We start from the raw sequence: 57671 nt of genomic DNA on the forward strand, positions 1-57671 counted from the left end.
TAGCTTGTTACTTTCTCAAAAAGTAAAACTTAATGAGTTGTTTTAGAAAGAAAAACAAGTTTTCTTTTCTGTGACATACTGGTTGTTTTGTTCAGTTTTCAAAGAGCAAATTTGTAAGTCGCTTTTCTGAAGCAACTACAATAGCATACCATAAAGCAGTTTGTGTTGTCAACAATGAATTTATTTTTTGTTAGTAATAATTTCTGTGACAGCTTTTACATGTTAGCACTTCTAAGATTGAAAGTCAATAGTTCACCAGAAGAAGTGTGATGGGCCTGAGTGGACTCGAACCACCGACCTCACGCTTATCAGGCGTGCGCTCTAACCAGCTGAGCTACAGGCCCATATTTAAATATGGAGCGGGTGAAGGGAATCGAACCCTCATCATCAGCTTGGAAGGCTGAGGTTTTACCACTAAACTACACCCGCATATAAAAAAGAATTACGTTGAAGTTACAATCTATCTAATAGAAAGAATCGACACTAAATTTCTGGTCGGGAAGACAGGATTCGAACCTGCGACCCCTTGGTCCCAAACCAAGTGCTCTACCAAGCTGAGCTACTTCCCGATAATAAATGGTGCGCCCGAGAGGAGTCGAACCTCTAACCGCTTGATTCGTAGTCAAGTACTCTATCCAATTGAGCTACGGGCGCCTAAAAGCGAACCTCTTAAAACTAACATTTTCTAATGAAGATAGCAAGCATTTTTTTGAAGAAAGTGCGGTCGAGAGGATTTGAACCTCCACGGGTTATTCACCCACTAGGCCCTCAACCTAGCGCGTCTGCCATTCCGCCACGACCGCGTATGATCAATACTATTTAAACCCAAGCTCCTAAAATGGATACAAATGAAGGAGTTGAACTCCCACGTCCGCAATCGACACTAGAACCTGATTCAAGTAAATGATGAGCCATGAAGGATTCGAACCTTCGACCCTTTGATTAAAAGTCAAATGCTCTACCGACTGAGCTAATGGCTCATATAAAATGAGTTTTCTTGCTAAACAAGCATGTTCATCTGGTTGACCCCTGCTTCTGAAAGCTAATTCAAGGATGTTTCGTGCATCGGGGTTACTCGCAGATTATTCGGTGGAATTATTGCTCGTTGCTCTACCGACTGAGCTAATGGTTCATGTAAAATGAGTTGTGGAATTCAGGAATAAAAAAATACTATTCTTTAAATAGTATTTACTTCTTTTATAAATAAAATGGCTGGGCCACCAGGATTCGAACCTGGGGTACACGGGATCAAAACCCGATGCCTTACCGCTTGGCTATGGCCCAACTAATGGCGGTCCGGACGGGACTCGAACCCGCGACCTCCTGCGTGACAGGCAGGCATTCTAACCAACTGAACTACCGGACCTAACTATTTTTTATTTAAAAGAAAGATGACCCGTACGGGATTCGAACCCGTGATACCGCCGTGAAAGGGCGGTGTCTTAACCACTTGACCAACGGGCCATAATAAAATGGCGGAGAAGGAGGGATTTGAACCCTCGCGCCGCTCACACGACCTACACCCTTAGCAGGGGCGCCTCTTCAGCCACTTGAGTACTTCTCCATATGGCTCCACAGGTAGGATTCGAACCTACGACCGATCGGTTAACAGCCGATTGCTCTACCACTGAGCTACTGTGGAATAATAATCATTACGCCTGAAATCATTCACTAAAGAATAATTATAGCAACGAGAAATATAATACAATAAATTTATTTAATTGTCAAATCTTATTTCCGTGATCGCTAACTCATAACAGCGTTAATTTGTTAGCTTATTTAATTTAACATGGATGACATTTTTCGTCAATCGATTATTACATTTTTTTACAAGAACTGCCTTTTCCGTTATTACTTTTGAAAGATTAGTTCTCCACGGCACTTGCCACACCTGTACTTTTCTACATTAACACGCCGCCTTCTGTTATAAACATGATGACACTTATTACATTTGTACTTATATCTATACTCTATCTTTTCAGTTGGTAGTGGGTTACAATGCCTCGGTGACCCGGTCTCTTTTAAAAGGTTTCGGAAGTCTTTATCACGATGCTTATATCCTTTTCCTTCTATATGAAGATGATAATGACATAATTCATGTTTGATAATGCCCATAAACTCATGTTCATCCATGTCCGTTACATACCGGGGATTCAATTCAATTAACTTTTTAGCAGGGATATACCTACCTCCAGTTGTTCTCAAACGATGATTGAAGCGTACATCATGCCGGAATGGTTTATGGAAATATGTTTCCGATAGTTTATTTACCAGTTCAAATAAAACCTTTTCTTCTAATAATGCCATTTTAAAATTACTTCCTTATATCTTAATCTGCATCTATTTTAACATACAATATCTAAAATGGTATCTTACGCTTCCACATAATATGTATTTATTATAAGAACTTTTAAGCTTTAGATCTGTTAATCCACCTACTCATGCTCACTTCACTATAAATCATCTCTACCATCCTTTTCTCAATTAATTATCTCAATTGATAATACTTTTGTTTGGAAAATGTATATTCTTATTCCATTTGGTTGATAAGATGAACGTATTGGAAAGATTAATTGGTTTTATGAGAATGTGCTATTAAAGCATTATTTGATTTTCCAGCTAAAAATTTGCCGATATTACCTAACTACATTTATAGTAATCTGGTAATTATTGTGTTATTATAATTATTGTATTTAATAAACAGGAGGGATACTATATATGAGTGAAAAAGACCTAAATAAAAAGAAAATGACCACTGCATTCGGTGCTCCAGTACCAAACGATGATGATGCAAAAACTGCTGGCCCTAGAGGTCCGTTAGTAATGGAAGATTATTGGTTCCTTGAAAAAATGGCGCATTTCGATAGAGAAGTAATTCCAGAACGTCGTATGCACGCAAAAGGATCCGGTGCTTATGGTACGTTAACAATAACGAATGACATTACTAAATATACAAAAGCTAGAATCTTCTCTGAAGTCGGCAAGAAAACTGACATGTTTGCTCGTTTTTCAACTGTTGCGGGTGAACGTGGTGCAGCAGATGACGAACGTGATATTCGCGGAACAGCATTGAAATTCTACACAGAAGAAGGTAACTGGGATTTAGTTGGGAATAATACACCTGTATTTTTCTTCCGTGATCCGAAACGTTTCCCTGACCTTAACCATGTTGTAAAACGTGATCCGAAAACGAATCTGCATAACCCGGAAGCTAACTGGGATTTCTGGACAAACCTACCTGAAGCTCTTCACCAAGTTAGTATTGTCATGAGTGACCGGGGAATTCCAAAAACTTTTAGACATATGAACCTATTCGGCAGTCACACATATAGCATGTTTAACGCAGACAATGTGCGTACATGGGTTAAATTCCACTTCTACACAGAACAAGGTATTGAAAACTTGACTGACCAGGAAGCTGAAGCAGTAGTTGGTAAAGACCGTGAAAGTAATCAAAAAGATTTATATGAAAATATCGAAAAAGGCAATCTACCGAAATGGAAAATGTACATTCAAGTAATGACAGAAGAAGAAGCACGAAATATGCCTTATAACCCATTTGATTTAACTAAAGTTTGGTACAAGGACGATTTCCCGCTTATCGAAGTAGGCGAATTGGAATTAAATCGCAATCCAGAGAACTATTTTGAAGAAGTAGAGCAAGCTGCTTTTGCTCCGACAAACATTGTTCCTGGTATTGGTTTCTCACCAGATAAAATGTTACAAGGTAGACTATTCTCCTATGGGGATGCACAACGTTATCGCCTAGGTGTTAACCACTGGCAAATTCCTGTTAACTATCCAAAAAATGCGGAAAACTTCCATCCATATCATAGAGATGGTGCAGGAAGAGTTATACCTTATGGTGGTGGCCAAATTTCTTATAGCCCGAATAGCTATGGAGAATGGCAAGATAGTAAGGAACATCAAGAACCTGCATTAAAACTTGGTGCGGATGTTGATTACTATGACTTTGATAAAGATGATGATCTTTATTTTGAACAACCAGGTAAACTATTTAGATTACAAAGCCCTGAAGCACAACAAAGATTATTTGAAAACACTGCACGTGCTATGCAAGGTACTACAAAACAAACACAACTACGTCATATTAACAACTGCTATAAAGCCGACCCAGCTTACGGTAAAGGTGTAGCAGATGCATTAGGTATTCCGATGAGTGAAGTGAAAGCTGCTAACGAAGAGTTAGTTTAATACTAACAAGCAGTCCAAGAAAAGCTTTGGACTGCTTGTTTTATAAAGGCTGGTTACTGCAAAGTAATCAGCCTCTTTCTATTTAGTTATCACTTTTAACCATCGATAGAGCAATTCTTCCTTTATTCGCATCGATTTGTTCAACCCAGACGGTAACGACATCTCCAACTGAAGCAATATCCATGGGATGCTTCACAAATTTATTTGCCATTTTGGAAATGTGCACAAGTCCATCTTGCTTCACGCCAATATCAACGAACACTCCAAAATCAACGACATTACGAACTGTTCCTTGCATCTCCATACCCGGTTTCAAATCTTCCAGCGTCATCACGTTTTGCTTCAGAAGTGGTTGTGGAAAATCATCACGAGGATCTCGCTCCGGTCTACTTAGTGCATCCATGATATCCATTAAAGTCGGTTCACCGATTTCTAAGTTTGCTGCGACTTCACTTTTATTCAGACTATTCATCTTATCTCGCAATTTTTCTGAACCAATGTCAGACAACCCACAACCGAGCATTTTTAACAACTTCTTCGCATTGGTATAGCTCTCCGGATGAATTGGTGTTCGATCTAGTGGATTATCTCCATCAATGATCCGTAAAAAACCAATTCCCTGTTCATATGTTTTCGCACCGAGTCTTGGTATTTTCTTTAATTGTTTACGGTCTGTGAATTTCCCTTCTTCATTTCTCTTATTCACAATATTGTTAGCGACTGTTTTACTTAGACCTGCTACATATTGCAATAAGGAAGATGAAGCAGTATTAACATTTACTCCAACCTGGTTAACAGCTGTTTCTACTACAAATGTTAAAGACTCATTTAACGCTTTTTGAGCTACATCGTGCTGATATTGACCAACCCCAATCGATTTTGGGTCAATTTTCACTAGCTCCGCCAATGGGTCCTGAACCCTACGCGCAATAGATGCGGCACTTCTTTCCTCTACTTGTAAATCAGGGAACTCTTCGCGAGCCAAAGCTGAAGCCGAGTAGACACTTGCTCCTGCTTCATTCACAATAATGTAAGGAATCGTTAGCTTGTTATTTGTAATTACTTCGGAAATGAAGTGTTCGGTTTCACGTGATGCTGTCCCATTTCCGATTGCTATCAATTCGATTTGATACTTCTCTATTAATTTCATGACCATTTTTTCCGACCCAACAGTGTCATTTTTGGGTGCGGTTGGATACATGACACCAACTTCATGTACTTTTCCTGTCTCATCAATGACAGCCAGTTTACATCCTGTCCGAAAAGCTGGATCAACTCCAAGTATTGTTTTCCCTTTTAATGGAGGCTGCAACAATAAATTTTTAAGATTAATGGAGAATACTTCTATCGCTTGTTCTCCAGCCTTTTCCGTTAGGCTATTGCGAATTTCACGCTCAATCGATGGCTGAATCAACCGTTTATAGCTATCTTCTAATGCATTCGTTAAAACCTCGGCCAACTTTTCGTCGGTAGTTCTTTTTATAACTTTCTTCTGAAGAAATTGGGTTACACGTTCTGCGGGTGGTTCGATTACCACTTTAAGAATATCTTCCTTTTCTCCACGATTTAATGCTAAAATACGATGGGACACAAGGGAACGGACAGACTCACTGTAATCATAGTACATTTCATAAATACTTTTTTCGTCTTTTTCTTTATCTTTTACTTCTGACTGGATCGTTCCCCGTTTAAAGGTTTCTTCACGAATATAATCGCGATATTCAGCATCATCAGAAATCCATTCTGCAATAATGTCATTTACACCCGAAATAACTTCTTCAATTGTATGTAATTCATGCTCTTGGGAAAAGTACTTTTCCACTTCCTTTTCCAATTCAAATGGAGATGCTTGCTTCCAAATAAGTTCCGCAAGTGGTTCCAGCCCTTTTTCCTTCGCAATGGTTGCTTTGGTTCTCCGCTTCTGTTTATAAGGACGGTACAAATCTTCCACACGTTGAAGCTGTGTCGCCTGATTTATTTCCTTTTCGAGATCTTCGGTTAATTTCCCTTGTTCTTCAATGATTCGGAGCACTTCTTGCTTTCTATCAGAAAGATTAACCGCATAATGCCATTTGTCCTGTACAGCTTTAATCTGCACTTCATCAAGCCCGCCAGTAAATTCTTTACGATACCTTGCAATGAAAGGGACCGTATTTCCCTCATCTAATAATGCAATTACTTTTTTAACTGTATTTGTATTTACTTCTGTTTCTTTGGAAACCCATTTTATAAGATTTTGATCTAACTGTTCTTCCACGGTTGTTCCTCCTTCATGTACCAATCTATTTTACCAAAAATAATTATGTTTTCCCAATCAGGCTATATATTGAAGACCAACACAAAAAAAGACCGACATCTCGTCAGTCATTTAGATGATTCGGCTACATATCTCATAGCAATTAATGTGGTATCATCCATTCTGATTTTATCACTCAACTGCTCATATGTTTTTGTAATACTCTCCACGCTCTTGTTGGTAAAAAAGCATTGCGATAATTCTTTATCCTGCACACCATCAGAGAACATAATAAAATTCATATTTGATTCCAGTTTCTGTTTCATTACCTTAAACGCCCGATGATGTCCAGCTAAATATCCACCGACGGGAATATTACGTTTTTTCAACTTCTCTTCTGTTATAGACATTATTCCGATATTACCAATGGAAGAAAAGGAAGAAATATGATTTTTGAAATCCAATTTTAAGATCCCCACAACTACTCCGCGTTTTCCGAGCAGTTGCGAATTACATACTTTCACCAACTGTTCGACGGTTGCATGAATATTACTTTTAATAATATCGATAACGATTTGGGAAGATTCCTTCGCGAACTCTCCGCTACCCAGCCCATCTGCAATTACGCATACAAATTCATTCTCAGTTTCTGTATAAAAATAACTATCTCCACATTGATAGTTCCCCTTTTTTGGTTTTTGATAGACAGAAACCTCCACTCTATTTTGGGAACTCAATCGAAAACCTCCGAACTTTCAGACTGAATTGCTTCGCGAAGTTTTCTGAGTGAGCGTCTTTGTAATCTCGATACATGCATTTGGGAGATACCTAGCAACTCGCCTGTTTCTTTTTGACTCATATTTTTAAAATACGTGCACTCCAATATCTCTTGTTCACGTTCAGATAGAATGGGGAGAATCTTCTCAAGCATCATTCTTTGTTCGGTATTCTCATAGCCATTCTCATTATTTCCAACTAGATCAAGAATTGCTACCGTACTACCGTCTGAATCAGCCTCAATTTTTCGGTCTACGGACAGAGCTTTATAGCTTTTGCCCATTTCCATTGTTTCCAGTATTTCTTCTTCAGACGCTTCCAAATAATCAGCAATCTCACTAACTGTTGGAGATTCTTGATTCATCGTCGTTAACTCATCAACTGCTTTTTTTATCTTTGGACCCAATTCTTTAATACGACGAGGCACATGCACACTCCATGTCTTATCACGGATAAAACGTTTTATTTCGCCTATGATTGTTGGGATTGCAAAGGATTCAAATGATTTACCAAATGCTGGATCATATCTTCTGACTGCCGCCAATAGACCTATCATTCCCACTTGTACTAGATCTTCATGAATCGCACTGTTTTTAGAATACTTTCGAGCTATTGATCCAACCAGGTCTTTATAGGTAAGTACAATTTTCTCTTGGATTTCCTCATCTTTAGGCTCTTTTTGGAGATATTCAATCCATTGATAAACCTCATCTCTACCTCTATTGTGTGGTTGAGATTTGGTCGCCATCGATGTCCACCTCTTTTTCGCTAACATATTTTGTCATCAAAACGATAACACCATAACTATTATTGATTTTGACCTCATCCATTAAAGCCTCAATTAGGAATAATCCAAAACCGCCTTCTCTAAGATTTTCAACCGGTTCACTACTTTTATATGGACCTGTACCATTTTTTATCTCTGTCAAATTAAAACTACCACCATGATCAGCAATCATGATTTCAATACGATTTTCATATACACCGAAACCAATGGTTATTTCACCTTGATCATCTTCGTTATAGGCATGGTTAACTGCATTTGTTATAGCCTCAGATACTGCGACTTTCAAATCTTCAATATCTTCATAGGAAAAACCCATTCTATTTGCAATGCCAGACATCGTTAAACGCACAACACCCACATACTCAGCTTTAGCAGGAACTTTAATTTCTATAAAATCAAATCTTTCCATTACTCATTTCCACCCCGAATCGTTGCTTTTATATCTATAACCTCATCCAAACCTGTAATTTCAAAAATACGATGTACTCTATCTTGTAAATTGATTAATGTTAATGAGGAATTGCTTTCCTTCGTGGATTTTAAAGCACTTATGAAAACTCCCAATCCCGTACTATCCATGTAATTAACATTCTCCAAATCTACTTCTACAATCCTACCATCCACCTTCGTTAGCGGAAGTAAAGCCTCTTTCAGTTTCGGGGCGGTATAAGCATCTATTTCACCTGCTACATGTAGTATGGACTTTTCAATTCCATCCACCACTTTTACTGTTAAATTCATTTTATACCTCCTAATACAATAGTTAATTATGTAGAATTTCCTACATCAAACAACGAACAAGCTATTAATATTTGTATTTATCCTAACATTCCTTATGAAAAGTACTTACCCGTTAAAACGAAACCTTAAACATCTTTTCTTAAAACCAATAAAGTAAAATCATCCCTTAACTGAAAATCCTGCAATCTTTCAAAATGTTTATAAACACTTTCCACCATCTGTTGTGCAGGTAAATCGGCATATTTATTTATAATATCGAGTACTTCCTGACTTTCAATAAATCTGTCGCCATCCCGGCACTCTGTGACACCATCAGTAAGTAAAATGACCATATCATTTTTATTAATGTCTATCTCATATTCATTATATTCCGTATCAGGTGACACACCCAACACTAATCCTTTTGTTTCAATTTCCTGAAAGGTATCCGTTTGTGAATTATAATAGTATCCAGGCTCATGACCAGCTGAAGAAAGGCGAAGTTTGCTTTCTGAAGGCATGTAATGCGCATAACACATTGTAATAAACATGCTTGGATCCACGTTCCGTTCCACAACCCTATTCAGATTTCTCAAAATTGATTTAGGACTCATAGATTCTTCCGGATAACTATCCATGGAATATTTAATCATCGACATACATAATGCAGCAGGGATTCCCTTACCAATCACATCTGCTATTGCAATACCTAAGGAACCGTTTTTCCCTTTCACAAAATGATGATAGTCACCGTTCATCTGATGAGCAGGGACACTAATAATGCCAATATCCAACCCTTCAATGGTAGGCTTCTTTGTTCCTAAAAGAGTTTTTTGCATATTTGCAGCAACCGATATTTCTGATTTGAGTAAATGTTTTTCCTCTCTTAACAATGGGATTTCCTGCATTGCAAGTCCATAAAAAATCATGGCTTCCAGTAGGAAATTCATGGAATGTTTATATTGTTCAGTAAGGTCAGGATTTATTTCCGCCATCGCCTGAATATGAAGGTTCACTATCTCTTCTGGCAAAATTTGGTTTTTTATAAATTCTTTACTAACCTTCTCTACACCATAGAGGGACTGTTCATCCTGTGATGCTAAATAGTATTTCAATAACTCTTTGTAATTCGTCGCATTTTTGCTTATAACTTCTTCCATTCATATCCCCCTAAAAAATTAAATAACAGGATAAAACTCTACAGGAAAGGTGTTTGCACAATAAAAACAAACACCTACTCTCTTCCTTTATTTAACGAACCCATTTCATTGTCTTTATTCGAGTTCCATTCCCAATCTCTGATTCAATATAAAATTCATCCATTAGACGTTTAACACCAGGAAGTCCTGCGCCGAGCCCACCTGAAGTAGTATATCCATCTTCCATAACTTGACTGATATCAGAAATCCCTGGTCCTGAATCTACCGCTGTCATACATAAACCACGATGTTCTATGTTGTCTATAATCTCAAAGCAAATTTGACCTTTTTCAGCATATAAGTATATATTACGAGCTAATTCGGATACTGCGGTAGCAATCCTAGCCTGATCGACCGTACCAAAACCTAGCTTTTTGGCCATCTCGCGTCCAAGCTGTCTTGCTCCCACTATATCCCACTCTTTATGAATGTTAACACAGGAGTTAGGCTCCATTTTTATACCCCCAATTCCTGGTGCAGCTTTATTAGCCCTTGTTCAAGGTCTAATGCCGTGGGTACATTTTGCAGATGAATACCTAAGTCAATTAAAGTCATTGCTACAGCAGGTTGAATACCGGTTAAAACTACTTTTGCCCCCATTAAATCTGACATTGAAACGACGTCACCTAAAACTTTTGCAATAAATGAATCTATAATATCTACAGATGTTAAATCTATGACAACGCCTGACGCTCCACTCTTATGAATTTTATCCAATAAATCCTCTTGAAACTGGATAGCGGTTTGATCGTCAATTTCCGTTTGAATCGAAATAAGCAAATAATTGTGTAGTTTGAGAATAGGAATTCGCATCAGTTTCACTCTCCTTGTAAAGAATCCATAATTTGTTCGATATTATTTTGTTTCGCCTCTATGTCCACAACATGGCGTCCGGTAATTTCCAGAGCCTTTGTGAATCCTTTTTTCAACGAACTTTTAGTAGGGAAATTACTCAAATCTATTCCTAGATTAACAATGGTTTGTGCAATTTCCGGACGTATCCCGACTAAAATGCACGTCGAACCTATTAACCTTACTGCTTCTGCGGCTTGAATAATATGATGGGCAACCATTGTATCGACCACCGGTACTCCAGTAATATCAATTAATACAACCTCTGAATTATGTTTAATTGCTCCCTCTAACAAGTTCTCCATGATTAATTTTGCTCGTTCTGTATCAATTGTTCCAATAAGCGGCATAATCGTTATACCTTCCATAACAGGAATCAACGGTGCGGATAGTTCCTGTAATGCTAATCGTTGAAGGGATAAAATATGCTCCCAGCTCCCGGAATATTCATTAACTAGTTCACGAATAATTGGCTCTACCCAATTATCCACACTTGTTAATACATTGGAGAAATAGTCGGAATCCACTTGATCGGATTGTGTAAGCAAATAGTCTGTTGATACTCTTCTGAAAACCTGTAACCCATCTGTTATATAACTTAAAGGCCAACCTAGATTGATTATTTTTTCAGAGAAGTCTTCAACCGCCTTCGTAGACCCTTGATTACGTATGCTTGTAAATATTACATTAACAAATTCACGGTTTGTACTTTCATATAATTCATCAGAAATTGCCGCCGTATAATTTCCCGATTTCAACGAATCAATTTCATTCATCCACTTTTGTACAATTGAATCACTATTATCAATGACTAACTGTTTGAATCTCGAATCCATCTTTTTACCTCCAATGGTGTTTTTATAACTATTTTTATAAAAAGTCTTTTAAATATTGTACCATACAAATAATCTACCAAAAAGTTTTACAATCACTTGTAATTTATGTGCATTTACTATGTGAATCAGACGTTTAAGTAAGAATGATATGTAATTGGTAAAATCAAATAACCATTTATATTTACCCTACTCTTTCATCTACTAAACCTACTTTTATTAAAAATCATAAAAAAACCCATTCTCACCGGAGAAGGGTCGTAGTTAATTTCCACTGTATACGTCTTTGAGTCCAAGACTGATTTCGACAGCTTGGTTAATTTTATCCATCATTTCTTTATCTAATTTTGTTATTTTATCAGTTAAGCGTTGCTTATCTAATGTTCTAATCTGCTCGAGCAGAATTACAGAATTCCTGTCAAATCCATAACGCTTGGCATTAATTTCTACATGGGTTGGCAATTTAGCCTTCTGGATCTGTGCAGTAATTGCTGCAACGATAACCGTCGGGCTGAAGCGGTTACCAATATCATTTTGAAGGATCAGTACTGGGCGTACGCCTCCCTGCTCTGATCCAACTACAGGGGATAAGTCAGCGAAATATACCTCGCCTCTTTGAACGATCAAATTATTACACCCCGATCACAGAGCGCTCTAGGGTGTTTTCAGCCTCCTCTTCAGCTTGAAAGGCTTCTGAAGCAATCGTTAAATTAATACGGCCCATTTCTTCATACCCACGTTGCATCGTTTCCTGAAATCGTTGGATATGCTCCTCTTTCTTATGGTTTAGGTAGCTTTCTGTTGCTTTACATATAAAATCGCTTAAATCGCTATTTTCATATTTCATTAACCCATCCACCTCATTCAGTAGGTTTTTTGGTAACTTAACCAAGATTTCTTGTAAGCTCTCTGACAAAACCATGCACCTCCGACAACTGTTAACGAACGATATAAATTTCTATTTAATCATAGCATTGAATTGGGTTGTTTGCAAAGGGGTTCTGGCGATTTTATAAAAAAAAGCCTGTTTTTGTCGTTTATTATTTATTACTCGTGGTAAACATTACTATTTATGGATAATTTAGAACCGGCAGAAGGTTTATGGATCTATAATCAACTTTAAGCACTCCTGTAAAATATATGCAATTCCATTCATTTCATGCATAGTAATTCTAAGAACCAAAAGAAGGCAGGCCGCACTTACAAAGCGAGCCTGCCTGATATTTTTTGATTTATTTTGCAACCTGCCCCTGAACGGATTGTGCGACTTGAATCATCTCTTCCCTTGTCAGCTCATCACTTGCCAACGTAAAATCTGTCCCATTGTAGCTCCATTGTAGTGTATTATCAGAAAGCGCTGCAATCGTATTACCCAAATTTACGATTTCGCCATTCACTTCCTGCGGAGATGATAAAACCGGTGCCGTATGATTAATTTCTTCAATTAAAGTGAAATTCTTGTCTCCTTCAAATGTCAGAATAACCCGGCTCCCGTTTTCCAGTTCTACTTCTTTCTTTTCCATATTCTCTGATCCAGCTGTAAATAAAGGATATAGCACGGTTAAATCTTCACTAGCAGTTTCTTGAACCTGACCAGCTGTTTCTTCGTCAGCAGAATCACTGCTTGTCATATTTTTTTCCATCGTAAAATCATCTTCATTGAAAGACGGATCCATTTCAAAATTGGAGAAATTCACTTCCACTAATGCATTTTGATCCTTGTCCAATACTTTTACCATGGCAGGGGTGTATGTGTCTTTATCAAAATATACCTCCTGAGAAGGTAGATTATTGTTACTTTGATAATTTGTTTTCGTTTTAAATATATAATGGTTTTCAGTCGTCTCAAATGCAGCTTCTGTATCTTTAAATACATCGTTTACAAGAGATTGATACAAATAAGGTTGGCTGCTGTTTTCCGGCCATTCCGTTTGAAACTTAAAGCTTTTATCAAGTGCAGGCGTTAATACAAAAACACCATCTTCATTCTTAAGAATAATTTGGCTTTCCTTTTGATCAAGACTGTTCTCCAATGCTACCCGGTAAAAATCTTCCTTTTGATGCCATATTTCAATATTGAATTTTTGTTCTTCCTGTCCTGTATTCATTGCCATTTCGGCTTTGGCCTTATATCCTGTCATCTCTTCCATGTTTTTTTCCAATTTAGCAAGAACATCTTCCTGTGACTTTTCACCACAAGCTGCCAGTAACAATACCAATAAGGCTAAAATAAAAGCCACGCGATAAGCATAGATCTTTTTCATCGACATATCTCCCTTGTCTCGATTAACAAAGGGAACATCATCATCACACGCAATTTTCAAGAACATGTACGATACACTTTTGATATACCATCTTACATATAAGTGCTTCTTGCTAACCTGTATATCCGCTAATTTCCCATGAATAAAACAGGCATTGCAAAACAGCATCAAAACTACTTTGGTTCTGCATGATCAATGCAAGCGTAACAAGGAACGGTGCTGACCAGAGCTGTACCTGGCATTTCTGTAATTTTTCTAATAATCAACCGGTTTCCGTGACTGTCTTTATGAGCATTTATACTAGGCATGAGGCATTGTCTATCGAAATCCGCTTCGTTCCATAATTTGAAAGGTCTATTTTAAGAATTCCAAAGACATGCTCTCCTATTCCATAGTAAAATACGATTCTTCTCCAAATGTACACTGCTTTTTCGGCGCATCAAATGAATAGATAAAATCTGCGAACACAAAGGTGAGAGCAAATACTCGTTCAACTGCAAACAAATCCGGGGGTATATCTACTGAAATAACACTGCTATCAGATTCGTTGATTCCTGCAACAAACTCAGACAGCGGTTTCTTTAAATCGCCTTTCACACGAATACCCGAGCATTGCATCAATAACTATATCTGATTGACCAGCAATTTCTCTTATAACAGAAAGTTCTCCAACTCAGCTCACATTGCTATTCCAATTAATAATTAATTTATTAGGATAGAGCGTACCTTTAATTTTTTCATCCGGAACAATTTGTATATCCCGGAATAAAGAATAGATACCCTTTATCAAGTAATGACCTTGCTATAACAAATCCATCTCCACTGTCTGCACCGCCTTAACACTAACCGCTCTGCCAGTATTCCCCATCTGCAACTAGCCATCGATTCCAATTTCATGCATTGTCTAATGATTGATATCGTACATTTCTTTTGCGGTGACAATATACATTTCGTTCCCTCCTACCCGCACTAAAATATATGAGACAACCTTGTCAATTATGCAATAATCAAAAGTTTACTAAGTTTCTAAAACGACTTGAGCCGCAGCATACTCCTTGCTATGAGTGATAGAAACAAATATCTTCACTTCCTCATATCCTTTTGCTACGAAGTAAGGCGCGCCGTTGGAATCATTGAGCACTTCCATATCCTGAAAACTAAGCCGTCCGATCCCCGTACCAACCGCTTTAGCAAATGCTTCTTTTGCAGCAAATCTTCCGGCAATATATTCAATTCTGCGGTTATAAGTCGGAAGCCCGTCACATGCTTTCTTTTCATTTCTAGTCAAAATACGATCTGCAAATCTTTGGTTTCTATCTACACTGTCTTGTATTCTATTCAGTTCAATTAAGTCCATGCCAATTCCTTTTATCATCTTTTTACCTTCATTCTTCTAAATTTATGAAGCTGCCAAGTATCTTACATTGGTCATATTGGTTAATATTACGTATTATATTAATAGTAACTTACTTTCATAAGATGTTCAAAGTGTCATATATAAAGGATTCAACTTTCGCAGAATGAAATGGATAAATAAGCCTTGATAGAATTAGGAGGACTGGAGCTACACTGTTTAAGTTGATTTTGGATTAACTTTTTGCGCTGAGCAGTCTGGATACATCTATACTCAAGGATCTTTTCGTTAATTTCCCTCTTTTATCGTCGGATTTTATATGAACTACGAAGTAAATGCTGGTTGTTTCTAACAGTATGTAGAAGCTTCGGCGACCGCTATGGGAAATACACTTCGCTTTTCGCGGGCGGCTGGTGAGCCTCCCGCAGAAGTCTACGTGTATTTCCCATAGCTGGAAGGTTGCTGACAAAGACTACACTTCCTAATAGATAAAAATAACATCCTACAGCTTCACCAGTCCGGCATCGCTGTGGGCGGTGACTCCTGCGGGAACAAATGTTTTCGGTGGGACGAGTAATCGCAGTCCCAGCACGTGTCCGAAGACCAGAAGAGTGGTTTTCTCTTCGGGGCTGAGGCCGTGCCCGCGGAAAGCATCCGCCCAGAGCGATCACGGACGGCAGCAAGACCTCACATCCCCTAGATATAGAAGTTACTTTGCATTTTATCTCAACTCTGTGATGATTAAAAGGCTATAAACAGTACGAAAAACAGCCTTGTTTTAATCAAGTTTAGCAAGGGGGTTATTAGAAACATTCTAAGTTTAACCCAGTTATCGATTCGAACTTATTTTAATGGTGCGAAAGTTGCGTAAAGGGAAAACAAACATATTTGTATAGGGGGTCCCCTTAATTGTTTATTCGAAATGAGAGAAGTATAAAAGAATTTATGCAATACTATCCCATCGTATTTACCGTAGTTGTTATCAACTTATTTCTTTGGCTAATTAGAAATTTACTTGGACTGCAAATCGGATGGGATATTTACCAATGGGGAATTGGTAGTAATTTCCTCATTGAAATGGGTGAATATTGGAGGTTGGTAACACCTATTTTCCTCCATGCAGATTTGATGCATGTCTTATTTAATTCCTTTTCCCTCGTATTGTTCGGACCCGCTCTTGAACAAATGCTTGGCAAATACAAATTTTTATTGGCATATTTGGGGACTGGGATTATCGCAAACATAGCAACCTACTTCCTTGAACCATTATCCTATGTCCATCTCGGAGCTTCAGGAGCAGTATTCGGTCTCTTTGGAATTTATGCCTTTATGGCTTTCTTCCGTAAAAGTTTAATTGACCATGGCAGTTCACAAATAGTAATAACTATCCTGGGTATTTCCTTGTTAATGACATTTATGAGAAGTAATATTAATGTTTATGCTCATTTATTCGGATTGATTGGCGGGCTGGCGATAGCACCATTAATTCTATCTAAGGTAGAGCCTTACTCCCCATGGAGAAACATAAGAAGAAGTCGATACAAGGAAGATGACTCCATTCAATTTGACCCAAACCGATGGAACAATAAAAGGCGTATCCCTACAGCTCTAAGGAAAAATATATTCTGGATTATATTAGGCATATTAGTTATCTTCGGATTACTAAGCAGATTATAAGAATCAAAAGCGAAGGTGACCGGTTAAAGGAAAGGCCGACTAAAACCGGCTCGTCCTGAGCCAACGTCGGCATGACCTGCATCCTGCAGGCCCGCGTATGGACTGGACTGAGCCGGCGGAGATAAAGGAAACACAGTGAGCGACAGCGAATTGATGTTGACTTATCGTACAGAGGTGAGGAAAGTCCAATAGCCCCTGGTCGCCGTAGCTAGCCGATCAAAAACAGAAGTGTGCGTTTAGCGACGAACGGACTGCGCCCCACAGAATGTATACAAAAAAGGCTCCTGAAAAAAATCAGGAGCCTTTTTTGTATACATTTATTCTTTATTGATCGCGATTTCTGCGTTGGAAGTTCCCTTTACGGCTTCTTCCACCTTGATTACGTCCACCTTGACCACCACTACGTTGGCCATAAACGCGTTTGTTATTCGAACGACGATTATTATCTTTAGAACCAGAACCATGTGCTTTCTTCACACTAATTGGGGCAACAGAAGATATTCTGACAGGTGTGTCTCTACGTTCTTTAGTCAGCATACTCAAAGCTGCCGCAATCACTGTAATGGAATCATTGTCTTCCAATAATTCTTTAGCTGCTTCCTGATAAGGTTGCAAGTCTTTACCACTAATTGTTTTAACAATCTTATCAATTGTTACTTGTTGTTGACCTCTTTGAGCATCTTGATTGCTTGGTGGCACTAATCGCTTCATTTTACTTTTGGTAGTTTTTTCGATTAAATGCAAATGAGCAATCTCACGAGGTGTAATAAAGGAAATTGCTTCCCCCGTACGTCCCGCTCTTCCTGTACGTCCAATACGGTGAACATAACTTTCAGGATCCTGTGGAATATCAAAATTATAAACATGTGTTACACCGGAAATATCAAGGCCACGTGCCGCAACATCTGTTGCAACAAGTACATCTACACGACCGCTCTTAAATTTATTTAGTACGGACATACGTTTACCTTGTGTTAAATCACCATGAATTCCTTCTGCGCGATATCCTCTTGCTTGTAATCCTTCCGTTATTTCATCAACACGTTTTTTCGTTCTGCTAAATACGATTGCCAAATCAGGTGAATTGATATCCATATGATTATTTAATGTATCGAATTTATACTTTTCCGGAATTTCAACGAAAAACTGATCAATATTTTCTACCGTCATTTCCTTTGCTTTCACTTTGACTTCTTTCGGTGTTTTCATCAAAGTAGTAGCAATATTACGGATTTCTTTTGGCATCGTTGCTGAAAACAGCAATGTTTGACGTTCGGAAGGGATACCTTTTAGAATATCTTTGATATCATCAATGAATCCCATGTTTAACATTTCATCTGCTTCATCCAATACTGCCGTTTGAACAGCATCAATACGGATTGTTTTTCTACGCATATGATCCAATAGTCTTCCTGGAGTAGCAACCACAATTTGTGGGCCATCTTTCAATGCACGAATTTGACGATCCATTGGTGATCCGCCATAAATCGATAATGCCCGAACACCAGTAAATTTCGCTAATCGATTTAATTCTTCAGCAACCTGAATTGCAAGCTCTCTTGTAGGGGCTACAACCAAGCCTTGAATTTTCTTTAATTTCGAATCTATCTTGTTTATCATTGGAATTCCAAATGCAGCTGTTTTACCTGTTCCTGTTTGAGCTTGTCCAATAACATCGTTACCTTCCATTGCCATTGGAATTGTCTCTGCCTGAATTGGTGTTGCTTCCTCGAATCCCATTTTTTCTAATGCTTTCATAATTGGGGCTGAAACACCCAGTTCGTTAAATTTAGTCACTTAATAGTCGACTCCTTTTTTTGTGAAAATTTATTCGCAAAAGAGGCCCTTGAATTTTTCTTATACTTTATTCTTTAAATAATTTCCCGCCTGAACATGCAGATAAAACCTTCTGAATTTACAATTTCCGCCACTTTTCACAGCATGGATGCTCTATGATGCGGAACTGAAAATGCGCTGATATGCTAAAATCTTATTTTATATTTGTTTATACCAGCTATTTAAAAGGGAATATAAGACCTGATCTCGTATCATTATATTTTATTCATATTAAAGTACAAAAAAGGCTTCACCTATACGTGGTAAGAGGCCTCAATACTAATGCTTCCATTATCATACCACATATATTGTATTTATATCTACTATGCGGCTTGATGATTTTTCTTTTGCCATGGTAGAATTAATGATATCATCGTATTTCAGCCTCAAATTAAATTAATATTTATCATATATATAAGTTAAATTACATTTCGACAGGATAACTACATAGAGATTGATTGACCATCAAATTGCAAAGGATGTTTTTCATGCGTCTCCCTCCATTTAATCCATATGCCGCTGTCATTATTGGTGTAATTGCTGTATCGACTTCGGCTATCTTAGTAAAGCTTGCACCAGGGGCCCCCTCTGCCATCATTGCTAATTACAGGTTATTATTTGCAGTTCTGATTATGTTACCCATCGTTTTATTAAAATATAGACATGAATTCCGCTTCATATCGAAAAAGAATTGGATACTTTCCATCCTTGCTGGGGTATTTTTGGCACTGCATTTTATTTTATGGTTTGAATCTTTAAATTACACATCTGTAGCGAGCTCGGTCGTTCTAGTAACCATGCAGCCTATTTTCGCCTTTATTGGGACCTATTTGTTTTTTCAGGAAAAGTTTTCGTACGGTACTATTATTAGCATGCTTATTGCGTTATTCGGAAGTTTGATCATTGGAGTAGGTGATTTCCAACTGGGTGGAATGGCACTATTCGGCGATATTTTGGCACTGCTCGGAGCTATTGCAGTTACATTCTATTTTTTATCCGGACAAAGTGTGCGAAAGCATTTATCGTTAATGACGTATACCTTTATCGTCTACGGAGTCAGTTCCATCACATTAATTATTTATAATTTGGTACTGAAAAATCCATTCTTTGGCTATCCTGCAGATCATTGGTGGATCTTCCTAGCTTTAGCTATTGTACCAACCTTTTTGGGACATACCTTATTTAATTGGTCACTGAAATGGCTAAGTGCATCCACCATCTCCATGGGAATTGTTTTCGAACCGATCGGAGCTAGTATACTTGCTTATTTTATACTAGGTGAGTCACTGACATGGTCTCAATTACTAGGTGGTACAATTGTTATATTCGGTCTCTTTCTATTTATTATGAGCACATCGAGGAAGAGCAAGGTTACCATTTCCAGAAAAAACTTGAAGTAGCTTCATATTCATATTAAGAATGTAGAAATGCTGATATAATATATAGTAAATTAATTGTAAGCAGGTGAAGGCATGAGAATTCAACTTATGACAGACGGTGGAGCAGATATTCCTGAACGCTTATATGAAAATCTGGATATAAAAGTGGTCCCACTTTATTTACATTTCAGTGATGGGGAATATAAAAGTGATGTTACTTTAGATTTGGCGGGTTATCATCAAAAAGTAAAGGAACTGAAGGAATTACCACGTTCTGCAGCACCAAGTCCGAACGACTTTTATGACGCATATAAAGAAGTAGATCCGAGTATACCTATTATAATGCTAAGTTTATCAAAGGAACTAAGTAGTACATATGACAATGCTATAATTGGTAAAACCATGCTTCTTGAGGAGGAACCAGAACGCAAGATTGAAGTTATTAATACAAAAACAGCATCATGCGGAATATCACTTTTATTGCATGAGGCAAGCGTTAAACTTGATGAAGACTATCCTTTTGAAGAACTTGTTAAACATCTTCGCGGGCGTGTCGATCAGACTACCACACTATTCGTATTAAAGACCCTTGAAAATCTTGTTCTTGGTGGACGACTTGATAAGGTGAAAGGGAAAATTGCAAAGACATTGAACATCAAAATATTAATGCGAGCGAGTGACGAGGGAGCGATTGAAGTATCGGAAAAAGTACGTGGAGATAAAAAGTCCATTAGACGATTTGTTGAACAAATTGGCGATTATACAAAAAATGCAGAAGAAAAAATCATTTCAATGACGCATTGCAATGACGCTGAACGCGCAAAACAAGTTCTATCCGACATTCGAAGTAAATATTCATTCAAAGACTCCTACCTTACAGATACTGGGCCATTAATTTCAACATATGGTGGTGAAGGTGCATTAGTAATCGCTTTTTTTAAAGACAATATTAAATAACAGCGCCAAAGAAAAAACCCATGCTCCCTTTTACATAGGAGCAGGGGATTTTTCTTTCTCTTCAACAAGGAAATCATAAACCATTCCATTTAATGTGTCCTTATCATCACCCAGGCAAATGAGATGTCTGGATCGGTCAAAAAACACGATTTCTTTTTGATCGGAATGGATTTCCTTATCCAAATAATAAGCTGTTTTATATGGTACCATACCATCCAAATGGCCTTGTGCTATTAATACAGGGGATTCCACTTTATCCAAATAGCGTCGCGTAAACCTTACTAATTTCATAAATTCAAAATTAGCTTTCATTGGAACTGCACCAAGCTTCTTTTTGTAATGATTATACATTTTATTATCCTTGAGCTCTCCCCGGATTCCGTCACCGATCACATCAGCGACATCCAAACCGATTTGTTTAAAGCTTAGATACCTACCTGACGTTGCCAACAAAACAAGCTTATCGATTTTATACTTAGCCGCGAGATAGGCCGCGATCATTCCACCCATGGAAAATCCAATGACATAGACCTTTTCAAATTGGTTTTGTAGTTTTTTCAACTCATTCTCAGCTGCATTTATCCATTTTTTATAAGATACATTTTTCAAATGAAGTTCCTTGCCATGCCCCGGCAAGGTAGGAACTTCAATATGCCAATCCGTATTTTCCTCCAAAAATTCAGCCAGTGGTTCCACTTCATAAGGTCCGCCTGTGTATCCGTGTATTACTAAGCATGCAATCATAAAATATTCTCCTCTTTTTCCGCTTCCTTCCCCATCTATATCTTCTTCCTTAATCCTTCATCCTATTATCATTCGCCTAATTTTTAATTTCCTGTTTTTACAAAAATCACTAGTAACGTCATAAAGCAAGCTGGAATTATCTGAATGTCTTAATAAGTGAACTAAATTGTTTTACAATGGGGGACACTTGGTGATAGGTATTTGCTAATTGTCCAACTGTAGATAAAACTTTATCAAAATCAAGCTGTCCATTTCCATTATAGAAATAGGATGCTGGGCCGTCTGCCGGACTACCTATTGGTCCACCAACATTTCCTCCTGTTGGGCCTCCAGCAGATCCTACTGCTGGACCTCCTACATTGCCATTGTTCTCTGCCAACAACTCAGCATTCATCTGCAATTCATTAGGCCATTGAACAGGCAATTCAGGTTTTGCAAATAATTCATATGGTGTTTGGTGAAATTCCGGTACATTCCAGTTTCGGTTCGGATGATATGATGTGAGATATGAGTTGGGATTGTTTGAATAATTATTAACTGGTGAAAATTCATTTGGTTGTTTAAAGGCTAGATATTGCATTTCCACACACCTCTTTTATCGACTTCCTGTTTATAATAGAGTATGCGTGTTTAATACAAAGTGTGTATATTCGGGCATTTGATCCTATTTATCGAACCCCTCAAAAAGGGAACTGTAATGCGATGTATTGTCATCCAGACCTAATGCATGCTTAATTTTGTTTTTTTGGTATCCCAGTATAACTTTCTGATCATCAATATAAGTTGCAGGGGTCCCGTAAATTTCTTTTGCTTGAAGCTCTTTCATATGTTCCGTGTTATCTGATACATTTTTTGTAATAAATGGGATATTGTGCTCATTCATTAAATTAATGACTTTATTGGATTGAATACTGTTGTTGTTACTTATATAAATGATAACTTGATTGTTACTCATTCTTATTCCTCCGATACCTTTCCCTTATAATAAGGGTTGTATAATTTTCTGGTACCCGTTGTAAACTATATCTAAACCGAAATAAGCAATAAATATTACATTATTATTACAAAAAACATAGCCATTCAGCTATGTTCATTGTGAAAAATATTAATTCTGAGTTCTTATTTTCTTTCGATAAATTACAAAGCCAATGATTGCTAACGCGACGATTAGAACACCATAGAGTTGGATTTCTCCTATTAAATTCTTAACCGATTCAATATTCCCTATACTGCCCAACCATAGCATACCTACCATCCACGGGGCAATGCCAATGATCGTCAAAATAATGAAATTCCAAATGTTCATCTTACTTATCCCAGCAACATAGGATATATAGTTACCAATGCCAAGTGGTCTGGAGATTGCTACACTCCATTTACCAAATCGCTTAAATGCTTTCTGGGCTTTTTCGATGTTTTTCCTGTTTGTCTTTTCTTTTAGTTTTTCTTCCATTTTATAACCGATTGTGAATGGAATAAGACTGAATATCGTATAGACAAGACTTGCTAATAGGCCAATCAATACTAATTTTACGAAAGATAAATTCAATAAATACCCAAAAAATAATGTAATAAATCCACCTGGGAAGGGAACTGATGAAGCTTCAATTGCTACAGAAGCGAACAATCCCCAAATCCCCAGACCACTTATAAAGTCAATAATTGTATCCACCACAGCTTGTCTGCTCCTTCTGCTTCCTCTTTATTTTCTAGGTGCCTGAACCATTTTAATATGGTTATGTAATACCGTAATTTCAGCAGGTGTAGACGAAAGAATTTCTCCATCCATATCAATATCTTTTGTTCCCATTGTCGAAATAGATAGTTGGTCTGTCTGAAAATGTGTCAACTGTTCCATCTCTTCTTTATTTGTATTTTCCCTATCCATACTGAGTAATTCCCGGAATGAAGATAAATTGGAATTTTTTACGATCAATACATCTAGCAATCCATCCGTTGGGCTGATTGTTGAAATAGGTATTTCTCTCGTACCAATATATTTTCCGTTAAGAATAGCAATTAAAACTGCCTCGCCTTCAAATTGATTCTCATCACTACATAATTTATAAGTGAAAGACTCAGCATTATTGACGGTTCGGATTGCACTCATTAAATAACTAAGTGCTCCCAAGCTTTTCTTTTCATTTTTGTTCATATTTTGCGAGGTATCTGTTACTAACCCGATTCCCCAAAAGTTAAGAAAGTATCGCTGATTTGATTTCCCTACATCAATATTTGTAGGTTCACCCTCAATAATCATTTCAGCTGCAGCTTGCAAATTCTGTGGGATTTGTAACATTCGACTAAAGTCGTTGGAAGTACCTCCCGGCAAAATAGCCATAACTGGCCTCTTCTTTAAAGGCGCAATACTGTTTACACATGTATGCAGCGTTCCATCGCCTCCTAAAATGATAAGAAGGTCAATTTCTTCTCCATACAATTTACATGCATTTTCAGTTTCTTGTACAGTTTCTGTCTGCAAAACAATAAGTTCCTTTATATTTTTACTCAGTATCGGTAACGTCTGTGAAAGTTTTTGTTCGATATTATTTTTCCCGGCATGTATGTGATATAAAAATAATGCTCTTTTGTATTTAGGCATATTTTGTCCTCCTGTATATATAACTAGATATAGCCTATTTTAAATAAATCAAACCCTCAAGTATCATTTAAGCAGGAATATATTCTGATTGACATCTAATTGCAATAAGATTGTTAAAAAACTGTAAATTTACAGTAAAACGACTAGCTTTTTATTGGAGAATAATATTTAATAGAACAGTAAGCTTATTAATACATAAAAAACAGGAGGGTCAAGATGAAAAAACTTTATAGTTTATTACTAGTGTTAGCGTTAGCACTTGTATTAGCGGCGTGTGGTGGATCAGATGATACAGATGCCAGTAATGAAAACGAAGAAGCTGACGAAACTTCTTCAGAAGAGACAACTGAAGAATCAGCTGAAGGTATGATACCTGAGACTTTAGTAATCGGGTTTGTACCATCACAGGACTCAGATACAATTGCAGACACAATTGAACCTTTAGCAGAACGTTTAGGTGAGGAACTTGATATTGAAGTTCAAGGACAAGTTATGACAAACTACAATGCACTCGTAGAAGCAATGGGAGCTAATCAAGTACATGTTGGTTTCATTCCAGCATTTGGTTATGTATTAGCTAATGAGCAGTATGATGTTGAAGTAATCTTGAAATCCATTCGTTACGGTTCCGGTACTTATAAAGCACAATATGTGGTACGTAATGATTCCGGAATTGAGAGTTTAGCAGACTTAGAGGGTAAAACCTGGGCTTATGGTGACCAAGGATCTACTTCCGGTTATCTGTTCCCTGCAAATGAATTAATGGAAGAATTCGGTTATGATACTGCTGCAGAGTTAGAAAGTGATTTCTTTGGTGGTACAGTACAAACCGGTGGTCATGATAATTCAGCAATTGCCGTGCTTGAAGGAGACGCTGATGTAGCGACTACTTTTGATGATGTCCGTACTGAACTTGAAGAAGAATATCCAACAGTGATGGACGACCTTAAAATTCTTGGTTATACACAAGAAATTCCAAATGATACGATTTCTGTCACGAAAGAACTTGACGATGAATTCGTTCAACAAATCAAAGATACTTTCTTATCCTTCAATGAAGATGAAGAAATGATCCAAATTATGAACGAAGTATACAACTGGGATGAAATCGACGAAGCTTCTGATGAAGAATACCAAGTTGTAAAAGATACGTATGCTAAATTTAAAGACAATATTGAATTATAATATTGAATTAAAACCGTAACCGTATTGAAGGACTTCGAATAGGAATAAACAATTAATAAAAGGGGAGTAATTACTTCCCTTTTTTCCTAATGTTCAGTAATAGAAGACTAACTTAGACTATAATGGAGGAAATACATACAATGATTGAATTTAAAAACGTTGGACTTGTATACCCAAACGGCACAGAGGGTTTAAAAAATATAAATGTTACCATAAATGATGGAGAGTTTGTTGTCATTGTAGGATTGTCCGGTGCGGGAAAATCCACTTTTATCCGTAGTATAAACCGCTTAGTAACCCCCACTTCGGGTTCTCTTCTTGTCGATAATGAAGACATTCTTAAATATCGCAGTTCTCATCTGCGAAAACTCCGCACGAAAACAGGTATGATATTTCAAAGCTATAATCTAGTAAAACGTTCCAACGTGTTAAAAAACGTATTGGCAGGTCGTCTCGGTCATACTGGCACATTGCGTTCCATTTTCAATGCCTACAAAAAAGAAGATGTTGGTCTTGCATATGAGAGCCTACAACGTGTAAATATCGCTGAAAAAATTTATAGTCGTGCTGACGAGCTGAGTGGTGGACAACAGCAACGTGTTAGTATTGCTCGTGTGTTAACGCAGCAACCTAAATATATTCTGGCTGACGAACCTGTTGCATCCCTAGACCCACCAACATCCCACCAAGTAATGACCTATTTAAAGAAAATTAACAAGGAAGATAACATTACTACAATCGTAAACCTTCACTTTATTGATATGGCAATGGAATATGCTGATCGTATCATTGGTATGCGTGCCGGAGAAGTTGTCTTTGATGGACCAGTATCCGAAGTTACAGAAAAAACGTTTGAAGAAATTTATGGCCGTACAATACGTGAGGATGACTTACGTGGGGGGGCAGATGAATCGTGACAACTGAACACAACTCAATCACTCCGAGGGCTGTACCACCTATATATCCTGCAAAAACAAAAATGCAGGTCACAATTATCTTTTTTGTTGTACTAGGAATCTATCTATTTAGTATGTTTTGGACACAACGACAAATGGCTGGTGGATTCGGTGGAGCAATCGGTAATATGTTTACGGTAGCCGAAAAGTTCTTCCCGCCCAACACAGCAGTAATATCAGCTATCTGGGGACCTATGGTAGAAACGATTCAAATGGCAATTATTGCAACCACAGTTGCTGCAATTTTAACCGTTCCTTTGGCTCTTTTAGCAGCAGAAAATGTAACAACGTTTAAGCCATTATACGTTATAACGCGAACATTCCTGAATATTTTGCGTACCATTCCAGATTTAGTATTAGCAGTTATTTTTGTTGGGCTATTTGGTATTGGACTCTTCCCGGGAATTCTTGCACTAATTATTTTTTCCTTGGGTATCCTGGCAAAACTCATCAGTGAAACGATTGAGTCTGTCGATATGAATCCGATGGAAGCAATGCGTGCATCGGGTGGTAACGTTTTTCAAGTAATTTGGTATGCATTAATACCACAAGTGTTACCCCAGTTTACTTCCCTTGTACTCTATGTATTTGAAATTAATATTCGTGCGTCTGTTGTATTGGGATTAGTAGGTGCAGGTGGTATTGGATTGATTTTGAATCAGCAACTAGGATTTTATAATTATCCGAATGCGATGATGATTATTATTCTTATCTTTGTCGTAGTCATTGTTATTGAATACATTAGTACGAAAATAAGGGAGGCTTTGTTATAATGAAAAATTATTCCTTACCTCCAAAGCCAAAGAACACGATATATAAAAATATTAAAAACATAATAATTGCTGTTTTAATACTAGCTATGTATGTCTGGACCTTCGTCAGTATTGATATTGATTGGGGACGTGCAATCGAGCGTGCAGCCAACAACTTCAGCCGTGTGATACCAAGGCTGTTCAGCCCAGACTGGTCTGCAACAGGTGATGTCGCAATGAGTATGCTTGAAACCATATTTATCGCGTTTGCCGGATCCTTAATGGCAGCAGTTTTAGCAGTTCCTTTAGCATTTCTTGCAGCTCGGAATATGATGGGTGGCGTTATTTTTTCAACCATTGGTAAGTGGATTCTATCCGCTGTACGTGCCTTCCCGGATATCATTTTAGCAATATTATTTGTAGTTGCTGTTGGACCGAATGCATTTGCAGGGGTACTTGCGATTGCTATTGGTTCGACAGGAATGCTTGGGAAAATGTTCGCAGAAATTATTGAGTCGATTGATATGAATGTAGTTGAAGCCATGGAAGCAAGTGGAGCCAACAAATTACAGATCTTATTCTATGGGGTAATGCCACAGATTACGCCTGAATTTCTGTCTTATGCCATCTACCGTTTTGAAGTAGATATACGTGCCTCCTCCATTCTTGGTATTGTAGGTGCAGGTGGAATCGGGACAATGATCATCTTTGCCTCTAATAACCGGAACTGGAATGAAATGGGAACCATCCTATTGGCCATCATTATTGTCGTAACGATTATTGACTTTGCTTCTGCAAGAATCAGAAGAAAAATCATCTAACGAGAGTGTTTTAAGAGTTGAGATATTATATTTTTACGAGTACGATGTCCCTGAGGAAGTTTTTTCACCCTCCTTTGGGACACTTTGCTTTTATAGAAAGGATGCAACGTATTGCAAACAGCTAAAATTACCCTACTTTATACAAGTGATATTCACGGGAATGCAATGCCTATTTTATATGGAACAAATGAAAAGGCAGATATCGGATTAGTCAAATATGCATCTATTGTAAAGGAAGAAAGACAAAATACCGAAAATCTTATTGTCATCGATAATGGTGATCTCATTCAAGGAACACCGTTAATGACTCATTATGTAAAAGAACATCGTGATAAAGAAAATCCAATGATAGGAATTATGAACCGAATTGGAATTGATGCCGGAGTTATCGGAAATCACGAGTTTAATTTTGGAGATAAGATTCTAGCTGATGCAATTAATCAGTCTGACTTTCCATGGATTTCAGCAAATATACTGGATAAAACTACAAATAAACCGAAGTATGGCCCTCCATATATCATTAAAACGTTACAAAATGGTATCAAGGTAGCCATCGTTGGTGTTACAACGCATTATATTCCTAACTGGGAGTCTCCTAGTCATATTAATGGGATTGAATTTGCCGATGCGTTTTCCATACTAAATAAATGGGTTCATCATATTCACGAAGTTGAAAAACCAGATATTCTGATTGCTTCGTATCATGGAGGCTTCGAACGTGATATTGAATCAGGAGAGCCCACAGAAAAACTGACCGGAGAAAACCAAGGCTATCAAATGTGCCAGCAGATTGAAGGAATTGATATATTGCTCACGGGACATCAACATCGCAGGTTAACTGGATCAATAAATGATGTGTTGATCATGCAACCCGGGAATAACGGACAGGGCTATGGTAAAGTCGAATTGAAGTTGGAATGCAATAATGACAAATGGAGGATAACAGATAAGATCGGAAACCTTCATGAATTAAACCATGCAGATACGAGTCAAGAAATAGCAGACTACATGAAGGGCTTGGAAGAATCGACACAACAATGGCTTGATGAGCCAATCGGTCAAATTAAAGGTGATATGCTTATTGAAGATCCTTTCATGGCGAGAATTAACAAACATGCATTTATCCAGTTCATACAGGAGGTTCAGATGGATGCAAGTGGTGTAGATATTTCTGTTACTTCGCTTTTAAATAATACGTCAACTGGCTTTGGATCTGTCGTTACAATGAGGGATATTGTTTCTAATTATATGTATCCAAATACACTGGTCGTTCTTGAACTGACTGGAAAAGATATCAAAGACGCGCTAGAAAAAAGTGCGGAGTATTTCATTGTCATTAATGATAAGGTAGCTGTAAATCCAGCGTACATCAATCCAAAACCACAGCATTATAATTATGATATGTGGGAAGGAATTGAGTATACGATTCAAGTATCCAAGCCTGTAGGAACAAGAATTTCAAATCTGAGTTACCACGGGGAGCCTCTTGACTTAAAGCAAAACTATCATGTCGTTCTAAATAATTACCGTGCATCCGGTGGTGGAAATTATCACATGTTTAAAAACAAAACTGTTGTTAAAGAAATTCAACAAGATGCAGTTGAGCTAATCAGGGCATATTTTCAAAAGAAACAGGTTGTAGATTTAATCGTGAAAAATAACTTTTCAGTAATCGTTTAATAAATTCTATCTTAATTATAATGCCGATGAATGACTGAACAACGCAGAATTCCTTGGGAATGGTCACTCATGACGCCGATGAGTGACCGAACGAGGCTGAATTCCATGAAAAAGGTCACTCATAAAACTAATGAGCGACCGAACGATGCGTTTATCAATCATCGTCTGTATCAATTTCGATTACCAAAACCGCCCCCGTATAAGCATCAATTTCAACCTCTGCTTCCTTATTGCCATTTTTTATTTCAACTTCATAAATGGAACGGCCATCGTCGTTATCAAGCTCAATTTCTTCTACATTTCCAGAAAATTGGCCAAGTGCAATACTTTTCGCCTTACCTTCTCCAATAACAGCTTTTTTGGCCGGCTTCTCTGGCTTTTCTACTGCATTATTATTGCTCTCTGCTTTCTTAGGAGCTTCGGGAGTTTTTGGAGCAGGTGCAGTTTTAGGTGCAGAATCAACTTTGCCTGTTTCCGTATTGGATTTTACCTCCTGCGTTATCTTGGTACTATCCTGATCATCAGAATTATCGTCATCTTTTTCTGCCTTTTCTACGGTTTCTTTCGGATTTTTTTCGGATGTATTTACTTCTTTAGCGCTATCATCTTTGTTACCATCATCATTGTTTTCTTTTTCACCTTCCTGCACTGCACTTGATTTTTCTGTGAATTTTAACTTACTCGCATTTTGATTCGCACTGTCTTTGTTTGTTGTTGTTTTTTCATCTGACACTTTTACTCTCTTTTGCATAGCTTTTTCAGATAAATTTAATACTTCTCCCGTGTTACCGTCAACAGATAATTCATATTCTTTACCTTCAATATTAATCTCGACTTCATAGATTGGACTCTTAGCTTCCTTATCCAGTTCCAGTTCCGTTATTTCCCCTGGATACTGATTCTGTAACTGAGATCTTACATCTTTTAGTGATAGATTTGGGTTAGCCTGGACAGTGCCTGATTGAGAAAATCCTAGTCCTAAGATAGTTGCCGCAGCCATTGTACCAATTATGATACTGAATTTATTTTTCATCTTTTTCCCTCCGGACTTTTATTTTCGTTAAAATTATAAGGATGGCCTTTAGTAACTCAATCTTTATCTATTTCCATCTCTATTATTTCACCTGTAATAGCGTCAATTTCAAATTCTGCTTCTTTATTGCTATTTTTAACTTCAATCTCATATATCAATTGATTATCGTCTTCATCCAGTTCAAAATCAGTAACTGTTCCATTAAAATTTTCTAATGCAATCTTTCTTGCTTTTTCATCACCAATAACCTTTGAATTAACATCGGATCCATTAGTAGGTTCTTCTGAATAGTTATAGTTATCATCTCTATCATCATTTTCGCTTTGTTTTTCTTTTAATACTTCACCGGTATCACCGTCTAACTCTAATTCGTACTCAACTCCATCCCCCTGTATTTCCACTTCATAAATTACTTTGTTAAATTCCTTATCTATTTCCATTTCTGTAATCGTTCCAGGATATTGACTTTGAATTAATCGGCTTACCTCTTCTGTTGATAAAGTGGAATCTACTGGCGCAGCCTCCGATTGATATATACCAAATCCAAATACACCAGCAACTGTTAATGTACCTAATGTAAGAACTAATTTTTTATTCATCATACTTTCCTCCTTGTTTTCTAGTTACCTTTATACTATCCACCTTACCTGAAAGTCCCATGTGAATAAGATTAGAAATTGATGAGAAATACATGAAGTTACTTTCATTTAAGGAGTAGCTTCTTATTTAGTCACAAAATACATAAAATCCGAAGTAACTGCTGGTTGTTTCTAACAATATGCAGTTACTTCGGCGACCGCTCCGGGAAATACACTGCGCTTTCCACGGGCGGCTGGTGAGCCCCTTCATGCTGACGCATTTCAGTGTCTCACCTATGCCTCTCTTCCCGTAGGAGTCTCCGTGTATTTCCCAGAGCTGGTTAGAGAATAATAAACTATTAACTGCATTAGTGATTGTTATAAAAATCTAATCACTCAGCTTCACCAGTCCGGCATCGCTGTGGGCGGTGACTCCTGCGGGAAAAGCACGTGTCCGAAGACCCCGCAGAGTGGGTTTCTCGAGGAGGCTGAGGCCGTGCCCTAAGGATGCGCATCCGCCCGTAGCGATCCCGGACGGCAGCAATAGCACACATCTTTGGATATCAGCCAGCAGTTACATCGCTTTATATGATTTTGGGAATAGGATCTAACATACATAGAAGAAGTTACTTCGCAGTTTATCTCAACTGTGAAGTTTATAAAGCAGCAAGCAATACAAAAATTCCAATAAAAAAAACTGCCGGAATTTTATGCTGGCAGCTTTAAAATGTTAGTCATCGTCATCTTCTTTATCGATTTCCAACACCAGAACGTTCCCAGTGTAGGCATCAATTTCAATTGTTGCTTCGTCTTCTCCATTTTCAATTTCCACTTCGTAAGCATAACGCCCATCGTCTTCATCCAACTCTATTTCGGTTACGGTTCCTGAAAATTCAGCAAGTGCTATTTCCCTTGCCTTTGCTTCACTGATCATTGCATTACTGGAATCTCCCTCCGTAGCAGTTTCTTCTTTTGGACCAGGCTCTTGCTTTTGTTCTTTCGATGGACTTTCATTTGTCTCTGATTGATCCTGTTCTTTCTCTTTATCACTATTGTTATTTCCAGCGTTATTATTTGGAGTTACTAATTCATCTACTTTTAAATCAATAACTTCTCCTGTGTTTCCATTGATTTCAATCGTATATAGATTACCATTACTTTCTAGTTCAACTTTATAAAAAGCATCATTAGCGTCTTCTTCATATTCTAATCCTAGAATTGAACCTGGGTATTGTTCCAGAATCAGATCGCGAATTTCATCTGATGATAATGTTGGTTCTGCAGATGAAGCGCCCGATTGATATAAACCGAATCCTAATAATGCAACTACAGCTACTATAGATAAAGTAATTATTAATTTTTTCTTCACTATTTCTCCTCCTTCCTTAACACCATCACCCTATCACAAGATAATGAATTTGACCTGTGAATTAGATTATAATTTGATGAGTAAGGGGCTTCTAGCTATCAATCGGTAGACGTAGTGAAAACGTTGAACCTTCTCCTAATTTACTTGATACGGTAAGCTGACCGGAATGCTGTTCCGTAATTATTTTCGCGATTGCCAAACCAAGGCCACTTCCACCTGTCTCTCTGCTTCTAGCCTTATCTACCCGATAGAAACGATCAAATATGCGACCATGCTCTTCTTCAGGAATGCCGTCTCCATGATCTCTTACTTGAAAATACACATCATGATTGATTTTTGAAATACTTATATTGATTTGATCACTACTATATTTTATCGCATTCTCAATCAGTATATAGATAACCTGTTCCAATTGAGCTCTGTTTCCCATCACAAATAAATCCTCAGCATTTTTTTGAAAGAACAATTCGCGTGAATAGGCCCGTTGAAATTTAGCTATGGTTTCTTCTGAAAGTAAACCTAAATCAACCCTTTCCATATTCGATGATTGTTTATTCTTTGCAAGTGAAAGCATTTGTTCCACCAGTTTATTCATACGATCTGCTTCTGAGTCAATTGCTTCAATGGATTCTTTAAAAAGTTCCGGATTCTCACTTCCCCGTCTTGCCAGAAGTTGTGCATAACTTTTCACAATCTGTATGGGCGTCTTCAATTCATGGGAGGCATTGGATACAAAAATCTCCTGTTTTTCAAAGTTATCACGTAAATAATCAATCATTTCGTTGAATGTCATTTCCATTTCATAGAGCTCATCCCTTGAACGGTTATCCAAATCAATTTTCTGCCAAATGTCATGCTTTGTATTGTCTATCATTGCCTGTTTTAACTTCTGAATTGGATTTAATAAAAAGCGACTAAGCAGTGATCCCGCAATTACAGATGGCACTAACATCATTGCTCCTGCTAAAACCAATACATAGAACAGAGTCGTCATGGTCTCTTCCAAATGAACGAGATGATTAGAAATCTGTAATGTCACAACTTCACCTGAACCCCAAATGATTGGTTTGGTGATAACCGCAATATCCGAGCTATTTTGACCGGAAACAATTGTTTGGGATTCTGCTGTCGTGTATTCCAATGGTAATTTTCTGTAATCTTCATCTTTTGTTTTTATAGGAATTGTATAGCCGCCATCTTCATCAATAATCCGAATCATTCCATTTGTTGGCAGATATGCATTAATTAAGTTACTAGCTTCTTCATTTGTTATTTCAGGGTTTTCGGCAAAGGCTACCGTGAGCGTTTCTGCATGAACAGCTAATTGTTCAAGTTCACTGTCTGCTGCTGTTTTTTGAAAAAGAAAATAGATAGATGTATTCACAAGTAAAATTAGTACAAGCATGAACAGACTGGAAAAAAGTTGGATTTTTGTCCTTAGTTTCATTTAAACTGATCCTTTATTGTATATCCGACACCTCTTACGGTCTGGATATATGCTTCATCAAAATCTTTATCCACTTTTTTTCGTAAATAACGTATATAAACATCGACTACATTGGTATCTCCAAAATAATCAAATCCCCATACTTGCTCAATCAATTTGTCCCTGGTCAGTACAATATTCTTATTCTTTAAGAGGCATACAAGCAGATCGAATTCACGTGGTGTCAATTCGATTGTCCTTCCATTTCGCTTCACTTCATGGCCATTCAGATCCACTGTCAGATCTCCTACAGCCAATACATCTTCAGTGACCTGCTTCGTTACTGGTTTTCTTAAGTGTACACGAATGCGCGCGAGCAGTTCCTCAATTTGAAATGGTTTCGTTATATAGTCATTCGCACCAAGATCCAGGCCACTTACCTTATCATGGACCTCATCCCTTGCAGTCAGTAGAATAATTGGCGTACGATCGTCTGTCTTCCTAATTCTTCGAAGAACCTCCAATCCGCTCAATTCAGGAATCATAATATCCAATAAAACTAAATCCCAAACTTTTTCCTCAATTAATCGAATAGCGTCTTTTCCATTAGCTGCTATTTCGGTTTCATAATTTTCATATTCTAATTCCAATTGTAGGACACGGCTTATTTTCGGTTCATCTTCCACTATCAATATTTTAGTCTCGCTCATTTTCACACCAGCTTTCTATCTATGTCCATCTAAAATGGTATTTGAACTATTTTATATTTATTATACTAATAAACAGATAATAACACGATATCCTGGTAGAAAAACACATAATAAAAACACGATCAGCCGGTTAATGAATGATCGTGTTTGGATTTAACCAAGCTGCTGATGCAGGAATTCTGTTACAGACTCAGGTGACTTGGTATAGGCGCTATGCTGATGTGCAAGCTTTTCTCCATTTTGGAAGATCAGTACGCTTGGAATACCCATTACTTCATATTGTTCAGCCAAACCTGTGACTTCATCACTGTTGACTTCATACCATTGATAGTTCTTAAATTCTTCCTGAACTTCCCCGATAAACATATCCATTCGTTTGCAGTCCGGACACCAGTCCGCAAAAAATTTAACGATGACAGGCTCTTCACTCTCAATAATTTTATTAAATTCCTCTACCGTTTGAATTGCTTCCATGATACTCACTCCTTTATATCCATTGTATCGATTTCACCTAATAATGTCTTATGGTTTGCTTACGTCTCCTTATATTCGACTCTACCGAGAATGTAGGCGACAAACAAACCGGCCGCAAAGGTAACTACACTGAGCAGTACGAAGGAAGTACTTGTTGGCCATCCAGGATACACCACGAAGATAGATCCTATTACCAGTCCAATAATTACAGCAAATGTTCCACTGTAAAAATTCCTTAAAAAGTAGGCGATCACTTTACTCATTACAATAAAACCGATTGCAATTCCGAGGCCAGTTACTGCAATAATATCAAGTTGAAGATTACTGATTGCAGAAATAATGGTTGCATAAACACCTATCAGCAGTAACATAAAGGACCCACTAATTCCAGGGATAATCATTGCACTGCTGCCTATAAACCCAGAGAAGAAAAGAAGCACATAGGTAGATGCAGTAACATTCTCAATAACATCCCCTTCAATTGGATTAAAGAAAGCCATAGATGCTATGACTACCACACCGATTAGAAGCAAAAAATAATGCTTCGGTTTAAAATTATGCTTTGCCTCCGCTTTATGAAACAAATAGGGCAAAACGCCCAGTATTAATCCTAGAAAGAAAAACTGGGTTGGACCCGGATAATGTGCAAATAACCATTCAATGACATTGGCCAATAGAAAGATAGCTGTTAATATACCAAGACCCAAGGGAATCAGAAAACCCAAATGTTTCTTCCAATCCTTACTGAATAAACCATTTATTGAAGCAATCAGCCTATCATATATTCCAAGTAAAACTGCGATTGTGCCTCCACTGACCCCAGGAATAACATCACTGGCTCCCATCATTAAACCGCGATAGAAATTTTTCCATTCCATTTCTACTATTCTCCTCTATGTATCATCATAAGTTAATTACTATGATAATAATATCAAAAATAGCCATTTATTTATATAATAAGCTACGTACCAAGGTGCTTTTGTTTCAATAATAAACCATCTAAATAACCTTTTTGTGATTTAGATGGTTTCATTTCATTTATATTCGTTATTCTTCCACAAATTCCAAATCCGGCATCCACTGTGACATATGATTTTTAATTTCTTTATAATGTTCTTCAGCGCCAGCAAGGTCATTATTCGTTAACTTATACATAGGTATAACTTCATAATCAACCCAGCCGGATTGAAAGTTCACGTATGTCGGCATAAATTTCGGTGAATGTACCTCTATATTTTGATCTTCTCCGGACACCGTTTTCGTGATGGAAAAGGTAAGAACTCCACCTATCCGCTGATAAAAATCCTGCTGGTTCGATAAGAAATTCCCTAATGAATAAGCAACAAATGTTTGATTACCATTCTCACCAGTAACCCATTCCATTGGTTGCAATACATGTGGATGATGTCCGATGACTACATCTACACCCTGATCTGCTGCAAATTGAACAAGATCTTTTTGTGTATCATTAGGAAATCGTTCATTTTCATTTCCGAAATGAAGACTTAAGATGATAACATCTGCCTGCTCCTTTACCTGTTCAATTTCACTCTCAATACTTTTTTGATCTATTAAATTTACTAAATACCCCTTCCCTTCAGGTACCGGGATACCGTTAGTTCCATACGTATAAGATAAAAAGGCAATAGAGATCCCTTCTTCTGTTTCGTAAACTCGCAGCCTATCCTTATCCTGCTCATTTTTATATGCCCCTGAATACATCATATCGATTGTTTCCCAATGCTCAATAGCATTTTGTATTGCCGTTTCTCCACGATCTAATGTATGGTTATTAGCAAGTGTTACCACATCAACACCTACATCTTTTAAAGCATCACCAACTTCATAGGGACTATTAAAAGAAGGATAGGTTGATAAGCCTAATTCTTCTCCACCAATCATAGTTTCCTGGTTTGCAACTGTAATCGTGGCATTGTTCAGATATGGCTTAACTTCTTCGAGCATAGGTGAGAAATTATAGCCATTTTCCACCTCTGCATCTTTATAAACAGGACGATGAATTAACATGTCGCCAATAGCAGACAACGTTATTTCATTCGCTTCAATTCTATGTTCTTTCATCTGAAGACTCGTTTGTTTGGATGGAACATTTTCTTCACTGCTGTTTAATGCTGCTTTCGTTATATCTCCACAAGCTCCCAAAACCATAGTAACAATAATTATAAGGAATACACCAACTCTTCCTCTATACATAGGGTAGTTCTCCTTACTATTTTTCTTACATCATATCACTTTATTACAGGAACTTACAGATTTATTCAGAATTCGTTAATTTTTACAGCTTTCTAAATAACATTCGACATATTCCTTTTAGCCTAGTTAAAACGATTCAATATAAATGTTATTTCATGAAGAGTTTGTTATAATGAACTAAAATAAATTCACATCATATTTCATATAAATTCGCATATCATAACTAAAATATCTTTTACCTATAGTAATGGGGGGCTATGTTTGAAACGCTATTTAACAGCTATTTTAATCGGATTAAGCGGAATTATTATCGTAATTGGCATTGGTTTGGATCTTTATTGGAGTGGTATCGTATCATGGGGATTGGCAATTATATTATTGTTATTTGCAGCCTATTATACCAAATACATCCCAAATGAAAAGAATAGCAAAGAGTAAACGAGAGAAACTGCATCAAACAGTTTTTCTCGTTTTATTTAGGATGAAAGGGACATTTCCCCTCGATTGGTTTGATATCATCTCCGATAAAGAATTGCTTCCATTCTCTATGATTTTTATCCCCGTAATGGCTAATATTCGGGTGTTTCGGGAGACCATCCCATTTTTCAACTCTTTCTCTTACTCTCTCACGTGACATTACTCCGCTTTGCTCCGTTCCTTTCAACCCCTCAAATATTTTACGTGGTTGAAAACCAATGATTAGACTGTTTCCCAAGTCCCTTGTTTTTCTCTGCTTATAGGCTGGTGCGTTTCCAAATGCAAAATAGGGTTCCTTAGCAAAACAAAAGTTCCATAAATAATGATCGGGATCTTTCGGATAACCCGAAGGCCACTCGTGTTGGTCAGAGTCATGCAGGTATTGAAGAACGTTCCAGAAATATTCCCGGTAATATTCCAGTGATTTTTCTTCCTTCTCCGGTTCAACGAACAAAAAGAATCCGTGACGTATCATTCTTTTCTGATTATCGAACAGACGATTAAATTCTTCGAGCATCATTGGTAATTGGCTCCAGTCATTATGCGATATATAGCCATATCTTAATTCGCCCCTTTTCTGCCCCGACATTCCAAAATAACACGGAAAGGTCTTATCTGTTACAATGCTCTCAAAGGTTTTATATTCTTCTTTCAACCAATCAGGTAAATGATCTGAGTTGTATTCCATATCATCTTTTGTAAGTAAATAAGTAGCTGTTTTGTCCATAAGCTCTTCCTCCTATAAAACTTTAATATATATTTAATACTAAAAAAATACCCTCACTGGATTTTTTCAAACTATTACGCAATAATGTTTATAACACATAATATTAGGGAAAACTCAGTTAGATTATGTATTGGAGGATAAGTAAATGAAGAATGAAACAGCATTTGAAAATACGCTTGAAGTTAATTGCCGGAATGAATATGATCCACTGAAACAAGTCATCGTAGTTTCCCCACGTTATATGAAAATAAAAGAAGTAATTAATAAAACACAAAGACATTACTTAAATGAAAATATTAACATAGATAAAGCCGTTCGGCAGCATGCACAATTTATACATACCCTTGAATCAGTTGGTGCCAATGTAGTAATTTTAGAAGCAAAGAAACAATTAAATGAACAGGTTTTCACACGGGATATCGGATTTACAATAGGAGATAGATTCTTTGTCTCATCCATGAAGAAGGATATACGCAGACAAGAAGAACGTGTGTTAATCGAATGGTTAACACTTGAGCAAATCTCCTATTATCGATTTGCTACGCCTTCGATTGAAGGTGGCGACGTGATCGTGGATAACACAAAAATTTGGGTTGGCCAAAGCGATCGAACTTCACCAACAACCATCGAAATTCTGGATGAGCAACTTCCTAATCATACGGTTACTCCCATTCTAATGAGAGAAGATATTCTTCATCTCGATTGTATCTTTAATGTTATAAGTGAAGATACTGCTTTAATTTACTCACCTGCAATGGATGAGGGTTCTTATAACATCCTAAAATCTTCGTACAATTTGATAGAAGTGACAGAAGAAGAGCAATTCCATATGGGTCCTAATGTACTTTCGATTGGTAATAAGAAACTAATCAGTTTACCTGAAAACAAACGGTTAAATCAAGAATTAACACGAGCGGGTTTTGATGTAATCGAGGTACCTTTTTCAGAAATTATAAAGTCTGGTGGGTCTTACCGTTGCTGCACCTTACCATTACTCAGGAAATAGTAGAAAAGCATTAGCTGAAGATAAGTTATCTGGCTAATGCTTTTTCTATTAGTTTGGCTGTTTTCTAAAAGTTTGTAAGCTTAAAATCAGCTCTGGGGAAATATACGAAGACTCCAGCGGGAGGAAAGGCATCGGTGAGACCCCGCAGTGCGAAGCACGAGGAGGGCTCACCAGCCGCCCGCGGAAAGCGAAGTATATTTCCTCAGAGCGGTCGCCGAAGTAACTTATCCTAGTTCGTATTTTATCTCAACTACGAGGATTAAAGCAACAACTAAAGCCTTTATGTTATACCCCCTTATACACTCTTGCTTCATAAGGCTTTAATGTAAAGCTTGTTGGATCACCCTTCTCTTCCGTATTATAGTTACCTATAATCAGTTCCTTTGGTTTAAAGTCCACATTTTCAGGTTGTTTAAATGGAACATTTTCTTCACTGAAATTTGTGATGACAAGTAATTTTTCATTTTCTAATGTACGCATGTATGCATAAATTTTGTCATGATCTGGTAAGATTAAGTGGTAGTCACCATATACAATAATTGGATGCTGCTTCCTCAGTTTTATTAATTTACGATAATAATGATAAATTGAATTTTCATCTGCAACTGCTTTTTCAGCATTGATCTCCTTGTAGTTGGGATTTACTCTTATCCAAGGTTCTCCCTTTGTGAAGCCCCCAGCAGGTTGACTATTCCACTGAAATGGAGTCCTTGCATTATCTCGACCCTTTACATAAATGGATTCCATTACTTTATCATGATCCTCATTACCTTCTATGACTTTTTCATAATACATATTACGGATTTCAATGTCTTCATAGTCATCAATGGAATCAAATCGGACATTTGTCATGCCTATCTCTTCCCCCTGGTAAATATAAGGTGTTCCCTGAAGCATATGCAGGAATGTTCCTAGCATTTTCGCTGATTCACTCCAGAATTCCTTATCGTTTCCAAACCTAGAAACAATTCGTGGCTGGTCATGGTTGTTCCAATAAAGACTGTTCCAACCAGTACCATGCAGACCCGTTTGCCATTTAGATATATTTTCCTTTAGATCGGTTAATTCCAATGGTTTCAAATCCCATTTGCCACCCGTGCCCGAATCTAAATCCATATGCTCAAACGTAAAGACCATCTGCAACTCTTTCCGTTGATAATCCGTATATTTTTTTGCTTCTTCTACATTGACACCTGGCATTTCACCAACCGTCATCACATCATAGTTTGTCAATACTTCCTTATTCATTTCCTGCAGAAATTCATGAATACGGGGGCCATTTCTAAATAATTTACCACCGGATACATACTTTTCTCCGGCTTTTTCGGCACCATCGGGAAATCCCGGTACCTTAGAGATAAAATTAATGACATCCATGCGGAAACCATCAATCCCTTTATCCAGCCACCATTTCATCATGTTGTATATTTCTTCCCGAAGCTTCGGATTCTCCCAATTCAAATCGGGTTGCTTTTTACTGAATAAATGCAAATAATATTCCTTCGTATTCTCGTCATACTCCCAGGCAGATCCACTGAAAGATGATTTCCAATTATTTGGCTCTTTTCCATTCTTTCCTTCATGCCAAATATAATAATCGCGATAGGTATTATCTTTTGACTTCTTTGCTTCCTGAAACCACATATGTTCATCCGAAGAATGGTTTACAACAAGATCCATAATGAGTTTCATCCCACGATGATGTATTTGATCCAGCAACTCTTCCCAATCTTCTATAGTCCCAAATTCATCCATAATGCCATAATAGTCGGATATATCGTAGCCATTATCATCATTTGGGGATTCATATACCGGCGATAGCCAGATGACATCCACACCTAAATCGCTTAAGTAATCAAGCTTATCTGTAATCCCTTTAATATCACCAATACCATCTCCATTGCTATCATGAAAACTCCTTGGGTAAATTTGGTAGACAACACTTTCCTTCCACCAGGTCTTTTCCATAAAAATTTTCCTCCAATGATACGGACACCGCCAAAAAAAGCGTGCGGTGTCCCTAGTTTTTAACTCTTCTGGCAAAGTCCACAAACCTAAATTTATCCGGTCTATGTCTCGACTCTGTGAATTGAAATAAATTGGCATTATCTAAATAAACCTGACTTCGAATAACCACGACATTAGAAAAACCTTCAAGATCTAATAACTCACGGTCTTCCTCTGTTGGTTCCTCCACTACAATTTCTTTCTGAGCGAACCCAATCACAAGCCCTAATTCGTTCTCAATATAGTCATAAATCGAACGCTCACAGGTCTCCTTCGATAGTAAGGGTACGTATTTTTCGTTGAAGTAATCTTTATCCAAAATAATCTTCTCACCGGAAATTTCCCGGACACGTATAACATTCCATATAGCATTATAATTGGATTTCAGTATTTCTGTTAATTCATTTTCCGAATCTAAATAACCGAGCTTTTCTACCGTAGTTCTGCTGTTAAATTGTAATTTCTCTGTCAGTTCTGTATAGCTCTCAATACCGGAGACCGGAAACGAGAATTTATTAAAATCAATAACTACCGACCCTTTGCCACGAATTTTTTGAATATACCCATTTTGCGACAGCAGGTTGAGCGCTTTTCTTATCGTTTCCCGTGATGTACGATAATGATCGGTTAATTCATTCTCAGAAGGAAGCATGGTTGAAACCGGCCAAACATTTGCCTGTATTTTCTTCACTAAATCTTCATAGATGGTTAAATATTTTTTTTGCATCTTATTCCCTCATCATTTTATATAATAGACAATGGACTCATACGGTCTTAAGTTTAATTGCTCTAAGTTTTTAGGAGAATCATCGTAATTAGATAACAAGACCTCTGGACTTGCTATCGCTTTTTCCAATTGCAAATCAACTGTTACTTCTTTCCCGTAAAAATTACTAATAACAATTAACTTTTCCTCATTCCAGTTCCTTGTATATGCAAATATTTGAGGATCTTCCTCAAAGATTAATTGATAGTCCCCATAAGAGATAATATCATATTTTTTCCGTAATTCGATTAACTGCTGGTAATGGTAAAATATCGAATTTGAGTCCTGTAATGTTTTTTCTGCATTGATTTCAGGAAAGTTATCGGCTAGAGGAATCCACGGTGTTCCACTCGTAAATCCCGCATGTTCATCAGCTGACCACTGCATCGGTGTTCTTGCATTGTCACGTGATTTTTGTTGCAGAATTGCGATAATTTCCTCATCTGTTTTTCCTTCACTTTGCAATGCTTTGTATGCATTTAAGGATTCCACGTCACGATAATCTTCCAAGGCAGTAAAGTTTGGATTTGTCATCCCAATTTCTTCTCCCTGGTAAATATATGGCGTTCCTTTCATCATATGGAGCGTTGTTGCAAGCATTTTAGCTGATTCGGAATGATATTTTTGATCGTCACCGAAACGGGATACTGCCCGCGGCTGATCATGATTACACCAGAACAGTGCATTCCATCCGTCCCCTTCATGCATGCCCACCTGCCAGTCAAAAAGAATCTTCTTCAATTCAACAAAGTCAAACGGCGCTTTTGTCCATTTCTCACCGTTTGGATAATCGACTTTTAGATGATGAAACTGGAATGTCATTGCAAGTTCCTGGCGTTCCGGTTTAGTATATAAAATACAATTTTCCAGGGTGGTGGAGGACATTTCACCAACTGTGAGCATATCGTGTTTTGAAAAAACTTCCTGATTCATTTCCTGTAAATATTCATGGATTCGTGGGCCATCTGTATAAAACTTACGTCCGTCCCCGCTGTCATCATTTGGGAAATCCTGATTTTTGGAAATAAGGTTGATGACATCCAGCCTGAAACCATCGATCCCTTTTTCGGCCCAGAAACGCATCATTTCAAACAGTTTCTCATGCAGTTCTTCATTTTCCCAGTTTAAATCTGCCTGGGTCCGATCAAATAAGTGGAGATAATATTGATCTGTTTTCTCATCAAATTGCCATGCCGAACCACCGAATTTCGATTGCCAGTTATTCGGCTCTTCCCCATCCACAGCATCTTTCCATATATAAAAATCCCGGTAGTCATTGTCTGGTGATGATGCCGCCTGTTTGAACCATTCGTGCTCTGTGGAAGTATGGTTAATGACGAGATCCATGATGAGTTTCATGTCACGTTTATGTGTTTCATCCAATAATTCCTGAAAATCTTCCATCGTCCCATAAGCCGGTTCGATGGAATAATAGTCGCTGATATCATAGCCATTATCTTTTTGTGGGGACTGATATACCGGTGTCAGCCAAATAACGTCGACACCGAGTTTCTGAATATAATCCAATTTCGAAATGATCCCTTGGATATCACCTGTTCCACTGCCTGTTGTATCGTGAAAACTTTTTGGATAAATTTGATATACTACTGATTTTTTCCACCATGCTTCACTCATGTTTTCACTCCTTAATCTAGTTGTTTGTATATTATTTTATTTTGCGTTTTGCAATAATAAACGTAATGATAAATGGTACTATGATAACGATTAACATTCCCAGGAAGAAGGATACCATGCCGCTATCAATAGATAAGAATGCCGGAATACCTCCAACTCCGATGGATGAAGCCTGTACATTAGCGACAGTGATGAAGGCACCTGCAATGGCAGTACCAATTAGCGCTGCAAAGAATGGATATCTATATTGTAAGTTAACCCCGAACATTGCCGGCTCAGTGACTCCGAGCCAAGCGGAAATACCGGATGTACCAGCCAACCCTTTCAGCTTTTCATCTTTGGCTGCAAGGAACATGGCAAATACTGCAGAACCTTGAGCAATATTTGATAATGCGACAATAGGCCATAAGAATGTTGTTCCAGTACTTCCTATTAATTGTAAATCAACAGCAAGGAATGTATGGTGCATACCAGTTATAACTAATGGTGCATAAAGTGATCCATAGATCAGTCCACCAATAAGTGGTGCTGCTTCGAAAATAGATACTAGACCATCTGTTATCCAACTACCGATTGTAAATGTAACAGGTCCAATCAGAATAAATGCAAGAAAACCTGTAACCAATAATGCGATTGGTGCAACTACTAATAGCTGCAGAGAATCAATAACGCGTTTTTTTAGCCAAATTTCAATTTTTGCCAATACCCATGCCGCTACTAATACCGGCAATACTTGTCCTTGATAACCCATCATATTCACATCGAATCCAAATAAATTCCAAGTTGGGGCATTGCCTTCTGTAACTGCTAGTGCATAATCACTTGCTGGCATTAATGCCGGGTGTACGAGTATTAAACCTAAGACAATACCAAGTAATGGATTACCTCCGAAACGTTTCACTGCAGACCAGCCAATCAATGCCGGCAGGAAGGTAAAGGCCGTACTGGCAATGACATTAATCATGTCTGCTACGCCAGCCCATGATGGATACATTTCAATAAGCGGCGCATCCGTAAATATTGGGTTGACTAATATATTGTTAAGTCCCAATAGTAAACCGGCTGTCACAATCGCCGGGAGAATCGGAATAAAAATATCTGCAAGCGTCTTAATCGCTCGCTGAAGGGGATTCTGTTTTTTACCTCCTGCAGCTTTTACATCATCCTTTGAAGCTTCTTCAATACCTGTTTCGTGAACCATTGCTTTATATACTTTATCAACAGTTCCTTGTCCGATAACGACCTGATATTGACCATTTGCCGAGAAGGTTCCTTTGACAACTTTTAAGTTTTCCAATGCACCTTTATCTACAATGTCCTCATCGACGAGTGCAAAACGAAGTCTTGTTACACAGTGGGTTGCGGCATCAATGTTTTCCAGACCACCAACTGCTGCTACTATTTGTTCTGCTTCTTCGCTGTATTCCAAACCATTTGTGCTGCCTTTATTCTTTTTTGGTTGATTTTCTGGTTCCGCTTCACCCTTTAAAGTCAACAGTAATAAAGTTGATTCTCCTGCGATTACAGTATCGTCACTTGTTTTCTCAAAGGTGCTAAGTATATCTCCATTCGTAATAATTATTGGTGTAATGTGGCTTGATGCTTTCTCTTTGATTAATTGTAAATCAAACGTTACTAACGGATCTCCTACGCTTACCCGATCCCCTTGTTTAACATGAACTTCGAAACCTTCTCCATCCATGTTTACGGTCTCCAAGCCAATATGAATTAATACTTCTATACCTGAATCGCTTTGAAGACCAACAGCATGCTTCGTTGGAAAAGTTAACGTTACTTCCCCATCAATCGGCGAAACAACTTTTCCATCTGTTGGTTCAATTGCAAGACCATCACCCATCATTTTCCCGGAAAATGTTGGATCTGAAACATTTTCAAGAGGTGTAATTTTACCAGTGAGTGGTGCGTATATAATTTCTTGATTTTGCTCAGCTTCTTGATTTGCCATGAATAACCCTCCCATTATAATTAAATCTTCATCCTATATAAACCTATACTTGTATATACATGTTACTTTTTACAGTATAACTTGTATATACAAGTAATGCAAGTGCTTACATTGACATATATATGTTATTTTTATCCAATGAATTTGTAGTATACTTATTTACTTTTCCCTTAAAGCTCTTCCTACTAAACCTAACTGGCCATTTTGATGAACAGCCAAATAAGCCTCTTGTCATTTTAGAGACAAGGTATTTTTATTAATTCTGATTAATGTAATTGATTGTCAGGAATCGGAATGAAAATAAGCTGATCATCATTTTCGGTTGGATTTCCTCGACCATCAGTATTATTTGTAATAATATATACCCCACCGTCAATAGCTAATACATCCCGGACTCTTCCAACATCAGAAACGATAAGATCCTGTTTTAATTTTATTGGGTCAAACTTTCTTAATCCTTCTCCACGTAAGGAAGCAAAGTAGAAATCCCCCTGATAATAAGCCATTCCTGATGGTGCCCATGTTTCTTCACCTGAATGCAGGAGCGGGGACTCCATACCTTCTTCTGTTTGGTCACCTTCAATAACCGGCCATCCATAATTATTACCTGCTTGAATTTGATTTATTTCATCATGCGCCTGATTGCCATGTTCTGTTGCATATAATTCTCCATTCGGTCCCCATGCCAGTCCTTGAGGATTACGGTGACCATAGGAAAATACATAAGATCCAGAGAAAGGATTATCATCCGGAACCGTACCATCTGAATTCATACGCAAAATCTTTCCTGCAAGACTGTTCTTATTCTGCGCTGAATCGGGATTTGAGGCATCCCCAATCGCTATAAACAATTTATCATCTGGACTAATTTCGATCCTACCACCATGATGATAGGTTCCACCAGGAATTTCATCAAGTAGTATAGAGGTTTCCTTCCATTGCTTTTCTGTCTCCTCTATTGTTACGATTCGCTGATAATTGCCATTATTTTTTTGGTAGGAATAATACGCAAAAGCTGTTTTAGTTTCATTGAAATCTTTTGGAAACGCTATACCGAGTAGACCTGCTTCAGCCTGTTCTGCTAAAGGTCGATCAAATTTTACTGGTTTCCTAACTTGTTCATCTCCATTAATGGTAACGATACTTCCATTACGTTCACTTATATAGATTGTATCTTCAACTTTTGCAATTTCCCATGGTATGTCCAAGTTCTGTGCAATTACTGTTCTTGCTCCATCAGGTACAGGTTGCGTATCAGCTTCTTCTAGCTCTGCAACTTCATCAGGTGCAGTTGGTTCTGAAACTGGTTGTTCACAGGCAGCAGTTACTAGCAGTAAAAATATCATTAAATATAATATATAACGAAACATAATTACCTCCATTAAAAAGTTTTGTTCGTACCGTCTAACCAATTCAAATTATAATACTTTTATAAAAGGCTCTTTCGTAATGTTGGGTGCTTTATAATCCTCGTAGTTGAGATAAAATGCGAAGTAACTTATCTCGCCGTCCGGGATCGCTCTGGGCGGATGCGCATCCTTAGGGCACGGCCTTAGCCCCGAAGAGAAAACCACTCTTCTGGTCTTCGGACACGTGCTATTCCCGCAGGAGTCACCGCCCGCCGCTCACCCGGACTGGTAAAGCTTTATGACGATTTTAGCTGCCCCCCGTTAATGTAGTTATCGTCAGCAACCTTCTAACTAGCTCTGGGAAATATACGGAGACTCCAACGGGAAGAGAGGCATAGGTGAGACCCTGAAATGCGTTAGCATGAAGGGGCTCACCAGCCGCCCGTGGAAAGCGAAGTATATTTCCCAGAGCGGTCGCCTAAGTTTCTGCATATTTAATAGAAAACCAGCAGTTACTTCGGGGTTTATAGATTTTGTGACAAAAACAACAAATCTTTTTGGAGTGCACCGCAAAACAGCGGTCCCAATCTTTTAGAAAACAACCTTATAAAAAACAGCAAAGGCATATGATATGCCTTTGCTGTTTGGTAGTATTTATAAGTTATACTGATTTCTTTTTAGAAGCTCTTTCACGTTCGTTTTTGTTTAAGATTTTTTTACGTAAACGAATCGATTCAGGCGTTACTTCACAATACTCATCATCATTTAAATACTCAAGTGCTTCTTCCAATGACATTTCACGCGTTTTGCGAATTGTAGATGTCTGGTCTTTATTGGCAGAACGGACATTTGTTAAATGTTTTTCTTTCGTGATATTAACAGTTAAATCATTATCACGATTATGTTCGCCAACAATCATTCCAGCGTATACTTCTGTACCTGGATTAACAAAAATAGTTCCACGGTCTTCTAATCCCATAATTCCATAAGTAGAAGCTTTTCCATTTTCCAATGACACAAGTACACCTTCACGACGTCCACCAACTTGACCTTTAATAACAGGTTCGTAAGCATCAAACGTGTGGTTTATAATTCCGTAACCACGAGTTTGTGTCATGAATTCAGTTGTATATCCAAGCAGTCCACGGGATGGAACTTTGAATTCAATACGCACTTGACCGTTACCATGATTGACCATATCAAGCATTTCACCTTTGCGCTCTCCAAGTGATTCCATAACTGGTCCAGTATATTCTTCTGGAACATCCACTTGAACACGTTCAACAGGCTCACATTTCACTCCATCAATTTCTTTGATGATAACTTGCGGTTGAGAAAGTTGTAATTCAAATCCTTCACGACGCATGTTCTCAATCAAGATAGATAAGTGAAGTTCTCCACGACCTGAAACTGTCCATGCATCGGGAGAATCAGTTGGATCAACACGTAAACTTACATCTGTCTCTAATTGTTTTAACAAACGTTCTTCAATTTTACGTGAAGTAATCGATTTACCTTCACGCCCAACAAACGGACTATTATTAACGAGGAAAGTCATTTGCAATGTTGGTTCATCAATTCTTAACCAAGGCAATGCTTCTGGATGTTCCACTGGGCAGATCGTATCTCCCACATTAATATCTTCCATACCTGAAATTGCAACGATATCGCCTGACTTAGCTTCTTCAATTTCGGTACGCTTCAAACCAATGAAACCAAATAATTTAGTGATACGGAAAGGTTTCTTCGTGCCATCTTCTTTTAGAACTACCACTTGTTGTCCTAGTTTGATGGTACCTCTTACAACACGCCCTACACCAATACGACCAACATAATCATTATAATCAAGTAATGTAACCTGAAATTGTAATGGTTCTTCTTTTGTATCCACTGGTGCCGGAATGTGTTCCATGATGGTCGTGAATACAGGATCCATTGTTTCCTGTTGATCTTCTGGTTCAAGTCCTGAAGTACCATTTAATGCAGATGCATATACAACGGGAAACTCCAATTGTTCATCATTAGCACCAAGTTCAATAAATAAATCTAAGACTTCATCAATAACCTCGGTTGGTCTTGCATTCGGTCGATCAATTTTGTTTAACACAACAATTGGTGTTATCTTTTGTTCTAAAGCTTTTTTTAGAACGAAACGTGTTTGTGGCATTGTTCCTTCATAAGCATCAACTACTAAGGCTACACCGTCTACCATTTTCATAATACGTTCCACTTCACCACCGAAATCGGCATGTCCTGGAGTATCTAAAATATTGATTGTAGTATCGTGATATTTAACAGCAGTATTCTTTGCTAAAATTGTAATTCCACGTTCACGTTCTATATCACCAGAGTCCATTGCTCGTTCATCTACATGTTCATTATCACGGAAAGTTCCGGAATATTTCAACAGTTGATCCACAAGTGTTGTCTTACCATGGTCAACGTGAGCAATAATGGCGATATTACGAATGTCTTCTCTTAATTGCATAAAAAGTACGCTCCTCTATTGTTTACAGGATGATTAACTTGCCAATTATATCATAATTATTACCTTTGAAAAGATGTTTTACTTAAAATTAATAAAATTCTTTCGAAAAATTACTCAAAATAAGCATTATCCCTATGATTTTTCTTTTCCAGTTTCAAATAGAATCTTGAACTTAGCACCGCCTAGTTCAGACCTATCTACGGAGATGGTCCCATTTGATTGCTCGATGATTGCTCGTGCAATGGCTAGTCCTAAACCTGTTTCCCCATTCTTACCTTTTACAAACCGATGGAATATATGGGCTGCTTCTTCTGCTGGCACGCCCTCACCATCATCTTCCACTAACATTTCTATCGTTTGTTTTTTCTTAAAAACCTGTACCCTAACTTTTGAGTTTGCATGTCGGATTCCATTGAAAACAATATTAAGTACTGCCCTTAACATCTTTTCCTCATCAGCAACTATCATAATATTATTTTCCACACTTTGCTCAAAATTAATCCCTTTTTCAGTTATTATAGGAAGTGCACGATCAATAACTTTGTCTATGAGCACTTTTGCATCTATAGGAACCGGTTCAGAATCAGATGGTTCACTATCTAGTTTAGCCAATAATATCATTTCATTTATAATACCTTTTAGCCGGTTTACTTCAGTCACCATCACTTCAAGGCCTTTTTCCCTTTCCTTTTCATCGAAAATGCCATCTTTTATCCCTTCAGCATAACCTTGAATGGTCATTAGTGGTGTCTTCAATTCATGACTGGCATTTTGGAAAAACGTTTGCTGTGAATTCATATATCGTTGGAGTTCCTGTGCCATATCAAACACACCCTGTTCCACCTCTTTGATTTCATCCGTCGCTTTTACACGATCCATTTCATTGAACTTGCGTTTTTCAATTTTTTTCAATTGACTTTTCAATTGTGAAAGCGGTGTTACAAGCTTATTTGTCATAAAATAACTAAGCAATACGGCAGCTACTACTCCTATTAAAAAAACTAGGAATAACCGATTGAAGAAATCCTGTTGGACCATTTCTAAATCATCCATCGGAGTTAACAGTATTAATTCAAGCCCAGAAATATCATAAAATAAAATTCTTGAAGTAACAAACCGCTCATTCCCATATTCCCAAAGCGTTTCATTGGCAGAAAAATCATTCTGTTGAAAGAACTCATTAACGACTGGCAAAGACATTGTAGAAAAGAGCACAGCATCCTGGTTTCTGTCATACATAAATAATTGCAGATTCTGCTCTTTTAGAAACTCATTGAACTGTCTTAAGTCGCTTTCTGTTCCATATTGTTCATTTAAGACGCTTACTAGAAGCTCGCCCGTTTCTTCCAACTGTCGCTGTTCGTCTTGAATGAGCAAGTCCATAATGAGTGAATAAATAACATACCCCGCAGCAGTCATAATGACAATAAGCAATGCTGTAAATGCTGCATTAAGCTGTGATTGAAGTTTCATAATCAGTCCTCATCTTTACGCAGCCGGTAACCAAATCCCCATACTGTTTCCAGTGGGATATTGTCCATTTTTTTTCGTATCCTTTTAATTAGATCATCTACAGCGCGGTCACTGCCAAAATAATCATTTCCCCATATTTTCATTAATAGTTCCTCTCTGGAAAACGCCCTATTAGGATTTTCACCAAGCAAGAGTAACATATCATATTCTTTTGTTGTTACCTCATATTCTTTTCCCTCAAAGAAAATACGACGGTCATTTTTGTAGATTAAAAGATGATCTACCTTTAATCTATCTTCATCCAGCTCCCTCGGTTTTTTACTAGGTAGGGTTCGTTTAAACAACCTTTTGACTCTTGCAATTAACTCCCTTGGACTAAAAGGTTTCGTCAGATAATCATCTCCCCCTAATTCAAGTCCGAGAATCTTATCAATTTCTTCATCCTTTGCAGAAATAATAATAATCGGTACATCACTTTCATTGCGTATTTTTTTGCAAAATTCATAGCCATCCATCCCAGGCAGCATGATATCTAATACCCACATATCTGGGGGATTGTTTTCCCAAAGTTCCCAGCCTTTTTCAGCAGAGTCCATGATTGTAACTTCATAGCCTTCTTTTCTTAAATATGCTGAAACGATATTTTGGATATTAACGTCATCTTCCACCAAACCAATATGATTATTCATCATCGTATCTTCACCTTTTTCACATTATTTAATTCAAGAAGCTTAATTTTAATGTACTCTTTCTATTCATTTTTACATATCTTATCAAAACTTTACAACCTTACGTGCAATTACACATTTTTTCCACATTTATACCAAATCCTTTCCGCTCTGTCTATTTATAATAAATGTATACTATACAAACGAAGAGGTGATTTATTGATGGATAAATATGAAGAACAAAACGACCGATTCCGTTCTACGACTGATTCGGAAAATATAAAAAATTCACCTGAATCAGGTGAGGAATCCTTGGAGAAAGACGAACAACAAGAAAACTCCTCTTTTCAGGAAACACAACAGAAGGAAGTAAGAAGCAAGAAAGGAAATAGAAACTGGGCAGGTGGAGTATTAGGTGGCCTTGCAGGAGGAATTATATCAGCAATAATTGTCGCTGTTCTGTTTACTTATAATATAATTCCAGTAAATAATACCGGTGGTGAATCCAATTCTACAGAAAGTGAATCAACACCCGAAATTGTAAATACCATTGCAACGGAAGAAGCTGATGTTTCCTCAAATATGGATGAGGTGGCTCAAGCAGTAGTCGGCGTTGTAAACCTTCAGCAACAAAGTGTATGGACAGGAAGTCAGGAAGCTGGGACAGGATCTGGAATTATTTATAAGAAGGAAGATGGAAAAGCATATGTAGTTACGAATCAACATGTCGTTGAAGGTGCCCAGGAGGTAGAAATTATCCTGAATGACGAGGAACGTATACCAGCAACCGTTTTAGGTGGAGATGAATTAACCGATTTAGCAGTTTTACAAGTTGACGGCGAAAAAATAAATACAGTAGCAAATCTTGGATCATCCGAGAATTTGCAAGTTGGAGAAACCGTTCTTGCCATTGGGAATCCATTAGGAATGGAATTCGCCAATACCGTAACTAAAGGGATCATCAGTGGCTTAGATCGCTCAGTACCTGTGGATACCAACACTGACGGCCAGGCCGATTGGGTGACAGAAGTGCTTCAGACGGATGCTGCTATCAACCCTGGTAACAGTGGTGGTGCGCTTGTAAATGCAGATGGAGAAGTTATCGGTATTAACTCCATGAAAATTGCTCAGAGCTCTGTAGAAGGGATTGGATTCGCTATCCCCGTCGATTCTGCCCTTCCTATAATGGAGCAATTGGAAAGTGAGGGGGAAGTTGCACGTCCACTCATAGGTATTAGTACTGCTTCTTTAAATCAAGTACCACCACAATATCGATATGATATTAACCTACCTGATGATGTAGAAGGTGGAATGGTCATAGCTGATGTACAGCAAGGTTCCCCGGCGGACACAGCTGGATTACAACAGTTTGATGTCATTACAAAAATAAATGACCAGGAAGTTACATCACTCGTGGAGTTAAGAAAATATCTTTATACCGAAGCAAATGTGGGTGACAATCTAGAAGTGGAATACATTCGAAATGGAGAACCACAGACAACAACACTGCAATTAGAAGTAATCAACCCACAAAAATAAACAGCAATCCAAAAGGACTCCTTTTCTTTGAAGGAGTCTTTTTGTTAATCTAAATCCTCTTCATACTTATTATGGTTCGGTGTCACCCCGGAGTATTTCCCATGAATATCTGCTGCCAGAAAGTTCTCCACATCCTCCACAGCACCGATTCTTTCATCACTGTTTTCATACATCTCATTATAATGATCCTTATCACCATATAAATCTGACTGGTTATCGGATGTCCCATATCGACTCACTTCCTGCCAAGCATCCTCAGCATCATAGCCAACCTGTTCTTCATCCGTTACTTCATTCGGATTTATGTTTGGGCTGAATACTTTTTCCTCAATCGTCCTTGGTTGATCAAAGGTGTCATTTTTAGCATGTTCCAGACATTTATCTGTAGTTGGGATTGCCTCTAATCGTTCATACTGAATATCTTCTCCACATGTACTACATATTCCATATGTGCCTTCTTCTATCGCATGAATCGATTTATTTATATCTTCCAATTCCTTTTCCGCATGTTCATTTAAGGCAAGATCCTTTTCTCTTTCAAAAAGTTCTGTTCCCGCATCACCTGGATGATTATCATAATTAGATAATTCTCCAACAGACTCCTTGGCAAATTCATACTTCATACCAAAATGATCCTCCACATGTTGAATTAACTCATTTTGCCGATTCATTAAAACAGCTTTACACTTGGATAATTGCTCTTTCGTAATCACGGAATGTCCTCCTCCATATTACTTATGTGCTACTTATACTATGTGTAAAAGCTATATTATGATTCCTGATTCACACTCCCAAATCATGTCAACATGGGGAAAGTTATCCTGAAGAAATGTATCTGAATTTTGCCGGAAACCGATGAGGAATAAAATTCTTTTACGTTGTAATTGCAGGATTTTTGCAGTTTTTTGTAGAATAACACTATATCTTAAAGAAAAAAAGGAGAATCGTTATATGCTTTCGAAAGATACTACAGTTGGATTTATCGGTACAGGTGTAATGGGGAAAAGCATGGCAGGAAACCTGATGAATGCGGGGTACGCTGTGAATGTCTATACACGAACAAAGGACAAAGCACAGGATTTAATTGACAATGGCGCAAAATGGATAGACACGGTTGCTGAGCTGGCTTCTTCTTCGGAGGTAATTATCACGATGGTTGGCTATCCATCAGACGTCGAGGAAGTCTATTACGGACATGCCGGTATTCTAAATAATGCCCAAGCCGGATCTTTCACTATTGATATGACTACTTCAAAACCTTCATTGGCAAAAGAAATTTATGAGAAAGCAAAAGAAAAGAAGATATCCGCACTGGATGCACCCGTTTCTGGTGGGGATATTGGCGCCAAGAGTGGTAAGCTTGCCATTATGGTCGGTGGTGAAGAGGATGCCTACACAAGCCTCCTACCACTCTTTGAAGTAATCGGTGAAAATATTATATTGCAAGGAGATGCAGGTGCTGGCCAATATACAAAAATGGCAAACCAAATCACGATTGCTTCCAATATGATAGGTGTTTGCGAATCCATTATGTACGCAAAAAAAGCTGGTCTGAATCCCGAACGTGTCCTTGAAAGTATAACGACTGGTGCTGCAGCAAGTTTTTCTCTTTCTAAACTAGCGCCACGCATGCTGCAAGGCGATTATGCTCCCGGTTTCTATGTAAAGCATTTCATTAAGGATATGACGATTGCACTTGAATCTGCAGAAGAACTAGGTTTAGCCACACCAGGCTTATCGCTGTCATTAAAATTATACAAAGAACTCGCTGAAAGTGGGGAAGAAGACAGCGGTACCCAAGCTTTAATCAAGCTTTTTGAATAGTTTAATATGTTTTATTTGAAGCGGGAGTTTAGTCATCCCGCTTTTCTATATATTCCTGCACGATAAATGCTAAGTCATCATTGCCAAATAATTGTAAAATGTTCAAAACAGTTTGATCTGGAATATCTTCGGATTCATTTGCAGGCACAGTTAACCCCAGTACTTCTAACATCGTACTGTTTTTTATCTGGCCAGGATATGCTTTCTCGTATAAGATTACCGGATCAAGCTCATTATTAATGCACCATTGTGAATAAATTAAGATCATCATTCTTTCATCTTTTTGATAATTCTCGATCACTTGCTTTTCCCTTTCTTTTTCTTCCATATTATTCATCCCCTTTTCGTAATAGAAATACCCACATGAAGGTTAATGCCTGTTTTAGTTTTAAAGGTAAATTTTCGTACTTATCCCTTTGAACGCCTTCTTTATATACCCCAAGACCATCTACATATTTGAGTTTTAATTCTAATGCCAATGCATTAAATTCCCAGGGCATCATTGTATTACAAATCACCTTTTCACCCAACAGACGTGGATAGCTGTTTGCACGTGGTCCGGCCGTTGGTCCAAGTATTCCGGTGCAGATAAGTCCATTGTTCTTCACTACACGTTGTAATTCCTTTAATGCATGTAGCGGATCTTCCACCCATTCCAACACATTAATCGCAATAATTGCATCAAAATAATTGTCCTCAAATGGAAGCTCATTAACATCCCCCTGCTTGAAGGACATGTTCTCTCCCCGCATTCTGGATTGTGCTAGCTGAATCATTTCATTCGACAAATCTACTCCAGTAACACAATAGCCTGCACTACATAATTTAAAACTGCCGTATCCATCCCCACAACCAATATCGAGAATTTTACTCCCTTGCTCCAAATGTTCCGACAACAATGGTATAATATCTTTTCTACTCCCATTCTCCCACATATCCATACTTTTTTTATTCCAAAAGTCTGCCCGTTTATCCCATTCATTTTCCGCTACAGATTTCCAGTTAAATGAAGTCATTATGGTCCCCCATTTCTTTAGTAATGCCTCTTACTCAACCAGCTTATATAACCAAAAAAAGACTTATCCCATAGATGAGACAAGTCTTTATAAATTACTATATATTACAGACGTGTAACGTTTGCAGCCTGTGGTCCACGGTTACCTTCTACAATTTCAAATTCAACTTCCTGACCTTCTTCAAGCGTTTTGAATCCGTCAGCTTGAATTGCTGAGAAATGTACGAATACGTCATCTCCATCTTCGCGTTCGATAAAACCGAAACCTTTTTCTGCATTAAACCATTTTACTTTACCAGTCATTTAAATGACCTCCTTATACAATATCGTGCAAAGTAATTGAATCATATATACTTTTACACCGTCTTGAACAAGAGATCGTAAAGTATTATATTCAAACTTCAATTTCCTTCTGCTATTTTAACTTTAACTTTTTTCAAAAAAAAATGCAAGCGTTTATATGTTAATTTTTGATAAAAACAATAACTTTTTAAAGCGGATACATTTTGCACATATTCTACTTCTAGGTCATAATAAAACGATAGGGAAAAGTCATGATTTATATACTTTACGAAAGGATTGCAGCTACTGAAAACGCCTTTCCAGCTTAACAAAAAAATCCCTGAAATTACAAACCCTGATCTATTTATTCGTATGCTTTGTTGTATTAATATCTTAAGTTCATGTATATGATTTCTGTCCTTAGTCTCTCCAATACATTAACTATAAATTGTACCAGGATCACCAATTACTTCTTGGAGATCCCGGTTCAAACCTTAACTAGAGTGATTACAGAATATCTAAGCTGGCAACGATGGCAACTAGAAGTTGTACTAGCAATTGGATATTAATTGAGACGTCTGTATCGATTGTAGTAATCTGTACATTTTTAGAACCTTCTACAATTGTTTTTTGATGATTGGACTGTCTTGTCTTGGAAACTTGGTTGAAGTCTTGCATGACATCCTTTGCCCGATTAGAGTCCCCAATTGTTATACTAAGAACCACAGCGATTGCAACCTGAATACCAAGCTGCAGGGAAACTGCTGCTTGCGTATCTGTAGTAGTAACATCAATGCATTCCGAATCCTTGATGATAAT

Annotated in this window: 56 protein-coding genes and 11 tRNA genes (1 of these 67 running past the window's edge); 13 read left to right on the top strand and 54 right to left on the bottom strand. The window is 37.7% G+C overall.

What is annotated here, in order from left to right; genetic code table 11:
- Nucleotides 1-270: 270 nt before the first annotated feature.
- The 12 genes from ACFOUV_RS16070 to ACFOUV_RS16125 all read right to left on the bottom strand — a co-directional run bounded on the left by ACFOUV_RS16070 (nucleotide 271) and on the right by ACFOUV_RS16125 (nucleotide 2307).
- Nucleotides 271-344, bottom strand: a tRNA-Ile gene (locus tag ACFOUV_RS16070).
- Nucleotides 345-355: 11 nt separating this feature from the next.
- Nucleotides 356-429 (bottom strand) — tRNA-Gly (locus ACFOUV_RS16075).
- A gap of 63 nt (nucleotides 430-492) precedes the next feature.
- A tRNA-Pro gene (locus ACFOUV_RS16080) sits at nucleotides 493-569 on the bottom strand.
- A gap of 8 nt (nucleotides 570-577) precedes the next feature.
- Nucleotides 578-654, bottom strand: a tRNA-Arg gene (locus ACFOUV_RS16085).
- A 65-nt stretch (nucleotides 655-719) separates the two neighbouring features.
- Nucleotides 720-803, bottom strand: a tRNA-Leu gene (locus ACFOUV_RS16090).
- Nucleotides 804-907: 104 nt separating this feature from the next.
- Nucleotides 908-980: transfer RNA gene (locus ACFOUV_RS16095), tRNA-Lys, on the bottom strand.
- Between the two features lie 229 nt (nucleotides 981-1209).
- Nucleotides 1210-1284 (bottom strand) — tRNA-Gln (locus tag ACFOUV_RS16100).
- A gap of 5 nt (nucleotides 1285-1289) precedes the next feature.
- Nucleotides 1290-1366, bottom strand: a tRNA-Asp gene (locus ACFOUV_RS16105).
- Nucleotides 1367-1392: 26 nt separating this feature from the next.
- Nucleotides 1393-1464: transfer RNA gene (locus ACFOUV_RS16110), tRNA-Glu, on the bottom strand.
- 9 nt (nucleotides 1465-1473) lie between these two features.
- A tRNA-Ser gene (locus ACFOUV_RS16115) sits at nucleotides 1474-1564 on the bottom strand.
- A gap of 3 nt (nucleotides 1565-1567) precedes the next feature.
- Nucleotides 1568-1642: transfer RNA gene (locus tag ACFOUV_RS16120), tRNA-Asn, on the bottom strand.
- Between the two features lie 209 nt (nucleotides 1643-1851).
- Nucleotides 1852-2307: a SprT family protein gene (locus tag ACFOUV_RS16125; protein ID WP_379497812.1), complete on the bottom strand. Its 456-nt coding sequence runs from the start codon at nucleotides 2305-2307 to the stop codon at nucleotides 1852-1854.
- Between the two features lie 411 nt (nucleotides 2308-2718).
- Between ACFOUV_RS16125 and ACFOUV_RS16130 the strand changes: the two genes are divergently transcribed.
- On the top strand, nucleotides 2719-4215 hold the full coding sequence (locus tag ACFOUV_RS16130) for a catalase (protein WP_379497813.1): 1497 nt from the start codon (nucleotides 2719-2721) through the stop codon (nucleotides 4213-4215).
- Between the two features lie 82 nt (nucleotides 4216-4297).
- Here the strand turns inward: ACFOUV_RS16130 and ACFOUV_RS16135 are convergent, their stop codons facing one another.
- From ACFOUV_RS16135 to acpS, 14 genes are all read right to left on the bottom strand, one after another.
- Nucleotides 4298-6472 carry a Tex family protein gene (locus ACFOUV_RS16135; RefSeq protein ID WP_379497814.1) on the bottom strand — a complete coding sequence of 725 codons (2175 nt, stop codon included), beginning with the start codon at nucleotides 6470-6472 and terminating at the stop codon, nucleotides 4298-4300.
- A 107-nt stretch (nucleotides 6473-6579) separates the two neighbouring features.
- Entirely contained in the window at nucleotides 6580-7188 is a 609-nt protein-coding gene (locus tag ACFOUV_RS16140; RefSeq protein ID WP_379497815.1) for a protein phosphatase 2C domain-containing protein, read from the bottom strand.
- The gene (gene sigB / locus ACFOUV_RS16145) at nucleotides 7185-7976 is read right to left on the bottom strand and encodes an RNA polymerase sigma factor SigB (protein WP_379497816.1); all 792 of its coding nucleotides are present in this window, start codon (nucleotides 7974-7976) and stop codon (nucleotides 7185-7187) included. Before sigB ends, ACFOUV_RS16140 begins: the two co-directional genes overlap by 4 nt.
- Nucleotides 7948-8424, bottom strand: coding sequence for an anti-sigma B factor RsbW (rsbW, locus tag ACFOUV_RS16150; protein WP_379497817.1), 477 nt, complete (start codon nucleotides 8422-8424; stop codon nucleotides 7948-7950). The genes sigB and rsbW overlap by 29 nt, the downstream gene beginning before the upstream one ends.
- Nucleotides 8424-8756 carry an STAS domain-containing protein gene (locus ACFOUV_RS16155; RefSeq protein ID WP_379497818.1) on the bottom strand — a complete coding sequence of 111 codons (333 nt, stop codon included), beginning with the start codon at nucleotides 8754-8756 and terminating at the stop codon, nucleotides 8424-8426. Before ACFOUV_RS16155 ends, rsbW begins: the two co-directional genes overlap by 1 nt.
- A gap of 125 nt (nucleotides 8757-8881) precedes the next feature.
- Nucleotides 8882-9895, bottom strand: coding sequence for a PP2C family protein-serine/threonine phosphatase (locus ACFOUV_RS16160; protein ID WP_379497819.1), 1014 nt, complete (start codon nucleotides 9893-9895; stop codon nucleotides 8882-8884).
- A 91-nt stretch (nucleotides 9896-9986) separates the two neighbouring features.
- Nucleotides 9987-10388, bottom strand: coding sequence for an anti-sigma regulatory factor (locus ACFOUV_RS16165; RefSeq protein ID WP_379497820.1), 402 nt, complete (start codon nucleotides 10386-10388; stop codon nucleotides 9987-9989).
- 2 nt (nucleotides 10389-10390) lie between these two features.
- Complete coding sequence (locus ACFOUV_RS16170; RefSeq protein ID WP_379497821.1) at nucleotides 10391-10747, bottom strand: STAS domain-containing protein; 357 nt, start codon at nucleotides 10745-10747, stop codon at nucleotides 10391-10393.
- A gap of 5 nt (nucleotides 10748-10752) precedes the next feature.
- Nucleotides 10753-11622: an RsbT co-antagonist protein RsbRA gene (locus ACFOUV_RS16175; protein ID WP_379497822.1), complete on the bottom strand. Its 870-nt coding sequence runs from the start codon at nucleotides 11620-11622 to the stop codon at nucleotides 10753-10755.
- A gap of 261 nt (nucleotides 11623-11883) precedes the next feature.
- Nucleotides 11884-12246, bottom strand: a complete 363-nt coding sequence (locus ACFOUV_RS16180) for a type II toxin-antitoxin system PemK/MazF family toxin (protein ID WP_379497823.1) — start codon at nucleotides 12244-12246, stop codon at nucleotides 11884-11886.
- 4 nt (nucleotides 12247-12250) lie between these two features.
- Nucleotides 12251-12535 (bottom strand): antitoxin, encoded by a 285-nt coding sequence (locus ACFOUV_RS16185; protein ID WP_379497824.1) that lies wholly within the window; start codon nucleotides 12533-12535, stop codon nucleotides 12251-12253.
- Nucleotides 12536-12851: 316 nt separating this feature from the next.
- Nucleotides 12852-13883 (bottom strand): LolA family protein, encoded by a 1032-nt coding sequence (locus ACFOUV_RS16190; RefSeq protein WP_379497825.1) that lies wholly within the window; start codon nucleotides 13881-13883, stop codon nucleotides 12852-12854.
- 384 nt (nucleotides 13884-14267) lie between these two features.
- Complete coding sequence (locus tag ACFOUV_RS16195) at nucleotides 14268-14504, bottom strand: hypothetical protein (RefSeq protein WP_379497826.1); 237 nt, start codon at nucleotides 14502-14504, stop codon at nucleotides 14268-14270.
- Nucleotides 14505-14901: 397 nt separating this feature from the next.
- Nucleotides 14902-15258, bottom strand: coding sequence for a holo-ACP synthase (gene acpS / locus ACFOUV_RS16200; RefSeq protein WP_379497827.1), 357 nt, complete (start codon nucleotides 15256-15258; stop codon nucleotides 14902-14904).
- Between the two features lie 888 nt (nucleotides 15259-16146).
- On the opposite strand from acpS, the gene ACFOUV_RS16205 reads away from it, so the two are divergent.
- A complete protein-coding gene (locus ACFOUV_RS16205) occupies nucleotides 16147-16914 on the top strand; it encodes a rhomboid family intramembrane serine protease (protein ID WP_379497828.1) in 768 nt (255 codons plus the stop codon).
- 324 nt (nucleotides 16915-17238) lie between these two features.
- On the opposite strand, the gene ACFOUV_RS16210 is transcribed toward ACFOUV_RS16205, so the two are convergent.
- A complete protein-coding gene (locus ACFOUV_RS16210) occupies nucleotides 17239-18711 on the bottom strand; it encodes a DEAD/DEAH box helicase (RefSeq protein WP_379497829.1) in 1473 nt (490 codons plus the stop codon).
- Nucleotides 18712-19238: 527 nt separating this feature from the next.
- Between ACFOUV_RS16210 and ACFOUV_RS16215 the strand changes: the two genes are divergently transcribed.
- Nucleotides 19239-20150 (top strand): DMT family transporter, encoded by a 912-nt coding sequence (locus ACFOUV_RS16215; protein ID WP_379497830.1) that lies wholly within the window; start codon nucleotides 19239-19241, stop codon nucleotides 20148-20150.
- 72 nt (nucleotides 20151-20222) lie between these two features.
- Nucleotides 20223-21086, top strand: a complete 864-nt coding sequence (locus tag ACFOUV_RS16220; RefSeq protein WP_379497831.1) for a DegV family protein — start codon at nucleotides 20223-20225, stop codon at nucleotides 21084-21086.
- A gap of 30 nt (nucleotides 21087-21116) precedes the next feature.
- Here ACFOUV_RS16220 and ACFOUV_RS16225 read toward each other — a convergent pair whose 3' ends face one another.
- From ACFOUV_RS16225 to ACFOUV_RS16245, 5 genes are all read right to left on the bottom strand, one after another.
- Nucleotides 21117-21830 carry an alpha/beta hydrolase gene (locus ACFOUV_RS16225; protein ID WP_379497832.1) on the bottom strand — a complete coding sequence of 238 codons (714 nt, stop codon included), beginning with the start codon at nucleotides 21828-21830 and terminating at the stop codon, nucleotides 21117-21119.
- Nucleotides 21831-21966: 136 nt separating this feature from the next.
- The gene (locus tag ACFOUV_RS16230; protein WP_379497833.1) at nucleotides 21967-22410 is read right to left on the bottom strand and encodes a YppG family protein; all 444 of its coding nucleotides are present in this window, start codon (nucleotides 22408-22410) and stop codon (nucleotides 21967-21969) included.
- Between the two features lie 84 nt (nucleotides 22411-22494).
- Nucleotides 22495-22785: a glutaredoxin domain-containing protein gene (locus ACFOUV_RS16235; RefSeq protein WP_379497834.1), complete on the bottom strand. Its 291-nt coding sequence runs from the start codon at nucleotides 22783-22785 to the stop codon at nucleotides 22495-22497.
- Nucleotides 22786-22935: 150 nt separating this feature from the next.
- A complete protein-coding gene (locus ACFOUV_RS16240) occupies nucleotides 22936-23505 on the bottom strand; it encodes a DedA family protein (RefSeq protein WP_379497835.1) in 570 nt (189 codons plus the stop codon).
- A gap of 27 nt (nucleotides 23506-23532) precedes the next feature.
- On the bottom strand, nucleotides 23533-24432 hold the full coding sequence (locus ACFOUV_RS16245; RefSeq protein WP_379497836.1) for a YegS/Rv2252/BmrU family lipid kinase: 900 nt from the start codon (nucleotides 24430-24432) through the stop codon (nucleotides 23533-23535).
- 216 nt (nucleotides 24433-24648) lie between these two features.
- Between ACFOUV_RS16245 and ACFOUV_RS16250 the strand changes: the two genes are divergently transcribed.
- The 5 genes from ACFOUV_RS16250 to ACFOUV_RS16270 all read left to right on the top strand — a co-directional run bounded on the left by ACFOUV_RS16250 (nucleotide 24649) and on the right by ACFOUV_RS16270 (nucleotide 29826).
- A complete protein-coding gene (locus tag ACFOUV_RS16250) occupies nucleotides 24649-25617 on the top strand; it encodes a phosphate/phosphite/phosphonate ABC transporter substrate-binding protein (RefSeq protein ID WP_379497837.1) in 969 nt (322 codons plus the stop codon).
- Nucleotides 25618-25757: 140 nt separating this feature from the next.
- Nucleotides 25758-26534: a phosphonate ABC transporter ATP-binding protein gene (gene phnC / locus ACFOUV_RS16255; RefSeq protein WP_379497838.1), complete on the top strand. Its 777-nt coding sequence runs from the start codon at nucleotides 25758-25760 to the stop codon at nucleotides 26532-26534.
- A gap of 62 nt (nucleotides 26535-26596) precedes the next feature.
- On the top strand, nucleotides 26597-27346 hold the full coding sequence (gene phnE, locus ACFOUV_RS16260) for a phosphonate ABC transporter, permease protein PhnE (RefSeq protein ID WP_379497870.1): 750 nt from the start codon (nucleotides 26597-26599) through the stop codon (nucleotides 27344-27346).
- Nucleotides 27346-28146, top strand: a complete 801-nt coding sequence (phnE, locus tag ACFOUV_RS16265; RefSeq protein WP_379497839.1) for a phosphonate ABC transporter, permease protein PhnE — start codon at nucleotides 27346-27348, stop codon at nucleotides 28144-28146. The genes phnE (ACFOUV_RS16260) and phnE (ACFOUV_RS16265) overlap by 1 nt, the downstream gene beginning before the upstream one ends.
- 111 nt (nucleotides 28147-28257) lie before the next feature.
- A complete protein-coding gene (locus ACFOUV_RS16270; RefSeq protein WP_379497840.1) occupies nucleotides 28258-29826 on the top strand; it encodes a bifunctional metallophosphatase/5'-nucleotidase in 1569 nt (522 codons plus the stop codon).
- A gap of 154 nt (nucleotides 29827-29980) precedes the next feature.
- Here ACFOUV_RS16270 and ACFOUV_RS16275 read toward each other — a convergent pair whose 3' ends face one another.
- The 8 genes from ACFOUV_RS16275 to ACFOUV_RS16310 form a co-directional block, all read right to left on the bottom strand.
- On the bottom strand, nucleotides 29981-30859 hold the full coding sequence (locus ACFOUV_RS16275; RefSeq protein ID WP_379497841.1) for a PepSY domain-containing protein: 879 nt from the start codon (nucleotides 30857-30859) through the stop codon (nucleotides 29981-29983).
- Nucleotides 30860-30915: 56 nt separating this feature from the next.
- Nucleotides 30916-31461, bottom strand: a complete 546-nt coding sequence (locus ACFOUV_RS16280; protein WP_379497842.1) for a PepSY domain-containing protein — start codon at nucleotides 31459-31461, stop codon at nucleotides 30916-30918.
- Nucleotides 31462-32167: 706 nt separating this feature from the next.
- Nucleotides 32168-32806: a PepSY domain-containing protein gene (locus ACFOUV_RS16285; RefSeq protein WP_379497843.1), complete on the bottom strand. Its 639-nt coding sequence runs from the start codon at nucleotides 32804-32806 to the stop codon at nucleotides 32168-32170.
- 91 nt (nucleotides 32807-32897) lie between these two features.
- Complete coding sequence (locus tag ACFOUV_RS16290) at nucleotides 32898-34253, bottom strand: HAMP domain-containing sensor histidine kinase (RefSeq protein WP_379497844.1); 1356 nt, start codon at nucleotides 34251-34253, stop codon at nucleotides 32898-32900.
- Nucleotides 34250-34942: a response regulator transcription factor gene (locus ACFOUV_RS16295; protein ID WP_379497845.1), complete on the bottom strand. Its 693-nt coding sequence runs from the start codon at nucleotides 34940-34942 to the stop codon at nucleotides 34250-34252. Before ACFOUV_RS16295 ends, ACFOUV_RS16290 begins: the two co-directional genes overlap by 4 nt.
- A 153-nt stretch (nucleotides 34943-35095) precedes the next feature.
- Nucleotides 35096-35416: a thioredoxin family protein gene (locus ACFOUV_RS16300; RefSeq protein WP_379497846.1), complete on the bottom strand. Its 321-nt coding sequence runs from the start codon at nucleotides 35414-35416 to the stop codon at nucleotides 35096-35098.
- Nucleotides 35417-35475: 59 nt separating this feature from the next.
- A complete protein-coding gene (locus tag ACFOUV_RS16305; protein WP_379497847.1) occupies nucleotides 35476-36294 on the bottom strand; it encodes a DUF368 domain-containing protein in 819 nt (272 codons plus the stop codon).
- A 169-nt stretch (nucleotides 36295-36463) separates the two neighbouring features.
- Complete coding sequence (locus ACFOUV_RS16310; RefSeq protein WP_379497848.1) at nucleotides 36464-37630, bottom strand: CapA family protein; 1167 nt, start codon at nucleotides 37628-37630, stop codon at nucleotides 36464-36466.
- Nucleotides 37631-37891: 261 nt separating this feature from the next.
- Here ACFOUV_RS16310 and ACFOUV_RS16315 point away from each other — a divergent pair, with 261 nt between their 5' ends.
- Entirely contained in the window at nucleotides 37892-38068 is a 177-nt protein-coding gene (locus ACFOUV_RS16315) for a hypothetical protein (RefSeq protein WP_379497849.1), read from the top strand.
- A 34-nt stretch (nucleotides 38069-38102) separates the two neighbouring features.
- Here the strand turns inward: ACFOUV_RS16315 and ACFOUV_RS16320 are convergent, their stop codons facing one another.
- The gene (locus tag ACFOUV_RS16320; RefSeq protein ID WP_379497850.1) at nucleotides 38103-38834 is read right to left on the bottom strand and encodes a YqcI/YcgG family protein; all 732 of its coding nucleotides are present in this window, start codon (nucleotides 38832-38834) and stop codon (nucleotides 38103-38105) included.
- Between the two features lie 145 nt (nucleotides 38835-38979).
- On the opposite strand from ACFOUV_RS16320, the gene ACFOUV_RS16325 reads away from it, so the two are divergent.
- Entirely contained in the window at nucleotides 38980-39840 is an 861-nt protein-coding gene (locus ACFOUV_RS16325; RefSeq protein WP_379497851.1) for a dimethylarginine dimethylaminohydrolase family protein, read from the top strand.
- Nucleotides 39841-40125: 285 nt separating this feature from the next.
- On the opposite strand, the gene ACFOUV_RS16330 is transcribed toward ACFOUV_RS16325, so the two are convergent.
- The 8 genes from ACFOUV_RS16330 to ACFOUV_RS16365 form a co-directional block, all read right to left on the bottom strand.
- Nucleotides 40126-41808 carry a glycoside hydrolase family 13 protein gene (locus ACFOUV_RS16330; protein ID WP_379497852.1) on the bottom strand — a complete coding sequence of 561 codons (1683 nt, stop codon included), beginning with the start codon at nucleotides 41806-41808 and terminating at the stop codon, nucleotides 40126-40128.
- 52 nt (nucleotides 41809-41860) lie between these two features.
- The gene (treR, locus tag ACFOUV_RS16335) at nucleotides 41861-42574 is read right to left on the bottom strand and encodes a trehalose operon repressor (RefSeq protein WP_379497853.1); all 714 of its coding nucleotides are present in this window, start codon (nucleotides 42572-42574) and stop codon (nucleotides 41861-41863) included.
- 12 nt (nucleotides 42575-42586) lie between these two features.
- The gene (treC, locus tag ACFOUV_RS16340) at nucleotides 42587-44248 is read right to left on the bottom strand and encodes an alpha,alpha-phosphotrehalase (RefSeq protein ID WP_379497854.1); all 1662 of its coding nucleotides are present in this window, start codon (nucleotides 44246-44248) and stop codon (nucleotides 42587-42589) included.
- Between the two features lie 31 nt (nucleotides 44249-44279).
- A complete protein-coding gene (gene treP, locus ACFOUV_RS16345) occupies nucleotides 44280-46214 on the bottom strand; it encodes a PTS system trehalose-specific EIIBC component (RefSeq protein WP_379497855.1) in 1935 nt (644 codons plus the stop codon).
- 266 nt (nucleotides 46215-46480) lie between these two features.
- Entirely contained in the window at nucleotides 46481-47584 is a 1104-nt protein-coding gene (locus ACFOUV_RS16350) for a PQQ-dependent sugar dehydrogenase (RefSeq protein ID WP_379497856.1), read from the bottom strand.
- 640 nt (nucleotides 47585-48224) lie between these two features.
- The gene (gene typA / locus ACFOUV_RS16355; RefSeq protein ID WP_379497857.1) at nucleotides 48225-50051 is read right to left on the bottom strand and encodes a translational GTPase TypA; all 1827 of its coding nucleotides are present in this window, start codon (nucleotides 50049-50051) and stop codon (nucleotides 48225-48227) included.
- A 132-nt stretch (nucleotides 50052-50183) separates the two neighbouring features.
- On the bottom strand, nucleotides 50184-51524 hold the full coding sequence (locus ACFOUV_RS16360) for a sensor histidine kinase (RefSeq protein ID WP_379497858.1): 1341 nt from the start codon (nucleotides 51522-51524) through the stop codon (nucleotides 50184-50186).
- Between the two features lie 2 nt (nucleotides 51525-51526).
- Nucleotides 51527-52213: a response regulator transcription factor gene (locus ACFOUV_RS16365; protein WP_379497871.1), complete on the bottom strand. Its 687-nt coding sequence runs from the start codon at nucleotides 52211-52213 to the stop codon at nucleotides 51527-51529.
- A 201-nt stretch (nucleotides 52214-52414) separates the two neighbouring features.
- Between ACFOUV_RS16365 and ACFOUV_RS16370 the strand changes: the two genes are divergently transcribed.
- Nucleotides 52415-53731, top strand: a complete 1317-nt coding sequence (locus ACFOUV_RS16370) for a S1C family serine protease (protein WP_379497859.1) — start codon at nucleotides 52415-52417, stop codon at nucleotides 53729-53731.
- A gap of 44 nt (nucleotides 53732-53775) precedes the next feature.
- Here the strand turns inward: ACFOUV_RS16370 and ACFOUV_RS16375 are convergent, their stop codons facing one another.
- A complete protein-coding gene (locus ACFOUV_RS16375; protein ID WP_379497860.1) occupies nucleotides 53776-54444 on the bottom strand; it encodes a TraR/DksA C4-type zinc finger protein in 669 nt (222 codons plus the stop codon).
- A gap of 142 nt (nucleotides 54445-54586) precedes the next feature.
- On the opposite strand from ACFOUV_RS16375, the gene ACFOUV_RS16380 reads away from it, so the two are divergent.
- Nucleotides 54587-55555: an NAD(P)-dependent oxidoreductase gene (locus ACFOUV_RS16380; RefSeq protein ID WP_379497861.1), complete on the top strand. Its 969-nt coding sequence runs from the start codon at nucleotides 54587-54589 to the stop codon at nucleotides 55553-55555.
- 28 nt (nucleotides 55556-55583) lie between these two features.
- Here ACFOUV_RS16380 and ACFOUV_RS16385 read toward each other — a convergent pair whose 3' ends face one another.
- The 4 genes from ACFOUV_RS16385 to ACFOUV_RS16400 all read right to left on the bottom strand — a co-directional run.
- Complete coding sequence (locus ACFOUV_RS16385; protein ID WP_379497862.1) at nucleotides 55584-55883, bottom strand: hypothetical protein; 300 nt, start codon at nucleotides 55881-55883, stop codon at nucleotides 55584-55586.
- Between the two features lies 1 nt (nucleotide 55884).
- A complete protein-coding gene (locus ACFOUV_RS16390) occupies nucleotides 55885-56571 on the bottom strand; it encodes a class I SAM-dependent methyltransferase (RefSeq protein WP_379497863.1) in 687 nt (228 codons plus the stop codon).
- A gap of 104 nt (nucleotides 56572-56675) precedes the next feature.
- Nucleotides 56676-56873 (bottom strand): cold-shock protein CspD, encoded by a 198-nt coding sequence (cspD, locus tag ACFOUV_RS16395; RefSeq protein WP_010651786.1) that lies wholly within the window; start codon nucleotides 56871-56873, stop codon nucleotides 56676-56678.
- A gap of 486 nt (nucleotides 56874-57359) precedes the next feature.
- A protein-coding gene (locus ACFOUV_RS16400; protein ID WP_379497864.1) for a spore coat protein crosses the window boundary here: on the bottom strand, nucleotides 57360-57671 show its 3' portion. 117 nt of this gene lie beyond the right edge of the window; the window shows 312 of its 429 coding nt (coding positions 118-429); the start codon falls outside the window, past its right edge — the gene reads right to left on this strand; its stop codon occupies nucleotides 57360-57362.

The sequence above is a fragment of the Oceanobacillus longus genome, assembly GCF_042650085.1.
Taxonomy (GTDB): domain Bacteria; phylum Bacillota; class Bacilli; order Bacillales; family Amphibacillaceae; genus Oceanobacillus; species Oceanobacillus longus.

Excerpts from the sequence above, each read along its gene's own strand:
- ACFOUV_RS16165 (WP_379497820.1), bottom strand. The coding sequence starts at position 10,388 with ATGGAGCCTAACTCCTGTGTTAACATTCATAAAGAGTGGGATATAGTG.
- ACFOUV_RS16250 (WP_379497837.1), top strand. The coding sequence starts at position 24,649 with ATGAAAAAACTTTATAGTTTATTACTAGTGTTAGCGTTAGCACTTGTA.
- ACFOUV_RS16305 (WP_379497847.1), bottom strand. The coding sequence starts at position 36,294 with ATGGAATGGAAAAATTTCTATCGCGGTTTAATGATGGGAGCCAGTGAT.
- treC (WP_379497854.1), bottom strand. The coding sequence starts at position 44,248 with ATGAGTGAAGCATGGTGGAAAAAATCAGTAGTATATCAAATTTATCCA.
- ACFOUV_RS16170 (WP_379497821.1), bottom strand. The coding sequence starts at position 10,747 with ATGCGAATTCCTATTCTCAAACTACACAATTATTTGCTTATTTCGATT.
- ACFOUV_RS16245 (WP_379497836.1), bottom strand. The coding sequence starts at position 24,432 with ATGCCTAAATACAAAAGAGCATTATTTTTATATCACATACATGCCGGG.
- ACFOUV_RS16360 (WP_379497858.1), bottom strand. The coding sequence starts at position 51,524 with ATGAAACTTCAATCACAGCTTAATGCAGCATTTACAGCATTGCTTATT.
- treP (WP_379497855.1), bottom strand. The coding sequence starts at position 46,214 with ATGGCAAATCAAGAAGCTGAGCAAAATCAAGAAATTATATACGCACCA.
- ACFOUV_RS16125 (WP_379497812.1), bottom strand. The coding sequence starts at position 2,307 with ATGGCATTATTAGAAGAAAAGGTTTTATTTGAACTGGTAAATAAACTA.
- ACFOUV_RS16190 (WP_379497825.1), bottom strand. The coding sequence starts at position 13,883 with ATGAAAAAGATCTATGCTTATCGCGTGGCTTTTATTTTAGCCTTATTG.
- ACFOUV_RS16160 (WP_379497819.1), bottom strand. The coding sequence starts at position 9,895 with ATGGAAGAAGTTATAAGCAAAAATGCGACGAATTACAAAGAGTTATTG.
- ACFOUV_RS16380 (WP_379497861.1), top strand. The coding sequence starts at position 54,587 with ATGAGGAATAAAATTCTTTTACGTTGTAATTGCAGGATTTTTGCAGTT.
- ACFOUV_RS16350 (WP_379497856.1), bottom strand. The coding sequence starts at position 47,584 with ATGTTTCGTTATATATTATATTTAATGATATTTTTACTGCTAGTAACT.
- ACFOUV_RS16155 (WP_379497818.1), bottom strand. The coding sequence starts at position 8,756 with ATGAATTTAACAGTAAAAGTGGTGGATGGAATTGAAAAGTCCATACTA.
- ACFOUV_RS16175 (WP_379497822.1), bottom strand. The coding sequence starts at position 11,622 with ATGGATTCGAGATTCAAACAGTTAGTCATTGATAATAGTGATTCAATT.
- ACFOUV_RS16325 (WP_379497851.1), top strand. The coding sequence starts at position 38,980 with ATGAAGAATGAAACAGCATTTGAAAATACGCTTGAAGTTAATTGCCGG.
- ACFOUV_RS16295 (WP_379497845.1), bottom strand. The coding sequence starts at position 34,942 with ATGAGCGAGACTAAAATATTGATAGTGGAAGATGAACCGAAAATAAGC.
- ACFOUV_RS16365 (WP_379497871.1), bottom strand. The coding sequence starts at position 52,213 with ATGAATAATCATATTGGTTTGGTGGAAGATGACGTTAATATCCAAAAT.
- ACFOUV_RS16370 (WP_379497859.1), top strand. The coding sequence starts at position 52,415 with ATGGATAAATATGAAGAACAAAACGACCGATTCCGTTCTACGACTGAT.
- acpS (WP_379497827.1), bottom strand. The coding sequence starts at position 15,258 with ATGATAAAAGGAATTGGCATGGACTTAATTGAACTGAATAGAATACAA.
- ACFOUV_RS16280 (WP_379497842.1), bottom strand. The coding sequence starts at position 31,461 with ATGATGAATAAAAAATTAGTTCTTACATTAGGTACATTAACAGTTGCT.
- ACFOUV_RS16220 (WP_379497831.1), top strand. The coding sequence starts at position 20,223 with ATGAGAATTCAACTTATGACAGACGGTGGAGCAGATATTCCTGAACGC.
- ACFOUV_RS16320 (WP_379497850.1), bottom strand. The coding sequence starts at position 38,834 with ATGGACAAAACAGCTACTTATTTACTTACAAAAGATGATATGGAATAC.
- ACFOUV_RS16275 (WP_379497841.1), bottom strand. The coding sequence starts at position 30,859 with ATGAAAAATAAATTCAGTATCATAATTGGTACAATGGCTGCGGCAACT.
- ACFOUV_RS16330 (WP_379497852.1), bottom strand. The coding sequence starts at position 41,808 with ATGGAAAAGACCTGGTGGAAGGAAAGTGTTGTCTACCAAATTTACCCA.
- cspD (WP_010651786.1), bottom strand. The coding sequence starts at position 56,873 with ATGACTGGTAAAGTAAAATGGTTTAATGCAGAAAAAGGTTTCGGTTTT.
- ACFOUV_RS16215 (WP_379497830.1), top strand. The coding sequence starts at position 19,239 with ATGCGTCTCCCTCCATTTAATCCATATGCCGCTGTCATTATTGGTGTA.
- treR (WP_379497853.1), bottom strand. The coding sequence starts at position 42,574 with ATGCAAAAAAAATATTTAACCATCTATGAAGATTTAGTGAAGAAAATA.
- phnC (WP_379497838.1), top strand. The coding sequence starts at position 25,758 with ATGATTGAATTTAAAAACGTTGGACTTGTATACCCAAACGGCACAGAG.
- ACFOUV_RS16235 (WP_379497834.1), bottom strand. The coding sequence starts at position 22,785 with ATGAGTAACAATCAAGTTATCATTTATATAAGTAACAACAACAGTATT.
- ACFOUV_RS16225 (WP_379497832.1), bottom strand. The coding sequence starts at position 21,830 with ATGATTGCATGCTTAGTAATACACGGATACACAGGCGGACCTTATGAA.
- rsbW (WP_379497817.1), bottom strand. The coding sequence starts at position 8,424 with ATGGAAAGATTTGATTTTATAGAAATTAAAGTTCCTGCTAAAGCTGAG.
- ACFOUV_RS16310 (WP_379497848.1), bottom strand. The coding sequence starts at position 37,630 with ATGTATAGAGGAAGAGTTGGTGTATTCCTTATAATTATTGTTACTATG.
- ACFOUV_RS16390 (WP_379497863.1), bottom strand. The coding sequence starts at position 56,571 with ATGACTTCATTTAACTGGAAATCTGTAGCGGAAAATGAATGGGATAAA.
- sigB (WP_379497816.1), bottom strand. The coding sequence starts at position 7,976 with ATGGCGACCAAATCTCAACCACACAATAGAGGTAGAGATGAGGTTTAT.
- ACFOUV_RS16230 (WP_379497833.1), bottom strand. The coding sequence starts at position 22,410 with ATGCAATATCTAGCCTTTAAACAACCAAATGAATTTTCACCAGTTAAT.
- typA (WP_379497857.1), bottom strand. The coding sequence starts at position 50,051 with ATGCAATTAAGAGAAGACATTCGTAATATCGCCATTATTGCTCACGTT.
- ACFOUV_RS16300 (WP_379497846.1), bottom strand. The coding sequence starts at position 35,416 with ATGGAAGCAATTCAAACGGTAGAGGAATTTAATAAAATTATTGAGAGT.
- phnE (WP_379497839.1), top strand. The coding sequence starts at position 27,346 with ATGAAAAATTATTCCTTACCTCCAAAGCCAAAGAACACGATATATAAA.
- ACFOUV_RS16130 (WP_379497813.1), top strand. The coding sequence starts at position 2,719 with ATGAGTGAAAAAGACCTAAATAAAAAGAAAATGACCACTGCATTCGGT.
- ACFOUV_RS16385 (WP_379497862.1), bottom strand. The coding sequence starts at position 55,883 with ATGGAAGAAAAAGAAAGGGAAAAGCAAGTGATCGAGAATTATCAAAAA.
- phnE (WP_379497870.1), top strand. The coding sequence starts at position 26,597 with ATGCAGGTCACAATTATCTTTTTTGTTGTACTAGGAATCTATCTATTT.
- ACFOUV_RS16290 (WP_379497844.1), bottom strand. The coding sequence starts at position 34,253 with ATGAAACTAAGGACAAAAATCCAACTTTTTTCCAGTCTGTTCATGCTT.